65 protein-coding genes and 3 pseudogenes (2 of these 68 cut by a window edge) are annotated in these 55,842 nt (G+C 71.0%); 41 read left to right on the forward strand and 27 right to left on the reverse strand.

The features are described from left to right. From NI25_RS06680 to NI25_RS06745, 14 genes are all read right to left on the reverse strand, one after another. Positions 1 to 18: the 5' end (the start) of an ATP-grasp domain-containing protein gene (locus NI25_RS06680; RefSeq protein WP_061441562.1), read on the reverse strand. The gene continues 1,227 nt to the left of window position 1, outside the view; 18 of the gene's 1,245 nt are visible here — the first part of the coding sequence; it begins with the start codon at positions 16 to 18; its stop codon lies beyond the left edge, outside the window. Positions 19 to 68: 50 nt separating this feature from the next. After that, positions 69 to 371 carry a hypothetical protein gene (locus tag NI25_RS06685; RefSeq protein WP_054100383.1) on the reverse strand — a complete coding sequence of 101 codons (303 nt, stop codon included), beginning with the start codon at positions 369 to 371 and terminating at the stop codon, positions 69 to 71. A 29-nt stretch (positions 372 to 400) separates the two neighbouring features. Further along, the gene (locus NI25_RS06690) at positions 401 to 1,588 is read right to left on the reverse strand and encodes an MFS transporter (protein WP_289625165.1); all 1,188 of its coding nucleotides are present in this window, start codon (positions 1,586 to 1,588) and stop codon (positions 401 to 403) included. 44 nt (positions 1,589 to 1,632) lie between these two features. Continuing rightward, a complete protein-coding gene (locus tag NI25_RS06695) occupies positions 1,633 to 2,148 on the reverse strand; it encodes a hypothetical protein (protein WP_061441564.1) in 516 nt (171 codons plus the stop codon). Continuing rightward, positions 2,145 to 2,987, reverse strand: a complete 843-nt coding sequence (locus tag NI25_RS06700) for a winged helix-turn-helix transcriptional regulator (protein ID WP_061441565.1) — start codon at positions 2,985 to 2,987, stop codon at positions 2,145 to 2,147. The genes NI25_RS06695 and NI25_RS06700 overlap by 4 nt, the downstream gene beginning before the upstream one ends. A gap of 47 nt (positions 2,988 to 3,034) precedes the next feature. Next, the gene (locus tag NI25_RS06705) at positions 3,035 to 3,448 is read right to left on the reverse strand and encodes a hypothetical protein (RefSeq protein ID WP_061441566.1); all 414 of its coding nucleotides are present in this window, start codon (positions 3,446 to 3,448) and stop codon (positions 3,035 to 3,037) included. Positions 3,449 to 3,458: 10 nt separating this feature from the next. Next, positions 3,459 to 3,902 (reverse strand): hypothetical protein, encoded by a 444-nt coding sequence (locus tag NI25_RS06710; protein ID WP_061441567.1) that lies wholly within the window; start codon positions 3,900 to 3,902, stop codon positions 3,459 to 3,461. Further along, the gene (locus NI25_RS06715) at positions 3,899 to 4,381 is read right to left on the reverse strand and encodes a hypothetical protein (RefSeq protein WP_061441568.1); all 483 of its coding nucleotides are present in this window, start codon (positions 4,379 to 4,381) and stop codon (positions 3,899 to 3,901) included. Before NI25_RS06715 ends, NI25_RS06710 begins: the two co-directional genes overlap by 4 nt. A 96-nt stretch (positions 4,382 to 4,477) precedes the next feature. Next, positions 4,478 to 4,798 carry an SH3 domain-containing protein gene (locus NI25_RS06720; RefSeq protein WP_061446785.1) on the reverse strand — a complete coding sequence of 107 codons (321 nt, stop codon included), beginning with the start codon at positions 4,796 to 4,798 and terminating at the stop codon, positions 4,478 to 4,480. A 181-nt stretch (positions 4,799 to 4,979) separates the two neighbouring features. Continuing rightward, complete coding sequence (locus NI25_RS06725; protein ID WP_061441569.1) at positions 4,980 to 5,723, reverse strand: hypothetical protein; 744 nt, start codon at positions 5,721 to 5,723, stop codon at positions 4,980 to 4,982. Between the two features lie 25 nt (positions 5,724 to 5,748). Next, complete coding sequence (locus NI25_RS06730; RefSeq protein ID WP_061441570.1) at positions 5,749 to 6,447, reverse strand: hypothetical protein; 699 nt, start codon at positions 6,445 to 6,447, stop codon at positions 5,749 to 5,751. An 18-nt stretch (positions 6,448 to 6,465) separates the two neighbouring features. Beyond that, the gene (locus tag NI25_RS06735) at positions 6,466 to 6,951 is read right to left on the reverse strand and encodes a hypothetical protein (protein ID WP_054100375.1); all 486 of its coding nucleotides are present in this window, start codon (positions 6,949 to 6,951) and stop codon (positions 6,466 to 6,468) included. Further along, a complete protein-coding gene (locus NI25_RS06740) occupies positions 6,948 to 7,499 on the reverse strand; it encodes a DUF4913 domain-containing protein (protein ID WP_061446786.1) in 552 nt (183 codons plus the stop codon). Before NI25_RS06740 ends, NI25_RS06735 begins: the two co-directional genes overlap by 4 nt. Positions 7,500 to 7,750: 251 nt before the next feature. Further along, positions 7,751 to 8,506, reverse strand: coding sequence for a DNA-methyltransferase (locus NI25_RS06745; RefSeq protein WP_061441571.1), 756 nt, complete (start codon positions 8,504 to 8,506; stop codon positions 7,751 to 7,753). 512 nt (positions 8,507 to 9,018) lie between these two features. Between NI25_RS06745 and NI25_RS06750 the strand changes: the two genes are divergently transcribed. From NI25_RS06750 to NI25_RS06835, 17 genes and pseudogenes are all read left to right on the forward strand, one after another. After that, positions 9,019 to 10,140 carry a C40 family peptidase gene (locus NI25_RS06750; RefSeq protein ID WP_061441572.1) on the forward strand — a complete coding sequence of 374 codons (1,122 nt, stop codon included), beginning with the start codon at positions 9,019 to 9,021 and terminating at the stop codon, positions 10,138 to 10,140. A gap of 138 nt (positions 10,141 to 10,278) precedes the next feature. Next, a complete protein-coding gene (locus NI25_RS06755) occupies positions 10,279 to 10,593 on the forward strand; it encodes a DUF6112 family protein (RefSeq protein WP_054100372.1) in 315 nt (104 codons plus the stop codon). Next, positions 10,593 to 11,285, forward strand: a complete 693-nt coding sequence (locus tag NI25_RS06760) for a hypothetical protein (RefSeq protein ID WP_061441573.1) — start codon at positions 10,593 to 10,595, stop codon at positions 11,283 to 11,285. Before NI25_RS06755 ends, NI25_RS06760 begins: the two co-directional genes overlap by 1 nt. A gap of 36 nt (positions 11,286 to 11,321) precedes the next feature. Then, a complete protein-coding gene (locus tag NI25_RS06765) occupies positions 11,322 to 12,704 on the forward strand; it encodes an SCO6881 family protein (protein WP_061441574.1) in 1,383 nt (460 codons plus the stop codon). Between the two features lie 81 nt (positions 12,705 to 12,785). Further along, positions 12,786 to 14,258: an SCO6880 family protein gene (locus NI25_RS06770; protein ID WP_061441575.1), complete on the forward strand. Its 1,473-nt coding sequence runs from the start codon at positions 12,786 to 12,788 to the stop codon at positions 14,256 to 14,258. Positions 14,259 to 14,359: 101 nt separating this feature from the next. Continuing rightward, the gene (locus tag NI25_RS06775; protein WP_061441576.1) at positions 14,360 to 14,821 is read left to right on the forward strand and encodes a DUF6238 family protein; all 462 of its coding nucleotides are present in this window, start codon (positions 14,360 to 14,362) and stop codon (positions 14,819 to 14,821) included. Between the two features lie 29 nt (positions 14,822 to 14,850). Next, complete coding sequence (locus NI25_RS06780; RefSeq protein ID WP_061441577.1) at positions 14,851 to 16,365, forward strand: VirB4 family type IV secretion system protein; 1,515 nt, start codon at positions 14,851 to 14,853, stop codon at positions 16,363 to 16,365. Between the two features lie 14 nt (positions 16,366 to 16,379). Next, a complete protein-coding gene (locus NI25_RS06785; protein ID WP_199560840.1) occupies positions 16,380 to 16,952 on the forward strand; it encodes a hypothetical protein in 573 nt (190 codons plus the stop codon). Positions 16,953 to 16,976: 24 nt separating this feature from the next. Continuing rightward, positions 16,977 to 18,092: a hypothetical protein gene (locus NI25_RS40000; protein ID WP_233520690.1), complete on the forward strand. Its 1,116-nt coding sequence runs from the start codon at positions 16,977 to 16,979 to the stop codon at positions 18,090 to 18,092. A gap of 10 nt (positions 18,093 to 18,102) precedes the next feature. Next, the gene (locus tag NI25_RS06800; protein WP_107071643.1) at positions 18,103 to 19,179 is read left to right on the forward strand and encodes a hypothetical protein; all 1,077 of its coding nucleotides are present in this window, start codon (positions 18,103 to 18,105) and stop codon (positions 19,177 to 19,179) included. 143 nt (positions 19,180 to 19,322) lie between these two features. Then, positions 19,323 to 19,832, forward strand: a complete 510-nt coding sequence (locus tag NI25_RS06805) for a hypothetical protein (RefSeq protein WP_165684259.1) — start codon at positions 19,323 to 19,325, stop codon at positions 19,830 to 19,832. Between the two features lie 43 nt (positions 19,833 to 19,875). Continuing rightward, positions 19,876 to 20,418: pseudogene (locus tag NI25_RS06810) on the forward strand (glycosyltransferase); the annotation flags it as partial. Positions 20,419 to 20,700: 282 nt separating this feature from the next. Next, entirely contained in the window at positions 20,701 to 21,498 is a 798-nt protein-coding gene (locus tag NI25_RS06815) for a glycosyltransferase family 2 protein (RefSeq protein WP_061441578.1), read from the forward strand. Positions 21,499 to 22,014: 516 nt separating this feature from the next. Then, positions 22,015 to 22,296 carry a metal-sensitive transcriptional regulator gene (locus tag NI25_RS06820; RefSeq protein WP_054100365.1) on the forward strand — a complete coding sequence of 94 codons (282 nt, stop codon included), beginning with the start codon at positions 22,015 to 22,017 and terminating at the stop codon, positions 22,294 to 22,296. Positions 22,297 to 22,987: 691 nt separating this feature from the next. Then, the gene (locus tag NI25_RS06825) at positions 22,988 to 23,482 is read left to right on the forward strand and encodes a hypothetical protein (RefSeq protein ID WP_061441579.1); all 495 of its coding nucleotides are present in this window, start codon (positions 22,988 to 22,990) and stop codon (positions 23,480 to 23,482) included. 46 nt (positions 23,483 to 23,528) lie between these two features. Further along, on the forward strand, positions 23,529 to 24,278 hold the full coding sequence (locus NI25_RS06830) for a DsbA family protein (protein WP_061441580.1): 750 nt from the start codon (positions 23,529 to 23,531) through the stop codon (positions 24,276 to 24,278). After that, positions 24,275 to 25,141 (forward strand): cytochrome c biogenesis CcdA family protein, encoded by an 867-nt coding sequence (locus tag NI25_RS06835; protein ID WP_061441581.1) that lies wholly within the window; start codon positions 24,275 to 24,277, stop codon positions 25,139 to 25,141. The genes NI25_RS06830 and NI25_RS06835 overlap by 4 nt, the downstream gene beginning before the upstream one ends. Positions 25,142 to 25,221: 80 nt before the next feature. Here the strand turns inward: NI25_RS06835 and NI25_RS06840 are convergent, their stop codons facing one another. The 4 genes from NI25_RS06840 to NI25_RS06855 all read right to left on the reverse strand — a co-directional run bounded on the left by NI25_RS06840 (position 25,222) and on the right by NI25_RS06855 (position 28,440). Then, entirely contained in the window at positions 25,222 to 25,797 is a 576-nt protein-coding gene (locus NI25_RS06840) for a rhodanese-like domain-containing protein (protein WP_061441582.1), read from the reverse strand. Between the two features lie 137 nt (positions 25,798 to 25,934). Then, positions 25,935 to 26,678, reverse strand: coding sequence for a sulfite exporter TauE/SafE family protein (locus tag NI25_RS06845; protein WP_061441583.1), 744 nt, complete (start codon positions 26,676 to 26,678; stop codon positions 25,935 to 25,937). Beyond that, entirely contained in the window at positions 26,675 to 27,040 is a 366-nt protein-coding gene (locus NI25_RS06850) for a rhodanese-like domain-containing protein (protein ID WP_061441584.1), read from the reverse strand. Before NI25_RS06850 ends, NI25_RS06845 begins: the two co-directional genes overlap by 4 nt. Before the next feature lie 35 nt (positions 27,041 to 27,075). Continuing rightward, positions 27,076 to 28,440, reverse strand: coding sequence for an MBL fold metallo-hydrolase (locus NI25_RS06855; RefSeq protein WP_061441585.1), 1,365 nt, complete (start codon positions 28,438 to 28,440; stop codon positions 27,076 to 27,078). A 193-nt stretch (positions 28,441 to 28,633) separates the two neighbouring features. On the opposite strand from NI25_RS06855, the gene NI25_RS06860 reads away from it, so the two are divergent. After that, a complete protein-coding gene (locus NI25_RS06860) occupies positions 28,634 to 29,029 on the forward strand; it encodes a DUF302 domain-containing protein (RefSeq protein ID WP_061441586.1) in 396 nt (131 codons plus the stop codon). Positions 29,030 to 29,095: 66 nt separating this feature from the next. Here the strand turns inward: NI25_RS06860 and NI25_RS06865 are convergent, their stop codons facing one another. From NI25_RS06865 to NI25_RS06880, 5 genes and pseudogenes are all read right to left on the reverse strand, one after another. Then, positions 29,096 to 29,923, reverse strand: coding sequence for a cytochrome c oxidase assembly protein (locus NI25_RS06865; RefSeq protein WP_061441587.1), 828 nt, complete (start codon positions 29,921 to 29,923; stop codon positions 29,096 to 29,098). Further along, positions 29,920 to 30,492 (reverse strand): DUF2243 domain-containing protein, encoded by a 573-nt coding sequence (locus tag NI25_RS06870; RefSeq protein WP_061441588.1) that lies wholly within the window; start codon positions 30,490 to 30,492, stop codon positions 29,920 to 29,922. Before NI25_RS06870 ends, NI25_RS06865 begins: the two co-directional genes overlap by 4 nt. A gap of 200 nt (positions 30,493 to 30,692) precedes the next feature. Continuing rightward, the gene (locus NI25_RS40005; protein ID WP_233520691.1) at positions 30,693 to 31,142 is read right to left on the reverse strand and encodes a cytochrome c oxidase assembly protein; all 450 of its coding nucleotides are present in this window, start codon (positions 31,140 to 31,142) and stop codon (positions 30,693 to 30,695) included. A gap of 64 nt (positions 31,143 to 31,206) precedes the next feature. Next, positions 31,207 to 31,623: pseudogene (locus NI25_RS40605) on the reverse strand (cytochrome c oxidase assembly protein); the annotation flags it as partial. Next, the gene (locus NI25_RS06880; protein ID WP_061441589.1) at positions 31,533 to 32,024 is read right to left on the reverse strand and encodes a DUF2243 domain-containing protein; all 492 of its coding nucleotides are present in this window, start codon (positions 32,022 to 32,024) and stop codon (positions 31,533 to 31,535) included. The pseudogene NI25_RS40605 and the gene NI25_RS06880, both read right to left, overlap by 91 nt. Before the next feature lie 142 nt (positions 32,025 to 32,166). On the opposite strand from NI25_RS06880, the gene NI25_RS06885 reads away from it, so the two are divergent. Then, entirely contained in the window at positions 32,167 to 32,703 is a 537-nt protein-coding gene (locus tag NI25_RS06885) for a hypothetical protein (RefSeq protein ID WP_061441590.1), read from the forward strand. A 256-nt stretch (positions 32,704 to 32,959) separates the two neighbouring features. Here NI25_RS06885 and NI25_RS06890 read toward each other — a convergent pair whose 3' ends face one another. From NI25_RS06890 to NI25_RS06905, 4 genes are read right to left on the reverse strand one after another with little or no spacing between them, the layout of a single operon-like run. Further along, the gene (locus NI25_RS06890) at positions 32,960 to 33,448 is read right to left on the reverse strand and encodes a hypothetical protein (RefSeq protein WP_061441591.1); all 489 of its coding nucleotides are present in this window, start codon (positions 33,446 to 33,448) and stop codon (positions 32,960 to 32,962) included. Between the two features lie 11 nt (positions 33,449 to 33,459). Then, complete coding sequence (locus NI25_RS06895; RefSeq protein ID WP_143665515.1) at positions 33,460 to 35,682, reverse strand: hypothetical protein; 2,223 nt, start codon at positions 35,680 to 35,682, stop codon at positions 33,460 to 33,462. Next, the gene (locus NI25_RS06900) at positions 35,679 to 37,439 is read right to left on the reverse strand and encodes a hypothetical protein (RefSeq protein ID WP_061441593.1); all 1,761 of its coding nucleotides are present in this window, start codon (positions 37,437 to 37,439) and stop codon (positions 35,679 to 35,681) included. Before NI25_RS06900 ends, NI25_RS06895 begins: the two co-directional genes overlap by 4 nt. Continuing rightward, positions 37,440 to 38,888 carry an integrase gene (locus tag NI25_RS06905; protein ID WP_061441594.1) on the reverse strand — a complete coding sequence of 483 codons (1,449 nt, stop codon included), beginning with the start codon at positions 38,886 to 38,888 and terminating at the stop codon, positions 37,440 to 37,442. 108 nt (positions 38,889 to 38,996) lie between these two features. Here NI25_RS06905 and NI25_RS38330 point away from each other — a divergent pair. From NI25_RS38330 to NI25_RS07010, 22 genes and pseudogenes are all read left to right on the forward strand, one after another. Then, positions 38,997 to 39,203: pseudogene (locus tag NI25_RS38330) on the forward strand (glycosyltransferase); the annotation flags it as partial. Then, a complete protein-coding gene (locus tag NI25_RS06910; RefSeq protein ID WP_061441595.1) occupies positions 39,196 to 40,299 on the forward strand; it encodes a hypothetical protein in 1,104 nt (367 codons plus the stop codon). The pseudogene NI25_RS38330 and the gene NI25_RS06910, both read left to right, overlap by 8 nt. 36 nt (positions 40,300 to 40,335) lie before the next feature. Further along, a complete protein-coding gene (locus NI25_RS06915; RefSeq protein WP_061441596.1) occupies positions 40,336 to 40,794 on the forward strand; it encodes a hypothetical protein in 459 nt (152 codons plus the stop codon). Beyond that, complete coding sequence (locus tag NI25_RS06920; RefSeq protein ID WP_107071644.1) at positions 40,791 to 41,981, forward strand: hypothetical protein; 1,191 nt, start codon at positions 40,791 to 40,793, stop codon at positions 41,979 to 41,981. The genes NI25_RS06915 and NI25_RS06920 overlap by 4 nt, the downstream gene beginning before the upstream one ends. 37 nt (positions 41,982 to 42,018) lie before the next feature. Then, positions 42,019 to 42,240, forward strand: a complete 222-nt coding sequence (locus NI25_RS06925; RefSeq protein WP_061446791.1) for a hypothetical protein — start codon at positions 42,019 to 42,021, stop codon at positions 42,238 to 42,240. 191 nt (positions 42,241 to 42,431) lie between these two features. Next, positions 42,432 to 43,574, forward strand: a complete 1,143-nt coding sequence (locus tag NI25_RS06930; RefSeq protein WP_061441597.1) for an AAA family ATPase — start codon at positions 42,432 to 42,434, stop codon at positions 43,572 to 43,574. Continuing rightward, positions 43,571 to 45,361, forward strand: a complete 1,791-nt coding sequence (locus NI25_RS06935) for a hypothetical protein (RefSeq protein WP_061441598.1) — start codon at positions 43,571 to 43,573, stop codon at positions 45,359 to 45,361. The genes NI25_RS06930 and NI25_RS06935 overlap by 4 nt, the downstream gene beginning before the upstream one ends. A gap of 175 nt (positions 45,362 to 45,536) precedes the next feature. Beyond that, positions 45,537 to 46,028, forward strand: a complete 492-nt coding sequence (locus NI25_RS06940; RefSeq protein ID WP_233520692.1) for a hypothetical protein — start codon at positions 45,537 to 45,539, stop codon at positions 46,026 to 46,028. A 100-nt stretch (positions 46,029 to 46,128) separates the two neighbouring features. Beyond that, positions 46,129 to 46,566, forward strand: a complete 438-nt coding sequence (locus NI25_RS06945) for a hypothetical protein (protein ID WP_061441599.1) — start codon at positions 46,129 to 46,131, stop codon at positions 46,564 to 46,566. Beyond that, positions 46,563 to 47,351, forward strand: coding sequence for a hypothetical protein (locus NI25_RS06950; protein ID WP_061441600.1), 789 nt, complete (start codon positions 46,563 to 46,565; stop codon positions 47,349 to 47,351). The genes NI25_RS06945 and NI25_RS06950 overlap by 4 nt, the downstream gene beginning before the upstream one ends. After that, positions 47,348 to 48,196, forward strand: a complete 849-nt coding sequence (locus NI25_RS06955; RefSeq protein WP_061441601.1) for a hypothetical protein — start codon at positions 47,348 to 47,350, stop codon at positions 48,194 to 48,196. The genes NI25_RS06950 and NI25_RS06955 overlap by 4 nt, the downstream gene beginning before the upstream one ends. Before the next feature lie 13 nt (positions 48,197 to 48,209). Continuing rightward, positions 48,210 to 48,914, forward strand: coding sequence for a hypothetical protein (locus NI25_RS06960; protein WP_061441602.1), 705 nt, complete (start codon positions 48,210 to 48,212; stop codon positions 48,912 to 48,914). A 25-nt stretch (positions 48,915 to 48,939) separates the two neighbouring features. Further along, entirely contained in the window at positions 48,940 to 49,698 is a 759-nt protein-coding gene (locus NI25_RS06965; RefSeq protein WP_061441603.1) for a hypothetical protein, read from the forward strand. Then, positions 49,695 to 50,354 (forward strand): hypothetical protein, encoded by a 660-nt coding sequence (locus tag NI25_RS06970; RefSeq protein WP_061441604.1) that lies wholly within the window; start codon positions 49,695 to 49,697, stop codon positions 50,352 to 50,354. Before NI25_RS06965 ends, NI25_RS06970 begins: the two co-directional genes overlap by 4 nt. 17 nt (positions 50,355 to 50,371) lie before the next feature. Then, positions 50,372 to 50,779 carry a hypothetical protein gene (locus tag NI25_RS06975; RefSeq protein ID WP_061441605.1) on the forward strand — a complete coding sequence of 136 codons (408 nt, stop codon included), beginning with the start codon at positions 50,372 to 50,374 and terminating at the stop codon, positions 50,777 to 50,779. Positions 50,780 to 51,051: 272 nt separating this feature from the next. Further along, the gene (locus NI25_RS06980) at positions 51,052 to 51,435 is read left to right on the forward strand and encodes a hypothetical protein (protein ID WP_061441606.1); all 384 of its coding nucleotides are present in this window, start codon (positions 51,052 to 51,054) and stop codon (positions 51,433 to 51,435) included. After that, entirely contained in the window at positions 51,432 to 52,235 is an 804-nt protein-coding gene (locus tag NI25_RS06985) for a DUF317 domain-containing protein (protein ID WP_061441607.1), read from the forward strand. The genes NI25_RS06980 and NI25_RS06985 overlap by 4 nt, the downstream gene beginning before the upstream one ends. A 26-nt stretch (positions 52,236 to 52,261) precedes the next feature. Further along, positions 52,262 to 52,615 carry a hypothetical protein gene (locus NI25_RS39625; RefSeq protein ID WP_061441608.1) on the forward strand — a complete coding sequence of 118 codons (354 nt, stop codon included), beginning with the start codon at positions 52,262 to 52,264 and terminating at the stop codon, positions 52,613 to 52,615. Then, entirely contained in the window at positions 52,606 to 53,427 is an 822-nt protein-coding gene (locus tag NI25_RS06995) for a DUF317 domain-containing protein (RefSeq protein ID WP_061446793.1), read from the forward strand. Before NI25_RS39625 ends, NI25_RS06995 begins: the two co-directional genes overlap by 10 nt. 239 nt (positions 53,428 to 53,666) lie before the next feature. Then, positions 53,667 to 54,026 (forward strand): hypothetical protein, encoded by a 360-nt coding sequence (locus NI25_RS40015; protein ID WP_228126023.1) that lies wholly within the window; start codon positions 53,667 to 53,669, stop codon positions 54,024 to 54,026. 2 nt (positions 54,027 to 54,028) lie between these two features. After that, positions 54,029 to 54,805, forward strand: a complete 777-nt coding sequence (locus NI25_RS07005) for a DUF317 domain-containing protein (RefSeq protein ID WP_061441610.1) — start codon at positions 54,029 to 54,031, stop codon at positions 54,803 to 54,805. Between the two features lie 32 nt (positions 54,806 to 54,837). Continuing rightward, positions 54,838 to 55,842, forward strand: the 5' portion of a protein-coding gene (locus tag NI25_RS07010; RefSeq protein WP_061441611.1) for a type IV secretory system conjugative DNA transfer family protein. The gene runs 786 nt beyond the window's last position; 1,005 of the gene's 1,791 nt are visible here — the first part of the coding sequence; its start codon is at positions 54,838 to 54,840; the stop codon falls past the right edge of the window.

The following is a 55,842-nucleotide window of genomic DNA, read 5'->3' on the forward strand; positions in this document are numbered from 1 at the left end:
AACAGGGCGAGCGGGCAAGAGGGAATTCTCCGTATCAAGGGACGGCAGGGCAGGGAAAAGGGGGTGTCTCAGGCGGCGCGGCGCCGGCGCAGCTCGAACGCGTGGGACCAGTGGGGGTGGTCGTCGATGAGGCGACGGGCGTAGAGAGCGGTGAAGTTGTTGTTCAGCCCGGCGACGCCGTACGGGAGTTGACGTCGCAGGTCTTCGAAGAGGTCCTTGAGGCTGATCCGGGTGGCGCCGGCGGCCAGGCGGCGGGCGGCCATGCGTTCGAGGGATCGGTACACGTGCGGGTTGCGGGCGTCGAAGGCGTGGAACTGCTCGGTGATGGTGCGGCCGGTCGCTCGGTGCGACCCGAGGGCGGCGATGGTCATAGGGGTCCTCCACGGGCGGGACAGCCGGGTCAGGCGCGCAGGGCAGGGTCGGTGCGCAGGCGGGCGAAGGCGCAGAACAGGCCGAGGGTTTGCAGGGCGGCACAGGCGGTGATGACGTGGCCCAGCGCGTCGGGCGGGGTGAGCGCGGTGAGCACGCCGGCGAGGGGGAAGGGCAGCAGGAGGATGAGGATGGTGGCCGACAGGGTGCTGCCGAATGCCTCCGGGGGGATCAGGCGGGAGCGCAGGGTGCGCAGGACGACCGCCAAGCCGCCATCGGCTGCCATCAGGACTGCGACCATGACCAGGTAGGACAGGTAGTCGGGGGCCAGGGCGGCTGCGAGACAGGCGAGCGAAGCGATGACGGAGCAGGCGACTCCCACCGGCCACAGGCCCAGGCGGTCCAACGCGAACCGACAGACGGTGACGGCCACCAAAGTGGCCGCCGCTGCGGCGGACCACACCAGGCCGACGGCCGTGGTGGACTGCCCGAAGTGCTGGACGACGATCACCGGACCGGCTGCCTGGAGAAGGCCGATAGACAGGTTGGACAGGGTCAGCCCGGCCACCAACCAGCCGAGCGCGGGGAGCGCGCGGATGGTGCGCCACCCGGTGACGAGCCCGGCGCCGGGCCGTCCCTTCGGCGCGCGGGCCGGGGCCACGGGTGAGGGCGGTGTGCGCAGGGCGAGCAGCGCGGCAAGCAGCGAGAGCACGGTGACCACCGCGAGCATCGACGGCGGCCCGGCGAGCAGCAGCACGCCGGCGAGCGCCGGTCCGGCCAAGGTCGCCGTCTGGTCGATGCCGAGCAGGGCAGCCTGGACACGGTGAGCCCGAGGTCCCGCTCGGCGGCCGGCGGCGGCACCTGCAGTCTCGACGGCGATGTAGCTGAACTCAGTGAGCACACCGGTCGCCGCCGCCAGCACCATCACCGTCACGCTCGCCGCAGCACCGGACGGGTAGAGGTACAGCAGGACAGCGCCGGCGGCGAGAGCCAGCGCCCGTCCCAGGGAGGCGAGGTGGAAGACCACCGAGGCGCCGCGTCGGTCGACGATCGGCCCGGCCCACCCGAACGCTGCCAGGCGCGGGATCCACTCCAGGGCGAAGGCGGCCCCTGTCAGTACGGCGGATCCAGTCGTGGCCAGAACGAGCAACGGGATGCCGTAGGTGGACATCGCGAATGCCAACGCGTCCGCCGTGCGCGGCAGGTAAATGCTGCTCATCAGCCCTGCCGTGTGGCGTGCGTGCCGGGGTGTGACCGCTGCGCTCACGCGGCCCGCTCGGGCTCGGCCCTGGTCACCTGGGGGTTGCCGGCCAGCCACTGGATCAGGTGCGTGCGGACGCGCGCTAGGTCCGCCTCAGCCTCCGCGCTGATCGGGTGCGCGTCGGGCAGGGGTGCGGGGCGGTCGGCGTTCCCGGGGGTGAGTGAGGGTGCCAGCAGGCCGAGAACGTGCTGGATGCGGCTGCTGAACTCGCAGACGGCGGCGGGGGCCGAGTGACGCCGCGCCCACCGGGCTAGCGCGTCGTACAAGTCGGCCAGTTCCATCCCGGAGTCCGTGAGTTCCAGACCGGCGCCGGACGCGACCCGGACGAGGCCGTGGGCACGGGCCGTGTCGGATGCACTGCGCAGTTGGTGCGCGGAAAGGTCGGGCAGGGTGCCGGCGAGCCGTCGCGGCGGTATGGCGCCGTTGTCGTCGATCTCGGTGATCAGACGGATCAAGGAGCGTGAGGCCAGCAGGTCGATGACCTGGCGCGCTTCGGCAGGGGGGAAGGAAGTGCTCATCGGCGCGGGCCTCCCGCCGGGATGGCTGCCGTCGGGCGGCCGGTGGCAGCGTGCGAGAAGAGGTCGCGGTGGTGCCACACCGGGGACGACCCAACCGCCCGAGCAGGTGGAAGCGCCACGGGCGCCGGCCGTGACGGGCTGCTGACCCACGGCCTCGGCGCGCTCTTGGCCTGCGGCTGCCCCCAGACGGGGTGGCTGGCTGCCTGGTCGAGGGGTTGCCCGGCGGACCAGGCGGACAGCGTGCCGAGGACGGGGCCCAGGGCGTCGCCGGCGGCGGACAGCCGGTAGGGCCGGCCGTTTCCCTCGGTATCGGCCAGACCGTCGGCAACGAGCTGGCGCAACGGCGGATAGATGTTGGTCCAGTCGCTGCTGGGCATCACGATCCGGGCCAGAACCCGGCCACTGACCTCCTTACGCGACTTGAGCACCCACAGGATGGCGGCAGCATGGCGCCGGGTGAGCAGGGTGAGGCTGTCCTCGATCTGCTCGATCGCGGCCAGCGGGCGCTCCGCCTTCTCCAGGTGCTCTTCGGCCCAGGTGACGATCATCGGCAGGATCGGCAGCAGGGCAGTGGCTCGCTCGGTGTGGCCGTAGGTGACGTGCCGTGCGGTGTGTTCGGTGCGCTCGACGAGACCGGCGTCGCACAACGACTTCAACTTGGGGTGGAGCTGGCCGTTCTGCAGCCAGGACACCTTGGCCGCCAACTCGCTGTAGCGCAGCGGCGGGCCGGAGAGGGCCAGCAGGATCCTCACGTTCCAGCGCGGGGTGATCATGGCGAGGGCCTCGGTGACCCGGGCGATGTCGGCGTCGGCATCGGGGGGCAGAGCGGTGATGGCCAAGGGAGGAACTCCTGGGTGAAAGAAGGGGGAATCGCCTGGGGGTCGGGTCAGCGGCTGTGCGCCGCGCTCTGCGCCATAAGGGGCGCGGCCGGAGCAGGCGGCGCGGGAGTCGGAGAGGCAGACGTCGGGGCCGGGACGCGGGCCAGGCTCTGCAGGACGGCTGCGACCGATGTGGCCTGGGCCTCGCGGACGGCGACGGCTTCGGCGAGCCGGCGGGTGCCGTCGAGGAGGTGGGACACCTCGTGCGGGCCGATCTGCCGCTCGGGGTGGACGAGCCGGGCCAGCTGGTCGCGGTGGAAGTCGATGCTGCGCTCGGCCAGGGCGAGGGCGCCGTGCATGCCGAGCAGGGCGGACAGCATGCCGGGGGGCTGGTCCTGTGCATGGGCTTCGAGGTCGGCGAGCGGTGCGCCGTACAGGTCCTCGATCCGGTCGGCTATGTCGGTGGACGTGAGGTGGGGCAATCGGGGGCTTTCACGGTCGGCGGGCCCGGGCCGCCCCGGCACGCTGGGGTGCCGGGGCGGCAGACGGGGGCAGGGTGGCGGTGGCCTTGAGCTGTGCCGTGCGAGCGGGCCGGGTTTGCTTTGCAGGCGGGGGCATGGTGCGCAGCAGCTCGCCGAGGGCTGCGCGGTAGCCGTCGCGGGCCTCCAGTGCTGCTTCCAGCCACTGCGCGTCGAAGCGGAGCTTGTCCGCCGACAGTTCGCCCATGTCCCGCTCGGGGTCCATGTCGGCATGGACGCGGTCGCGGACGCGGGCGACCTGCTCCTCGGTGAGCGCCAGGAACGAGCGCAGCTCCAGGGCACGGGCTAGCTCGGGTGAGGCATCGTGGCCGGCAGCAGCCTCGTACAGCTCGGGTACCGGGTTCCCGAAGACCTTCTGCAGGTCGGTGTCCATGGTGCTGGCCTTGTCCCGGCTCATCGGGCGAACCTTGCCGGCCGCCACGCCGACGCCGGCGCGGGTGTCCCTGCGGGACGATGGGGAGCGCTGGTCTGCACTGCCGGGCCGCTTCGGGGCCGGATGCGGGCCAGGCGCTCTGCGGCGAGGTCCTTCTTTCCCGGGGCGTCCGGGTCGAGGAGCCACCGCACGACCATGGCCCGGCCGTCGCGGGTGGTGACGGCGGCGTTCACCCGATGGGCGAGGCCCATCGTCGGGTCGTCGACCTCGCTGGGCTGGGTCTCAAGGGCGGCGAGGAGGTCGTCCTCTGCGCGCTCCAGCACGGACTGGGCCTCGACGAGAAGGCCGTGCCACTTGACGACGTCGGTGGCGTCGGGGTTCGCGGTCGGAGCGGCGGCGACCGCGGCCTTCAACTGGTCCATGCCCATGCCGAAGCGGGCCTCGATCCGTTCGGTGAGCACGCCCACGACATCCGCAGACTCCTCGGATATGCCGTCGGTCAAAAGGGATCTCCTGTTCTGGAAAGGCCGGTGCCTGCGGAATGTGAGGGGCGGCTGTACTCGATGCCCCCGCCGCTGGGCGGGACGTGCTGGATCCAGTCAGTCCAGACACATGCGGACGTCGCGGTAGACGTAGGTGCCGGAGACCCAGCCCTTGACGCCGGTCGTCTTGTCCGTGATGTAGAGCCAGTTGCCGCTCTTCTTGGACACGCTGAACTTGTGGCTCTTGTAGAGCACGCCGAGCGCGGTGGACTTCGAGCTGGCCTTGGACCGGATGGTCACGGCGTTGGTGTGCACCGTGTACGGGAGCGGCGGCAGGTTGTGGCAGCTAACGGCAGGGGTGGCGGTTGCTGCGGTGGGTTCGGTCGCGGCGCTGGCGGGAGTGGCGGACAGCGCCGGCAGCGCGAGCGTGCCGAGCATCGCCGCGGATATGGCGATTCGGGTGGAGCGCATGCGGAAGAAACCTCCGTGAAGGCGCAGGGAATGCGGGGAAGTGGCCGCGGGAGTTGTCCCCGGCGGCTGTATAAGAGTCCGGAGAATCGGCGGTTTGGCTAACCGGCGATCGTCGGCTATGTTGCGCCGCCCGCGACTGGAACAGCGCTCAGCGAGAGCGGCCGGGCGGATGCGGGGCAGGGGCCTTCGCTACACCTGCCGGGCGGCTGGGGGTGACTGCCGGGCGGACCGGCGGGAGCGGCCCGGCCTTGCCGGTGAGGCGGTCGTCGCACCACTGCAGGGCCTCTCCGGCCGTGTCGAAGCCGCCCTCCCGCAGGGTGTGCGTCCACGTCTCGGTATCGACCTCCTCGACCACCACGCGGAACGGGCTGGGGACTTGCTCGTCCTGTGCACGCAGTACCACGACGATGACCATGTCGTCCGGGTCGTCGCTGGTGTAGGAGTAGCCCATGGCGTAGTGGTCGCCGTCGCCGACGAGGCGTCGCTCTAGTGCTCGCGTGGCCTCGTCCGCCGGTGGCGGGCCCAGTTCGGGGTGGAGGCCGATGGCTTCGGGCGGGCAGCCGCGGTGGATGAGCCAGGACTGCGCCATCGCGGGCAGCGGCAGCTGAGCGTGCTCGAAGCTGAACATGCGCTTCTCGTGGTCCCGTTGCAGATGCACGGCGAGCACCTGGGGCATGCCGGGGCGTCCCCAGGTGGCGGTTCGGTCGAACAGCACGTAGTAGCTGTTCGGGCCGTCGTGGTGTTCGGCGAGGGGGACGAGCATGTCCTCGTGGACAGCGACCTTGCGGTAGAAGTCGAGGTACCTCTCCTCGTCGGAGTCGAGGTCGTCCAGCTCGAAGTCGACGTGGGGGATGGTCTTCCGGGCCGGCGCCGGTTCGGTGGGGGACAACAAGAGCCTTTCGGTGGATCGGTGCAGTTCAGCGCCGCTTCGCTGGAGTGGACGGCGGGGCACCGGGGCGAGCCGGGCTCGTCGGCGCATGCGTTGCAGGAGTCCGGCGGGCGTCCAGCAGTGCGGCTCGTCCGGCGTCGGTGAGGGAGACGGGCTGGCCGGCGTGCACAGGGTGGCTGGTGTCCCGGACGGTGAGGCCGGCGCGTTCCAGCTGCTGCATCTGGGGATAGGGGATGCGGGTGCCGGAGGAGGCGGTCACGGACAGTCGGCCTGTCAGCAGGTGTTCGTGGAGCTTGGCACCGCCGGCGATGGCGAGCAGTGCCGCCCGGTCGTCGGTCGAGAGTCGTCCTTCGTCGGGCGTCGATGCTGCGGCGGCGGCCTCGATGGGCTCCAGGGCGGCGAGCACCTCTTGGGCGGCGGCGTCGCGCGCGTTGGCGGCTTCCTCCAGCTGGTCCACGGTGCGGTCGATGCGTACGAAGAGGGCACCGTCGACAGGGAACTCACCGCTCGTGAGACGGTTGAGCAGCTTGAGGTAGAAGGTGACGCCGATCTGGGCGCTGGCCAGCGTGCGGTGCCGGTCGACCAGCTGGGCGTGCGGGTCGTCGAGGGCGCCGCGGTCGCGGTAGGTCCACAGGGTGTCGATGTCGTGGCCGGTGACCGCTTCGAGGCGGTGGTCGAGCTGCGTGACCGCACGCCGGGTGGGTGTCGGCGCGGGTTGAGGGTGCATGGGCGGCGCTCCGTGCGTTCAGCGGGTGGGATGGTGCGCGGGGTTGGGTGCGGGGCGGGGCAGGCCCGGCAGTGCGGCAGGCGGCGGACCAGGCCGGGGCTTGGGAGGACGGGTGGTCAGCTGCGGGGAACGCGAGCGGGCCGCGTGCGTCCGAGCGCTCAGCGGCCGGCGGGTCATCCCCAGGCGGCGGCCGACCTCGTCGTAGACGTCGTTGCCCGCACGCGGCCGTACCGCGACGACGTGGATCTCCTTGGGGTGGGCGGATTCCGCGGGCGCCGGGCGGACGCCGTAGACGACGCGCCAGTCCTTGCGGCGGTCCACGAACAGCTTCCGGAATCCCTCCAGGTCGCCGTCGAGGCGCTGTCCGAAGCGCTGGGCGTTCACGACTTCCTGCAGGTAGGCGAGGGTGAGGTCGCGGATATCGCTGGGGGCCTGAAGGAGATCGGTCAGCGCGCGAGGGTCGAAGCTCAGTCCGAAGGCGGGCTGTCCCGCTCCCGCGGTCATGGCGTCGGCTCGCCCGGCTCGGCAGTGCCGGCGCCATCCGCCGTGGCCGCGGTCTCGGTGCGCACGGACGGCGGCGGGCCGGGCAGGAGACGGTGAGCGGGCCGGTCGGGGGAGGTCATGCAGGCCGACAGCGGTCCGCCCGGCGCGCGAATCGTGGCGACGGCGTGGGTGAGGAAGTCGCGGTGCCACACGAACAGGCCGGAGAGCCCGGCTTCGGGGTCCTTGTGCTGCTGGTAGGCGAGCCACAGGGCGTGGAGCCAGGCCACGACGTCGTCGTGCTCCTGCCACTGCAGGCACCAAGGTGCCGCGGTGGTGACCTCCGCTCCGTAGACCGGGAGGAAGAAGTCGTCGACCCAGTCCGAGAGGGCGTCGAGTTCGTCTTCCCGTTCCTCCCCGTCGAGTTCCAGGATCGGGCGAGGCTCCGGCGGAACGGCGGCCGGAGGCCCGCCGAGTCCCGGCATACCGAACGCGGCGAACGGTGACCCGCTCGGCGCCGGCGCGGATGCGAGGTGGTCGAGCTGCTGAGCCTGTTGCGCCGACTGCTCCATGAGCCGCCGCACGCTCGCCTCGATTCCCTCCAACTGCGGATCCGGAATACGAACCGGCTCCAGCTCCCCATCGTCAGACGGCCTTGCGGATTCGGACATTGAAAGTTCAGCCTCCTACGAGACACGGGTTGGGAGAAAGGCGAAGGCGTCCTTGCACGGACCGGGCAGTGAAATTGCACGTCCGCTCCGGCGGTGCTCCGCCGGCGGCTCAGCAGGGAGCCGGTTGCGTTGGCGGCAGGAGAGGACGCGGCTCAGGTGGCGAGGACCACGTCGTCCTTGGTGAGGGTGGCGCGGATCGTCTCGGTGAGCCGGTCGGCCGCGATCGCCGCGTAGTGCTCGGTCTTCTCCACGCCGATGAAGTCCCGGCCTTCCAGCAGGGCGGCGACGCCCGTGGAGCCGGAGCCGGCGCAGAAGTCGAGGACCGTGCCGCCTTCGGGGCTGATCTTGACCAGCTCGCGCATCACCTCGACCGGCTTCTGCGTGATGTGCTGGCGCTTGGACCCCGAGGGCTGCGAAGCCGAGTACATACCCGGTAGGTAGACCGGGTTCCGGGAGCCGTCGATCGGCCCCTTGGACGCCCAGACGATGAATTCGCAGTTCTGGGTGAACCGGCCCTTCTGGGGCCTGGCCTGCGGCTTGTGCCAGGCCAGCACACCCCGCCACAGCCACCCGGCCGCCTGGATCGCGTCCGTCGTCGTGGGGAGCTGGCGCCAGTCGGTGAACAGCAGCGCGGTCCCGCCGGTCTTCGTCAGCCGGTGCGATTCGGTCATGATCTGCGTCAGCCAGAAGCCATAGGAGCGCTGGTCCATGTTCTCGCCGGTGAAGTCGGCAAGGTCGTTCTTGGAATCGGCGGAGGTGTACTTCTGCTTCGCGGAGCGGGTGGTGCGCTCCTTCGCGGTCCGGCCGCCGCTGTTGTACGGCGGGTCGGTGATGACGGAGTCGACGCAGCCGTCCGGTAGGCCGGAGAGAACGGCCAGAGCGTCGCCCTGGTGCAGGGAAAAAGGCAAAGAGGAACCCCTATTCGGGTGCGGAAATCGCGGAGGGAAACACCGCCTCGCACAAGCGTCCTCGCGGGCCGGAACCGGGCATGCAGAAGCCCGTGGCCGCAGACCGAGGAGGGCGAGGGGGAGTCAAAAAACTGTAGAGGCGAATCCGCCGACGACCAAGAAACCCTTACCGATGTACCGGTTTTCGGCACCTCACGCCGAGCTTTTTGGTCAACCGCCGATCCGCACCTACTGTTTTTGAACCGCCCGGCGCACACCGCCGCTGGCTACATCCTCGCCACACCTCATGGAGATACCCCTGCCCCGGCACACCTAGCTCACAGCCGGCCGCGCGGAGCGAGCGGCAACTCCCCCGCACCGGCCCGCCTCCGATCGCCCACCCCGGCTGCCGCGCCCTTCCACCACGCCTCGCGAACGCGGCACGCCGGACACCACATCCCGAAGGACTCGTTCATGACGTCTGACCACCCATCCATGCCCGAACCCGCTGACCGGCGAGCGGTCCGCTCGGGTTGAAGGCACTCGCCGCCGGCATCGGCGTCGTCTTCCTCTCCCCGATCCTGCTCGCCGGCGCCGGCATGATGCTCGCCTCCTCCGCCGAAGCCGTACAGAGCAGCAGCTCCTTCAGCAACTGCCTGACCGACATCGACAGCGACAAGGTCGCCGAGCAGGTCACCAAGATTCTCGACGGCGCGTCCGGCAGGGACGTTGACATTGAGGGCCTGGACCTGCCCGCCGAGCAGGTCCCCAACGCGGCGACGATCGTGGCCGCCGGCCTCTCGCTCGACGTTCCCAAGAAGGGACAGATCATCGCGCTCGCCACGGCGATGCAGGAGAGCCGGCTGCGCAACCTGGGCTACGGGGACCGCGACTCCCTCGGTCTCTTCCAGCAGCGTCCGTCCCAGGGGTGGGGCCGCGCCCAGCAGATCCGCGACCCAACCTACGCGAGCGAGCAGTTCTACAAGCACCTGCTCAAGGTGGACGGCTGGCAGCAGATGACCGTCACCCAGGCCGCGCAAGCCGTGCAGAAATCCGGCCTGCCGGACGCGTACGCGCAGTGGGAGAACCTGGCCACCGCGTTGCAGGCCGCCATCGTCAAGACCTTCCCTGGCGCCGGGGATGCCACGGATGACAAGGACGAGAAGCCGTCGACCAGTACGACCGGCTGCGCGCCGGGCCAGGACGGTTCCGGCTTCGGCCGCATCCCCGAAGGGAGCGTCCCCAAGGGCTACTCGATCCCCAAGGACGCCGACCCGAAGGCCCGTAAGGCCATCGAGTGGGCGATGCACCAGCTCGGCACGCTCTACCAGTGGGGCGGATCCTGCACCAACGCACACGGCCCCGACCCCATGGGCCGCTGCGACTGCTCCAGCCTGATGCAGCAGGCGTACGCCCATGCTGGCATCACGCTCACCCGCACCACATACACGCAGGTCAACGAAGGCAAGGCTGTCTCGCCCGCTCACCTCAAGCCCGGCGACCTGATCTTCAGCCGCGGTACCGCCGCACGGCCTGAGCACGTCGGCATGTACATGGGCGAGGGCCTCGTGATTGAGGCGCCACGCACCACCAAGCCGGTGCGGATCACCCCGATCAAGGACTGGGACATTCTCGCCGTCCGCCGCGTCCTCTGACGCCGCCCCGCCCGGTGTCAGCCCGGGCGGGCCGGGCTGACGCGGCCACTTCCGTGCCCTTCGCTCGCCTCTCCCTCCGCTTTCACCTTCCCGTTGGGCCTCGCCGGGCCCGCGTATGCAAGGAGCCTCGCACCACCTATGTCCGTCCCTCTCGCAGACCGCGTCATCCAGCTCGCCTACGACCCAGGAATCACGCCCAAAGGCGGCGGGCTGCCTGGCCTCGCCGTGCTGAAGAACGTGGTCAACAGCATCAACATGTTCGGGATCATCGCCGTCGTCGGCGCCCTCGCCGTCTCGCTAGGCGTATGGGCCTGGGGCCACCACACCGGTGGACACCAGGCCGAGGCCAACGGGAAGAAGGGCGCCGTCGTCGCCGCCGGCGCCGCCCTCGGTCTGGGTGCCGCGAACGGCATCGTGGCCTTCTTCTCCGGCCTGGGATCGCAGGTCCACTGATGCGGAAACGCTTCCCCTCCTCTTCGCTGTCCTCGTACGGCTCGGGCTGGTCGACGAACCAGCGCATCGCGATCGGCGCCACCGTTGTCGCCGTTCTACTTGCCCTCGCCGGGGTCGTTGCCCTGCTGACCGGCGGTGGCAACAGCCAGCAGACTCCCGATGCCGCGCCACCGGCTCCCACGGGCGGCCCGTCCCACTCCGAGGCTGCTCCCAAGCCTTCCTCCGGGTCCGGGTCGGTGCCCAAGCCGCCGCAGATCGCCGAGCCGGTCGCCTACGCCAAGGCAGCGGCCCAGATGCTCTGGTCCTACGACACCCGCGACACCAGCCGCGACCAGCAACTCGCCGGCATGCGCGCCTGGATGACCACCGAGACCAAGTACGCCGACTGGACCTCGGTCGCAGGCCAGGTCCCCGACCCCGTGCTGTGGTCACGGATGGCCGACCAGGACCAGCACGCCACCGCCCACATCACCGAAGGCCACTACCCCGGCGCGTTCAAACAGGCCCTGGCCGAGGATCCGTCCGCGATCACCGAGGCGTACATCTACGTCGTCACCGTCAACGGCAAGCAGACCCTCAGCTGGAAGAAGGGCGGCGGCGGAGCCGAGGAACGCGCCGTGACCCTGGCCGTCCAGTGCCGCCCGAACCACGACTGCACCCTGGCCGCCATCGCACCGAGCGTCACGCAGTGACCCGCGTCTGAGACACGAAAGAAGGAGTAACTCCTCGTGGGTTTCTGTGATTTCCCCCTGGCGGACAAACTGTGCGCCGTCGGCGACGCGGTGGACTTCGCCTCGGACCCGGGCAAGGCCATCGGTGACTGGATGGCGAAGTCCGCCGGTGAACTGGCAGCCGCCGCAGCCGACCTGGCCGCCGAAGCCGTCAACACCACCACCAAGGTCGATCTGAACGCCGGGTGGTTCCGCGACAACTACGAAATGCTGTTGCCGCTGGGCCTGGTCCTGCTGGTCGCCACCTTCTGCGCGCAACTGGTCCGGGCCGCCATCAGACGCGACGGGCAAGCCCTTACCCAAGCATTCACGGGCACCGCGTCCGGAGTCCTGTTCGCCTTCTGCGCCATCGCCCTGACCACAGTCGCCATCGAGGTCGTGGACGCCGTCAGCGACGGCCTGTTCAAAGCCGCACACCTGAACATCGAATCGGCCGTGCGCCGCGTGGTGAAGGTCAGCCAAATCGGGGCGCTGTCCGGTCTCGGCTGGCTCGTCCCGGTCGTCACCGGACTCGGCGCCGCCATCGGCGCCTTCCTCTACTGGTGCGTGATGATGGTCCGCAAGGTCGGCATCCTCGTCATGGTCACCCTCGCGGTCTTCGCCTCCGCCGGCGGCGGCTGGGAAGTCGCCCGGCGCTGGCGCAAGGGCTGGATCGAAGCCACCGCCACCCTCGTCGTCTCCAAGCTCCTGATGACCGTCATCTTCGTCCTCGGTATCGCCGCCATGGGCAAGACCGAAGCCAATGACGGCATCGCCGCGCTCGCCGACGTCATGTCCGGCATCGTGATCATGGTCCTGGTGCTGCTGTGCCCGTACGCCGTCTTCAAATTCGTGCACTGGGCGGCCGACGGCACCGACGGCGAGTCCATCCACCGTGCCGGTGGCGCCGGGGCCCAGATCGCCAAGGCCCACGCCGAGAAGGCCGCCCGCAAGGCCGCCGCAGCCGCAGCCACCGCCGGAACCGGTGGCGCCGCAGCCGGAGCAGGTGGCGCTGCCGCCATGGGGAGTGCCGCACCGCAAGGCCCCGACGGCGGCGGATTCCCCGGCGACATCGCCACCGACCCGACCGGCGGCGAAGGCAAGGACGGTTCGCAGGGCGGTGGTACGGGAGGCTCGCCCGGCGGCGATGCCGTCAAGTCCGGCCTGGAGAAAGCCGTCCAGCCCGCGCCGACCAGCGTGTCCGACGACACCAGCGGCCAGGTGGGAGGCAGCCCTGGACCCGGCGGATCCGGCGCGCATGCCGCGTCCGGCCAGGGCGGCGGATGGCAGACCACTCCGCCGACAACGACACCGCCTCCGCAGGGCGCACCCCCGTCCTCCGGCTCACAGGACGCCGCGTCGAGCGGGTCGGCACCGCCGCCGCCTCCGACCGGCCTCTGATCCCTGCCCGACGCCCGGGGGCGGGACGTGCACACCACCTCCCGCCCCCGGCCTCCACCCGCGCCTCCAGGACCCGCCCCCATGACTGACCTCTTTGTTGCTCCGGTCACGGTGAAGTTCCCCCACCGGAGCCGCCGCGGCATCCTCCTCGGCCTCTCCCTGCCCCAACTCGTTCTCGTCTCCTGCACACTGGCCCTGCTGCTGCTGACGGTGATCTCCACCGGGCTACTCGGCGCCGTTGCCCTGGCACCGCTGTGGGCGGCATCCGGCGCACTCGTCGCCATCCGCCGCCACGGCCGCTCCCTCATCGACTGGGCACCGATCGTCACCCGGTACGCGCACCGCCGCCGCACCGGCCAGACCCTCTGGCTCGCCCGACCTGTCACCAGGCCCCGGCAGGACGGCCTCCTCCATCTGCCCGGCACCGCCGCTTCCCTCAAAGTCGTCACCCCCGGCGATTCCGCCAACGGAGCCGCCGCCGTCCACGACCCGCACCAGCAGACCCTGACCGCCATCGCCCGCGTCACCAGCCGTGCCTTCGCCCTCCTCGACCCAGCCACCCAGAACCACAACGTGAGCAGCTGGGGGCGCGCGCTGGCAGGTATCGCCCGCACCGGGCACGTCGCCACCGTGCAGGTCCTGGAGCGCACCGTGCCCGACAGCGGTGACACGCTCACCCGCCACTGGACCCAGAACGGGCAGCCCCAGACCCCCGTCGCCGGACAGATCTACTCCGAACTGGTCGCCTCGGCCGGCCCGGCCGCCGCTCCGCACGAGACCTACCTCGCCATCTCCCTCGACCTCAAGGCCGCCCGGCGCCTGATCAACCAGGCCGGCGGAGGGCTGCCCGGGGCATTCACCGTCATGGAGCAGACCACCGCCTCCATCGCCCAGGCCGCCCGCAACGCCGGCCTGATGGTCACCGGATGGCTGAGCGCGCGGGAGATCGCCGCCGTCATCCGCACTGCCTACGACCCCAAGGCGCTCGCCGCGCTCCAGCAGTGGTCCGAGACCGGCCGCGCTGAGGCCGACCCCGCAGCCGCCGGTCCCGTCGTGCAGTTCGAGGAGTACGACCGCCTCGCCACCGACAGCGCGCGGCACGCGACGTACTGGGTGGAGAACTGGCCGCGCACCGAGATGGGGGCAGGGTTCCTGCACGGGATCATGTTCACGGCCGGCGTGCGCCGCACCCTGTCCCTTGTCTACGTGCCGCAGGGGCTCGAGTCCGCACTGCGGGACGTCCAGCGCAAGAAGGCCGCGATCATCGCCGACGCCAACGAGCGCGCCCGCCGCGGGCAGGTCGACTCCGAAGAGGATTCCGTCGAGTACGCCGACGTCAAGACCCGCGAACGCCAGCTCATCGCCGGGCACGCGGACGTGGCCCTGACCGGCCTGGTCACCGTCACCGCCGAGACCGACGCCCTCCTGGACGCCGCCTGCGCACAGATCGAGACCCACGCCGTCACCTCCGGCGTCGATCTTCGCAAGCTCAACTACCAGCAGCCGGACGCCTTCGCCCTCTCCGCGCTTCCGCTCGCCCGCACCGCCCTGTGAACCAGCAGCGCCCGTGCACGCCCTGACCCACTGCACTCCGGATCACCCGCGACGGGACGCCCCTTCACCACCCTGCCGACCGGCAGGAAGGACCACTACCTTTGACCTCTCCCCCGCGCCCCGACGACGCGCACCCCTACCTCCGCGCCGCGAGCGCCGGCATCCGCCACCACACACGCGCCCTCACGCCCTCGGACGCAGACCCGCCCAGGCCCGTGGACCGTCTGCACCTCGATGTACTGCACGCCCACCTCACCGCTCTGCTCCAGCTTCTGGACCGGCTCGCCGACCACACCCGGCCCCCGCACCCGGCCGCCGGACGTCACCTGGCCACCGCCCACACCAGGCTCTGGCAGGCCACCACCGAAGTCCACGCCGCCTTCCACCTGCTGCCCGGCACACCCCAGGCCGACGCCGAGACAAGCGCCTGCCATCCAGAGCGGCTTCCCGAGGGCCTGCCCGTGCTGACGATCTGCCAGCGCCACCTCGCCGCCGGACACGTCGTCCGCCGCAAGACCACCCCCACCGACCTCCGCCCGCACGCCACGGCCTGCGTGCGATGAGCACCACCCGCAGAATCGAGGGGCCCCCGATGAGCCACCGGCCCGCCCGCCGCGCCCGCCGCGCGTCCGCCAGCCCGCTGTTCACCCCCCACGGCACCGACCGCGCCAGCCGCAAGGCCGCCCGCCGCCAGCTCGCCGAGGCCGCCGCAAAAGCCCGCGCGGAAGCCAGCGCCCACCAGAGCGAAAGCACCCGCCCCGAGCAGCAGATGCCCGCCCCGCTCTACCCACCGAGCGGACGTCCCGGGCCCGCCTCCGCTCGCGGGAACCGGCTAAAACTTCCCGCCCACCGCATGACCACCGCCGTCGCGGCCGGCGCCTATCCCTTCCTCGCCGAAGGCGGACTCGGCGCCGAGGGCATCTACATCGGACGCGACGTCCACGCCGAGGCGTCATTCGTCTTCGATCCGTTCGCTCTGTACGGCAAGGTCGAAGGGTTCACCAACCCGAACCTGCTGCTCGCCGGCGTGATCGGCCAGGGCAAGAGCGCGCTGGCCAAGTCCTTCGCGCTGCGGTCGGTCGCCTTCGGGTACCGCGTCTACGTCCCGTGCGACCCGAAGGGCGAGTGGACGCCGGTCGCGGAAGCCCTCGGCGGCCGGTCCGTCGCCCTCGGTCCCGGACTGCCCGGACGCCTGAACCCCCTGGACGCAGCCCCGCGCCCGGACAGCGTGGCCGAGGCCGACTGGGTGGGCGAGATCCGCAAGCGGCGCCTGCTCCTGCTCGGCTCCCTGGCCCGGACCGTCCTGGGCCGGGACCTGATGCCCATGGAGCACACCGCCCTGGACGTAGCCCTCGACGCCGTCGTCACCCGCGCCGCCGACACACACCGCACCCCGCTTCTCGGCGACATCGCCGCCACCCTCAACAACCCGACCGACCTCGATGAGTCCGCCGGGATGATGTCGGGCCAACTCGGCGACGCAGCCCGCGACCTGGCCCACGCCATGCGGCGCCTGGTCCACGGCGACCTGGCCGGCATGTTCGACGCCCCCTCCACCGTCGCCTTCGATCCGAATGCGCCGATGCTCACCATCGACCTGTCCCGCCTCGGCGGCTCCGGGGACGACACCGCCCTCGTCCTCGCGATGACCTGCGCGAGCGCCTGGATGGAATCCGCCCTGTCCGACCCCGGCGGCGGCCGGCGCTGGATCGTGTACGACGAGGCATGGCGCCTGATGCGGCACGTCGGCCTCCTCCAGCGCATGCAGGCCCAGTGGAAGCTCTCCCGCGGCCTCGGCATCGCCAACCTCATGGTGATCCATCGGCTGTCCGACCTGCTCACCGCTGGCGACGCCGGATCACAGGGCCGCGCCCTGGCCGAGGGTCTCCTGGCGGACTGCTCCACCCGGATCATCTACCGCCAGGAGACCGACCAGCTCCACGCCGCAGCCTCCCTGCTCGGCCTGACCTCCGTCGAGATGGACGCCATCGCCCACCTCAACCGAGGGCGCGGATTGTGGAAAGTCGCAGGTCGGAGCTTCATCGTGCAGCACCTCCTGCACAGCCACGAATTGGCGCTCTTCGATACCGACGCCCGTATGCACTGAGGAGCAAAAGGCCCGTGAAGCCCGATTTCCAACGCGACCTGATACCGCGCGACGACGCGCTCCACCTTATCGGCGCACTCAACGCCATGAAGGACAAACTGCACGACGCCGCCCAGCGGTGGGAGCTGCTCGGCGAGAACGGGCACGTTCCGGCCGCGCCGTCCTACACCGCGCTGCTCCAGCACGCCACCGATGCGCAGGACCTCTCACGCGAGGTCCTCCGCCTGGCCGACGCCTTCGCCCGGAGCCCTCACCACACCACCCGGACCGGCCGGACCGTCCTGAAGCAACTCGCCACGGCCGCGACCATCTCCAGCCACGCAGCCCCGCACTTCACCGAGACCGCAGAGGCCGCCCTGTCCCTGCCCCGGACCACCAACCCCACCGACCGGCACTACCTCACGAATCGCATGGTCATCGACCACGCCTCAGCGCGAGCCTTTCTGCGGCGTGCCTCGGAATCCCTCCGCGACGCAGCCAAGGAACTCGACGACCACCTCGGCGTCCAGCGCTTCCTTGCGCCTCTGACCCGCCGGGAGGGACCGCCGGAACCACCGCCGTCCCGGCCTGGCGGTCTCCACCGCTGACCGCACCAGAGCCGTGAGCTGCTCGTGCAACAGATCGCCACCCCGGTGCAGTCCGCCCGCAACGACCCGCAGCCCGCACCAGCCCCGAAGGACTCCTGCATCATCCCCCGCGACCCAGACTTCGAGCTCTACGACAACGTCGGCCGCGACGCCGACCAGATCCAAGCCGCCCGGTACAACCTCGCCACCCGCGGCGACTTGAAGCGGTGGGCACAACGCGACGCACAGCCCTTCCGCGCCGCGTACCCCCTACCCGACCAGCCCTGGCCAGCGCCCGACCTCACCCCGTACCTGGACGCCCTCGCCGCAGCCCGGACCCCGGCGGAGATCGACGCGGTCACCGACCACGTCCTGGACGCCGCCGAACCCGCACTGCGCGCCCTGAGTGACTACCTCGTCGCCGCAGCACGGTGGAAGCAGGAGAACCGCGACGCGGCCAAGGGATCGCCTTCGCACCTGCTGATGACAGCGGCCAGCCGGGCGCTGTCCGCCCTCGCTCTCGCCGACGAAGCCGGTCTGAACAGGCTGCGCGCCGCCTATGACCCGGCCCCCGCCCCCGCCGCAGGAGGAACCATGGCCGCTGACGAAACGACCACTCCAGAACCCGGCCAGGTACCGCTCGCACCGCTGCCCGACCACCGCAACGTGCACACGCCGTGGTGGCAGGAGCTGTGGCGTCGCCACGCACACGTCATCACGCCGCTTCGGGCACGCGGGCTGCAGTGCGACATCGAATTCGGCCTCAGCACCTACAACGTGCGCGTCTCGCTCCCCGACGACAGCTACCTGGTCATCAGTCCGCCGCACGACCCGCCCTCCGAGCGACCGCCCGGAGACCCGGAGGGCTGGATCGCCACTCGCGAGCACCCCGACGACCCGACGCTGTTCGAGGTCATCTACGACTCGGCGCCCTCCAACGACCCCAGTGCTCCCCAACGGCCCGAAGCCCGCCACGGCGGCAGCACCCAACCCCTGATCGAGGCGATCGACCACCGCCTCGCCCAGCTCAGGCTGCTACCGCACCCCGCCTTGCCCCACGAAAACTCACACGTTCCCCCAGCCCAGCCGTCACCCCTCCCGCCACGGGTCCTCCCGCCGGCATCGCCGAAAGCCGCCCCACCGACCAGACGCACGCCCTGACTTCTTCCCCTTGCGAACCCTTGGAGCCTCCATCCGCACCGCCCGCCGTACTCTGCCGCTGATCATCGGCGCCGCCTGCCTCACCCTGGCCCTCACTGGCTGCTCCGACGAAGACGGCCCAGCCCAGGCCCGGCAGACGCCCAGCGCCAGCACCGCCCCGAAGCCCGCGCCCGCTCTCAGCGCTGCTCAGGCCCGCGACGTCATCACCCGCTATTCCAAGATCAACAACGAGGCCAACGCGGACCGCGACCGGCGCCTCCTCGACACCGTCGAGGACGGACCCCTGTACGCGATGTCCGTCTCGGACTACACCGAGACCGAAGGACTCCCCGCCAAGGACCGCGAGCCGTACGAGCGCTGGTCCTACGACCTCGCCAGCGCCAAGCTGTACATCCCCCGCATGGCCGACGGACAGGACCGCTGGTTCGCTGCCGCCCTCTCCAGCGAGAAGGGCAAGGCCCCCTCTCGCCTGGCCGTGTTCGCCGAACAGCCCCAGCACAAGCGTTGGGAGATGGTGTCCGTCGTCGACCTCGACAGCCAGAAGCTGCCCGACGTCGCCCTGGACCGCGAGGGATACGCGACGGCCGTGGCCGCCAACGACAACAAGCAGCTGGCCGCCGACGCCGACCTGCTGCGTACTGCCGTGCTGGACAACTTCACCACCGGAGGCACGAACACCGGAAGCAAGGTATTCGCGCCGACCAAGGCCAGCAAGCGGCAGGTCAAGGTCAACAGCGATGCCGCAACACGCTTCGGCGACCAGGGCACCAGCGTCTTCGACGGAGCCGACAACCGCTTCACGGACGCCTACGCCCTCAAGACGGAAGACGGCGGCGCGCTGGTCCTCTTCTCCCACACGCACACCCAGACCGACGCCGTCGCGCACTCCGGCCTGCAGATCAACCCCGGCAAGGAAGACCGGGCCTGGCTCCACGACGTGCCCCGCATGTCCATCCGGTACACGTTCGTGTGCAACGACGCCGCCACCGTCCCCGCGAAGGCCGAGCCCTCCCGCCTGATCGGCTACACCTGCGCCCGCACCGACGCCTCCGGCCCCCCGGTCCCCTCCTGGTCACACCGCGCGTAGCCGCACCCGCCCGCCACTTCGACGGCACCGAGGACATCCCCCGCCCCCTGCTCGCTCCGGAGAACTCCCTGTCCACACACTCCTTCATCGCCCGCCCCACCGCCGGCACGGGGTACAGCGGCATCCACGTCCAGCTCGACGGCGTGCCCAGCAACCACCTCCCGCTCCTCCTGGCCGCCTACCAGTACAAGTTCGGACGCGACGTCGAGGCCATGGCCCAGCACCTCATCGACGACATCGCCGTCGGCTGGGACGAACTCGGCACCGATCTCCTCGACGACGCCCCGCCCACGCTCGTGGCCACGCTGACCGGCGGCGAACACTGGCCCAGCCGGACCCTCGATCACCTGATCACTCCGGACGGCTCGCCCCCGGTGCGTATGACGGTCACCGACACCACCGCCAGCGACCTGGGCATGCCGTGGGGCTACATCCTGCATCCGCAGGGCATCGAAGTGATCAGCATGGCTCACACAGGCACGGGCCCCCTCGTGGCCTGGGACACCGACCCCAACACCCCCTTCAGCGACCACCCGGCGCACTGGCCCGCCATCACCACACGCCGGACGCCCACCACCTCGCGCACCGCGCGCCCACCGCGGCCCGCTGCCGGTGCAGCGCCGACCGGGCCCCGCACGGCTGCCCGCCGCTGACCCGCACCGCCCCTCATTGCCGGAGACTTCCCTGCCCGCTCCCCTGATTACGGTCGTCATCGCCACCCGCCTGCGCGACGACCGCCTCGACTACCTGACCGCCATGCACGCCAGCCTCACCCGGCAGTCCGTGCCGTGGGAGGCCGTGATCGCGCTCGACGGCACCACACCAGAGCGCCTGCCGACCGCGCTCGCGCAGGACTCCCGCATCCGCACACTGACGCTGCCCCGGCCGGTCGGCGCCGCCTGCGCCAGGAATCTGGCCCTCACTCACGTGCGCACCCCCTACGTCAACTGGGCCGATGATGACGACCAGTTCACCGATGACGCCATGTCCGTACGGCTGGACATCCTGGAATCCACCGGAGTCGGCTGGTGCGCGGGCTGGAGCGAGGACCAGCACCCCGATGGCTCGACCCGTCTGTGGCGCTGCCCGACCCCGCCCGGCCGGCACGAGGCCGGCGACGTGTGGACCTATTGGAAGACGCCGACGGACACGATCCCCATCGGGCCGACCACGATCCTCGCCCGCACCGACCTCGTGCGCGCAGCGCCGATGGGCGGCCTCGTCCAGGGCGAGGACTACGTCTATTATCCCGGCACTTTCCGTGTCCCTCGCAGGTCGTGTCGCTTAACTACCCGATGAGAAAGCGGGCGTTGTCGCATACACGCGCCGGGTCATGAGTCTCATTCTATTGGGCGTCGACCCGCCTCGCGTGACGAACACCACAGTCCTCTGGGCCGCCCATTCGTGGCGCCCCTCACCAATTGCAGTCCAGCTCGCACAGTGCATGTCGCACGTGCTCGGGCTGTCTGATCTTTCTGGTCGATTGCCGCCCGCCACCAGAACTCTGTTGCCGCCATTCGTATGGAGAAGACCTTGCGCCACCACGACCAGCCGTCCGTTGCCGTGATCACCCCGACCGGCCTGGACCCAAGTCGCCTGCCGTTCTTGAAGGAGCTCTACGAGAGCCTCCGCGCCCAAGAGGGCGTATCCCTGGAATGGATCATCGCCCCGAACGGGCCGAAGGCTGACCCGGACCTCATACCCCGGGGCATCACCCAGGACCGTCGGGTCACCGTGGTTGCCCGCCCTGGGCCCGGCCCTGCCCCCGCCCGCAACACCGCGTTGAACTACGTCAGCGCCCCGCGCGTCGCATTCGTCGATGATGACGACCGAATCCCGCCCTTCTCGCTGGCCATCCGTAACGAGCACGCCATCGTCACCGGCCTGCGCTGGGTCGCCGGCCGGTCGGCCGACTGGGATCCCGTCACGGGGAGTCTGACGACCTGGATGTGCCCGACACCCGTCGGACGCCACGCGCCGGGAGACGTCTGGACGCATTGGCCGGACCCAGAGGCCAGCAAGCCGCCCCTGGGCCACTGCATGTTGCTGACCGACACCCGCCTCGCCCAGGCGGTCGGCCATGGCGGTCTTCACAAGGGAGAGGATTACGCGTTCCTGATGGGTGTCTGCGCGCGAGCGGGCGGTGAACTGCTGAGCGACGTCGTGTATCACCGAAGGGTCCACGAAGGGCAGTGGACAGCCGAAGACACCTACCGTGACCAGGTCGAGTTCGATGCGCGCCGACACGCTTGGTTGAAGGGGCGGGCGGAGCGCGAGCTACAGGCCGAGGCCCCGCTTTCCGGTTCCGTGGGTCGATAGGTCAGGGTCCGGCGCGACAGTCCGGCCCGGGTGACTCGGCTGCCAGGGCCTTGATGTCGCAGCGTCCGCCAGATGGCAGTTCGCCGCGTAGCGCCTACCTGGCCGGAGTGAAAAGCGTCGCTTGGGGCGCCCCCCTTCCCACCGTCGTTACCACTACCGGAAGTACTCCGAACAGATGCCGGCCCATCCATCCATACCCGGTCATGGAAGCCCGCGCCTGCGAGTCCCGACCGCCGCTAACGGCCACCGCTGGCCGCCACCCGCGGCCAGCGGTGGCCGTTAGCGGCTGAGGGCGTCGCGGGTGGCGTTGAGGTCGGTGGTGCGGGGCTGGTTGAGCCGGCGGCCGGAGGCGTATTCGCCAGGGGTACACGTCGACGATGGTCAACTCGTGCGGGCGGGCGTTGGCGTGATCGGCGGTGGGGGGCGGTTGTGGTGCCGCGGGGGACTTTTTGTTGCTCGGGTGGGGTTACTCCTTCGGTAGGATACCCAAGGGGGTATCTCGAAGGAGTGTGGGTTGTGGAACTGGCGATGGCGGCTGAGGAACTGAAGACGGTGGTCAACCGGCTGCGCCGGGCGCAGGGCCAGATCGCCGGTGTGATCAAGATGATCGAGGAGGGGCGGGACTGCGAGGAGGTGGTCACGCAGCTCGCGGCGGCATCCCGGGCTCTGGACAAGGCGGGTTTCGCGATCATCGCCACGGGACTGCAGCACTGCCTGACCGATGTGGACATGGCTGCCTCCGGTGACCGGGAGCAGATGCGGGCCCGGCTGGAGAAGCTGTTCCTTTCTCTGGCCTGACCCGTGGTATGCGCCACCCCATCGCCGGCTCGGCTTGTCGGGTGGGGGCAACGATCAGCATGAAGGCGGCTACGGCCAGCAGCACGATAGCGGGGAGTCCGCCGGGTTGACCGGCGGGCTGGTGGCGACGGCGGCCTGCATCCCAGGCGTCGGCACGGTGGCCAGGGGATGGCGGGGGAAGTCTCTGCTTGCCCGGGCAAGGGATATGGACCCGAGCGGGTGTCCTATGGTGGCCGTGTCTCCAAGCGGACGCAGGAGTGACGATGAAGCGAGCAGCAGCACAAAGGCCGGCACATGCCGGTTTTCGTGGTGTGCTGGCTCTGCTTGTGGCCGTGGTGGCGCTGCTGTGTGTCTTCGGGCACGCGGAGCGTGGCGGGCCGACGCCTCCGTCCGTCGCGCAGCAGGTGCATGCACCTACCGTTTTTGAGGGGTCCGGCGGGACGGCGGCGCCGTGCGGCAAGAAGGTGATCGCCGATCACAGCGCGCAGCGGGCAGAGAGAGTGTCGTCGACGGCTTCCTGCCCCGGTCCCGCAGCGCTTCACACCGCCCCTGCGCCGTCCCTGTCACAGCACTCCGGGATGCTGTCGGGCGGCCCGGCTCCGCCGCCGCCAACGACGCTTCACTCCGTTCTGCGGATTTAGACCGGCCTGTTGGTCGTGTCCCTGAATCCTTGGAAACGGAGCTTTTCAGCATGTCTTCTTCCCCGCGCTCATGGAGTCGGGCGGGTGCCGCTCTGCGCGCTTGGCGGACCGGACAGTGGACTGTGGCGGGCGTCGGTGCCCTGGCCACAGCGGTCTTGGTCGGTGCACCGACCGACGTGGTGCCCAATCCGCTGTTCGGCCGGTCGGTACCCGTGCAGTGGTGGAACTACCCGGCCCTGGTCGTCACGGCCGTCCTGGCCGGCATCGTCCTGAGCACCTATGTGCGCCGGCCCTCTGTCCCTTCGGGGCCCAAGACCCGCGACGGCGGCCGTCTGGGAGCGGTCGGTGGCGTGCTGTCCTTCTTCGCCGTCGGCTGCCCGGTCTGCAACAAGCTCGTTCTTGTACTTCTTGGAGCTTCCGGAGCCTTGAGTTACTGGGCTCCTCTGCAGCCGCTGCTGGCCCTCCTGTCGGCGGGGCTGCTGGCGGAAGCCGCACTGCGCCGCCTGTCCTTGCAGACCGCGTGCCCGGTCACGGCCTCTGCCTGATCTGCGGCCCGGTTCTGCCCCTTCTCCCTCACATCTGAGGTGTTCCATGACTGCATCCACCCCGTCTTCGTCCCGCCGCACCCGCAGGCGCACCATCACGGCCGCGGCGGTCCTCGCCGCCGCCGCGGTGACCGGAGCTTTCGCCCTCACGCTGGACGGCTCCGAAAACCGCAACGAGGCCGCAGGCCAGTCCGCGGTTGTCACCGAGTCCGCCGCCCCGGCGCCCGCCGACGAGAGCCTGCTCGCCCTTGCCCGCCGCGATCCCTCCGACGCCCTGGCCGTCGGGCGGGCGGACGCTCCGGTGGTGCTGATCGAGTACTCCGACTTCCAGTGCCCGTTCTGTGGCCAGTTCGCCCGCAAGACGGAGCCCGAGCTGCTGCGCTCGTACGTGGACAAGGGCGTCCTGCGTATCGAGTGGCGCAACTTCCCCGTCTTCGGCGAGGAGTCCGAGCAGGCCGCGCTGGCGGGCTGGGCGGCCGGGCAGCAGAACAAGTTCTGGGAGTTCCACGACGTCGCCTACAGCAAGCCGCGTGAACGTAACGCCGGTGCGTTCAGCGCCGAGAAGCTCGTCGCCATGGCCCGTGAGGCCAAAATCACCGACATCGAGCGGTTCCGGGCGGACATGGCATCCGACAAGGCCCGAAGCGCTGTGCAGAGGGACCAGGAGGAGGGCTACAACCTCGGTGTGACCAGCACTCCGGCGTTTTTGATCAACGGCCGGCCGATCCTGGGGGCTCAGCCCACGGCCACCTTCAAGGAAGCCGTCGAGGCCGCGGCGAAGGTGGCCGGGCGATGAGCGAGGCCGGACTGGCGGTTGCCTTCCTCGGCGGTCTGCTGGCTCTGCTCAGTCCGTGCAGTGCACTGCTGCTGCCGGCCTTCTTCGCCTACTCCTTCACCAGCCGAACTCGGCTGATGGCGCGCACCGGCCTGTTCTACCTGGGCCTGTGCACGACACTCGTGCCGCTCGGCGTGGCCGGCTCGTTCGCCAGCCGCCTTTTCTACGGTCATCGGGACACCCTGGTGACAGCGGGCGGATGGACGGTCATCGCCCTGGGCGTGGCCCAGATCGCAGGGGTGGGCTTCGGTTCGCGGCGGATGGCGCAGGCCGCGGGCGGGCGCCGTTCGGGCTCGGCACTGTCGGTGTTCGCGCTGGGCGCGGTGTACGGGCTGGCGGGTTTCTGTGCGGGGCCGATCCTCGGTGGCATCCTGACCGTGGCGGCCCTGGACGGTGACCCCCTGCACGGCGGGGTGCTCCTGGCCATTTACGCCCTGGGGATGGCGGTTCCGATGTTCGTGCTGGCGTTGTTGTGGGACCGCTTCGATCTGGGCCGCAAGCGCTGGCTGCGGGGCCGGGTCTTCCGGGTGGGTCCGGTGGCCCTGCACAGCACCTCGGCCGTCGGCGGCGTGCTGTTCATCGCGCTCGGCGTGGCTTTCCTGGCCTTCGACGGCACGTCCGCACTGCCGTCGGTGCTGAGCACCGATGCCGAGTTCGCCCTGGAAGAGCGGTTGTCCGGCCTTGGCGCAGTGGTGTCGGACCGGCTGGTGCTGTTGGTCCTGGCCGCTGTGGCGGCGCTGACTGCATTGCTGGTGCTGCTCCGGCCGGTGAGAAGGCCAGATCCGCAGCCGTCGCCGGAAGAGGAGCCGTCTGTGCACGGGTAACGGGCCTTTGGCCTTATGCCCTGGCATGCGAAAGGGGGGGAGGGATCCGGAGCCGGATCCCTCCCCCCTCTTCGCGTGGTTCAGCGGTTGCGCAGTTGGGCCAGTGTGTTGTCGAGGTCGGCGGCGCGGGGACGGTTGTGGGGGAGCTTGGCGAGCATGGCGGCCATGCCGCAGGTGTTGGTCAGGGCGGAGAAGACCAGGCCGCCCGCGATGCCGGCGGAGAGGAGCTGGAAGGCGGGGTGGACGACGAGTCCGAGCAGCAGGCCGAGCAGCACGATCGCTCCTGCGGTGAGCCTCACCTGCCGTTCCATGCCCCAGGTGGCGCGGGAGGCGCCCTGGGGGCGGTGGAGCTCGTGGCCGTCGGCCGTCCAGGCGCCGGTGCCTCCCGACAGGGTGGCGGCGGTGATGCCGTTTTCGGCGAGGATTTTGCAGGCGTTCTGGGAGCGGGCGCCCGAGGCGCAGACGACCAGGACGTCGCCGCGGTCGGTTGCGTGCCGGATGTCGGGCAGCGCGCGCTGGATCTGGTCGAGGGGGATGTTGAGCGCGCCGGGGAGATGGCCGCCGGCGTATTCGCCCGGGGTGCGCACGTCGATGACGGTCAGTTCGTGCAGGCGGGTGCGCGCCTCGTCGGTGGCGAGGGCCGTGGGAGTGGTCATGGCAGATGTCCTTACGGTTCGAAAGTTGTGGGGGGACCTGAGCTGACGGGGAGCCGGGCTGACGGCGGTCCTGAGGTGCGCGGCCGGCTGGAGAAGCTTTCCCGGGCCCTGGTCTGAGCCGGTGGCGGCCCTCGTGGTCAGACGATCACGTCGACGAGCATGAAGGCCGCTACCGCGAGCAGGACACCGGCGAAGATCTTCTGAAGGGTGGTGCCGGAGATCTTCGTCGCGAGGCGTTTGCCATCCCAGGCGCCGAGGATCGCGGCTCCGGTGAAGGGGCCGATGATCTCCCAGTGGAGCCCACCGGTGGTGCCGGTGCGCGCGGCGAGCGCGGCCAGTGAGTTCACCGTGATGACGAGCAGGCTGGTGCCCACCGCCCGCCGCATGGCCAGTCCCAGGACGCCCGTCAGGGCGGGCACGGCGAGGAATCCCCCGCCGACCCCGAGAAAGCCCGTCACGGCGCCGAGTCCGGCACCGGCACCGGCCGCCTTGCCGGGACGGATCCGGTCCGGCGGCTCGGAGGCGGACGGCCGCAGCATACGCAGGGCCGCCAGCGCGGCGATACCTGCGAACGCCGCCGTCAGTACCGCTTCGGGCAGGCGCCCGGCGACGGCCCCGGCGAGGAAGGCGGGGACGATGCCCGCCGCGGCGAACAGGGCCCCTGTCTTCCATGCCACGTTCCCGTCGCGGGTGTGGGCGTACAGGGCGGTGGCGGAGGTGGCGGTGACGATGATCAGGCTTGCGGTGGTGGCGGCGGCCGGGGTGAAGCCGAGCAGGTAGATCAGCGCCGGTACGGCAAGGACGCTGCCACCGCCGCCCAGGGCTCCCAGCGCGAGACCGACGACGGCCCCGGCGATGACGGCGAGAACGAGTACGCTCACGTGATCTGGCCGTGGTTCCCGCGTTCGTCCAGGACCGGGTGTCCGGCGGCGGCCCACGCGTTCATGCCGCCCTCGACGTCGACCGCCTGCGCTCCGCGTTCGGTGAGGAGCTTCGCGGCCTGCTGGGAGCGGTGACCGCTGCGGCAGATCACCACCAGCGGCCGGCCCTCAGCTTCGGCGGGCAGGGTGGCGCCGGTGACCAGTTTCGTCAGCGGTAGGTGGACGGCGCCCGGGGCGTGGCCCGAGTTCCACTCGGGCTTCTCACGGACGTCCAGCAGGACCGCGTCGGGCTGATCACCACCGGTACGGCTGCGTGCCTCGTCGACCGTGACACGGGGCCCGTTTCGGCGAAAGAGGAACATCACACGCTTCCTTCCTTGCGGGGAATGGTCGGGAATCAGCCGGAGGCCAGGGACAGCCCGGCATCCGTCGCGGCGTCGAAGCCGTCGTCGACGGCGACCACGTCGCGGCCGGCGGCATCGAGCAGGGAGGCGGCGATCGCCGCGCGCATCCCCCCGGCGCAGTGCACCCACACCGTCCCCTGCGGCACCTCGCCGATACGGCCGTGCAGCTCGTGGATCGGAATGTGCACCGAACCCTCGATGTAGCCGCCTACGCGCTCGGAGTCCCGGCGCACGTCCAGAACCACCACGTCTTCGCCGCGCTCGCGGACCTCGGCGAGGTCGGCGAAGCGGGCCCGGGGAAAGGAGACGAGCTGCTCGCCGGCGCGGACCCAGGCAGCCGGATCACCGGTGGCGGCGGCAGCCGGGCGGTCGATACCCACCCGCGCCAGCTCCCGCTGCGCGTCGGCGATCTGCGCGGGGGTGTCGGCCAGCAGGGTGACGGGCTTGCCCCACGGGATCAGCCAGGCCAGATAGGTGGCGAGCTTGCCCTCGCCCTCGAAGTTGAACGACCCGGCCACATGCCCCTCGGCGAAGGCCATGCGGCTGCGCAGGTCCACCACCCACTCACCCGCGGCCAGCCGCGAGGCGATCTCGCCCGCGTCCGCACGACCCGGCGCAGTGAGGTCGACCGGCGCGGGGCCCGCGGCGTTGGCCGGAGCCATGTGCGCGTAGTAGGCGGGCACGTCCTCAAGCCCGGCGAGCATCTGGGCGACGAAGGTGTCCACGTCCAGGGTCAGCGCGTCGTTGGTCTCACGCTCCTTGCCGATCGTGGTCGCGTCCCCCTCGGCCTGGGAGGAGGAGCAGAAACTGCCGAACCCGTGGGTGGGCAGCACCGGCACCTCGTCCTCCAGCTCCTTGACCAGGCGGTGGGCGGAGGCGTACTGGGCCCGGGCCAGCTGCTCGGTCAGCCGCGGCTCCACCAGGTCGGGGCGGCCCACGGTGCCGATCAGCAGCGAGCCGCCGGTGAACGCCGCCACCCCGCGACCGCCCTCGGCAAGGGCGTAGGAGGTGTGGTGCGGGGTGTGCCCTGGGGTGGCGATCGCGCGCAGCACCAGGCCCTCGTCCACTGTCACCGTGTCGCCGTCGGCGACGGGGGTGCGGGCGAAGGACACGTGCGCCCCGGCCGGCACCAGGTATGCGGCGCCGGTGACGCGGGCCAGCTCCAGGCCGCCGGTGACGTAGTCGTTGTGCACATGGGTCTCCGCCACGTACGCGATGCGCACCCCGCGCCTGGCGGCGGCGGCGATCACCTGGTCGATGTCGCGCGGCGGGTCGATGACCACCGCGGCACTGGAGCCGCCGGCCAGGTAGCTGCGGTTGCCCAGGCCCTCGAACTCCAGGGTGTCAACGAAGAACACGACTACGACTCCTCTCGAACGGTGTACCCCGGGGGGTATCTGATACTCACCCTAACAGCTATACCTAGGGGGGTATTCCTGTGGTTCTGGGCGCCCCCGGAATGTGCGGGTGCGGCATTGCTCCCACTGCGGCGGGTACCCAGTGGGGTATCAAGGAATCTGGCTTTCCGCCTCACCGAAGGAGCAGCGCACCGTGTCCTACGACCGCACCGTCCGCCTGGCCGTCACCGACTTCGACGCCGCCACCACCGCCGTCCGTGAGGCTCTGGCCGATCAGGGGTTCGGCATCCTCACCGAGATCGACGTCAAGGCCACGCTGCAGGCCAAGCTCGGCCACGACATGGAGGACTACCTGATCCTGGGCGCCTGCAACCCGCCGCTGGCTCACCGGGCGCTGGAGGCGGACCGCTCCATCGGTCTGCTGCTTCCCTGCAACGTCGTCGTCCGCCGTGACGGCGACCACACGCTCGTCCAGGCGCTCGACCCGGGCACCATGGTCACCCTCACCGGCCTCGACGCCCTGAAGCCCGTCGCCGACGAAGCCACCGCCCGGCTCGACGCCGCGCTCAGCGCCCTGGCCGCCGCCTGACCTTTCCCGGCCGCGGCAGCCTCCCGGGCTGCCGCGGCCTGGGCTCTGGCGCTATCGGTACGCCGGTCACGGCGCTGACGGCACCCGGCGCCCGGCTGGTGGCGCGGCGATGCGGCGGGCGGGGCGCCAGGTGGCCACCAGTGCGACCGCGAGCAGCAGCTCGGCGATGTCGCCGCCGTAGTACATCGCCTCCGCGCCCGCCTGGACCTGCGCCACGGGGGCGTGGATGTCGATGAAGTAGCCGGCGTACATGGCCTGGGAGATCAGCGCGTGCGCCGCGATCGCCACGCCCAGCACCACCAGCCGTACCGGGACGCGCGGCCGTGCGGGCGCCGGGTCGGGTCCGGCGATCACCCACACGAACAGGCATCCCGAGAGCAGGAAGTGCAGGTGGATCAGCCAGTGCAGCCCTTCGCTGCCGGTCGAGGCGTTGTACAGGCCGGTGAAGTACAGCACCGGCAGCGTGCCCACGCTCAACACCAGCGCGGTGACCGGGTTCGCGATCAGGTGGGCGGGCCGGCTGCGCAGCACCGCGGTGAGCCGGCGGGCCCGGCGCACCGGCAGGGTCCGCAGCAGCAGCGTGAGCGGCGCTCCCAGCATCAGAGCGAGCGGCGCGTACATGCCGATCAGCAGGTGCTGCAGCATGTGCCCGAGAAAGCTGTCGTGCGCCGCCGTTGCCAGGGGCGGCAGTAGCGCGAGGGCGAGCAGCGCGGTGCCGGTCAGGAAGAAGCCGGTGCGCCACCGGCTCCAGCCGGCGTGCGGATTGGACCGCCGGGCCCGCGCCGCAAGCAGCACGTAGCCGACCGCGACGCTCAGGAGTACCAGGGCGGTCAGAATCGTCGCCCAGGGCAGCCCGGCCGTCTGCTGTTCGTGGTCGTGGACGTGCCCGGTCATGACGTCCCGGCGGGCCGCACTTTCGGCTCCGGGCCGGTCTCAGGGTCGAAGGTCCGGGCCCGGTTCTGAATCATCCAACCGGCTACCACGAGCAGGACGCCCAGCAGCAGGAAGCCCAGGTCCCACCAGATCTGCTGGTCGCCGGCGTAGACGTGGTGGATGCCCAGGATGTGGTGGTCCAAGATGCCCTCGACCAGGTTGAAAAGGCCCCAGCCAACCAGGATCCACCCCCACAGCTTGCCCGAGGTCCACACGCGCCGCCGCCCGTGCGTGACCCGCGCGTAGAGCACCGCCAGGCCGATCAGAACGGCCAGCCAGCACACGGCGTGGAAGATGCCGTCCCACAGAGTGTTCATCTGCAGGCCGGGGACCGTGTTCGCCGGGTAGTACTTCACCCCGATGCGGTCGGTGTTCGTGCTGGTCAGCATGTGATGCCAGCGCAGCAGCTGGTGCAGCAGGATCCCGTCGACGAAGCCGCCCAGCCCGACCCCCAGGACGATCCCCGGCAGCTGGAGGCTGCGCGCCTGCGTCTGCGGACCGCTGCGGGCCGCTCCCGCGGTAGTAGCCATCGCCTACTCCGTTCTTCTCGCCCCCCTTCGCGCGTGCCCACGCGGGCTCGGCACGGGCATGGGCCGGTGCTTCATCTCGGCCAGCGCGGTTCCTCACGCCCGTACTGTCAGCATTACGCGCATCACGCTCGGCTGCCCGGCGGGGAACTCCACCCGGCCCATCGCACCGGCGTGCGGTGCCGACCGCCCCGGGATCCCCGTCAGCGTCCGGCCGGTACCCCGGCCGCCCACGACCGCCGCGCCTGGGCCCGGCCGCGCACGGCCCAGGCTCGGCCGGTGGCCCGGTACCAGGAGGCGGCCAGCACGACGGCGAGCCCGGCTTCGACCAGGTCACCGCCGTAGTACATGAGCTGGGCGCCGGTGTGCAGGTCGGCGGACGCGAAGGTGGTGCCGGGCGGCGCGGCGGCGTACAGGGACTTGGCGAGGACGGCGTGCGCGGCGCCGGCGGCCAGCAGGGTCATCCCGCGCACGGCAAGGCTCCAGCGGCGGCGTACCGCATCGAGCTGGCAGACGGCGAAGGTGAACAGCAGCCCGGCGGTCAGAACGTGTAGGTGGACCACCGCGTGCAGCCACGCGTGGTGCTGCATGGCGGCGAACAGGCCACTGCGGTACAGCAGCCACAGACCCCCGACATCCAGCAGGGCCGCCAAGGGGGGGGGGGAAGACGAGCCAGCCCACGGCACGGGAGTGGGCCAGCGCCACCAGCCCCCGGCGCGCGGCTGAGGGAGCGAGGGCGCGCAGGGCCAGGGTCAGGGGGCGGGCGAGGACGAACAGCAGCGGCGCCGCCATCCCGACGACCAGGTGCTGGGCCATGTGGGCGGTGAGCGCACCGCCCGGCAGCGAGCCCACCGCCACCCACGCCAGACCCGCACTTCCGGCGGTGAACGACGCGTCACGCCACCAAGGCCAGGCATCCCCGCGGCGCCGCAAGCGGGATGCGGCCGCCCCATAGACGACGGCCGCCAAGAGCGCGGCCACTGCGGTGACCAGCCCGGCCACGCCGGGACCCGCGTCCGGGCCGGAGTGGACGTGGCCGAGGATCACGACGCCGCCGCAGCCCGGCTGCGGCGGGCCGCACGGACGGCCAGACCGGCGCCGATCAGCAGCAGCACCAGGCCGGCGACATTCCACGCCCAGTCATAGGGGGTGACGTCCACGCCGTAACGGATCTGGTGCAGGCGCAACAGCTTGTGGTCCACGATCCCGTCGAACAGCTGAAAGACCCCCAGCCCCAGGAAGAAGCCGGCCCAACCGTGGGCCGGGGCCAGGGCGCGACGGCGGCGCAGATCGGCGAAGAGGAAGAACCCGGCGACCAGGGCCAGCAGCTCGGCGGTGTGCAGCAGCCCGTCCGACAGCAGCCCCACGCTGAGGGTGGAACGGTCGTAGAAGTGGTGCCAGCCCAGGATCTGATGGAAGACGATCTCGTCGACCGCGGCCATCACCGCGACCCCGATCACCCCGCACACCACCATCGACCTGCGCGGCTCGGGCCGCGCCTCATGGGCCGCGGACGGGTAGGACGGTGTGCTCATGAGTCTGCCTTCCTGACACGGACACGTCTGCTGCCCGTACGCCTACCCCCTCCCACCGGATACGAGCCCGCCGAACACCGCATCCGGGTGAGCAGCCGGGCGGCACGGGTCAGGACGCCGGCTGGCGGGTACCCGCAACGGCATGATGAAGCGCGCACTGTGGCAAGGACTGATCGCCGGCACCGCCGGAGGCGTCGTGATGACGCTCGGCGAGAAACTCGAACAGGCCATCACCAAACGGCCCGACTCCCACGTACCCGCCCGGGTCCTCCAACGCCTGACCGGCCTGCCCGAACACCCCGGCAAACAGCCTCTGCCGGTGAACTGGGCCATGCACTTCGGCCAGGCCGCACTCCTGGGCGTGCTGCGCTCGGTCATGGCCCAGGCCGGACTGCGCGGGCCGGTCGCCTCGGCGAAATTCACCGTCGTGCGCCTCACCAACGACCAGATCCTCGAAAACGCCACCGGCGTCGGCGCCCCACCGCCCACCTGGCCACGCAAGGAACTCGTCATCGACGTCCTGCACAAGGCCGTCTACGCATTCGCCACCGGAGCCATCGCCGACGCCCTCGCCCAACGAAGTAATGGCCCCGGCCCCGGACAACGCCACGCCGCCCTCCGCCCCGGCCGCCACGCCGACGTCGGCCCCCTGCCCCGCAAGGACGCCTACGGCCAGTAACCACAGCCCGGCCTGGCACTGATCCTCCAGCGTCCCGGTAACCGCCGTAATCGCTGTCCGGGCCGGTCACCAGCCGTATCCCGAGGCCGCGGACGCGCGCAACATAGCTGCGGATCGCCGGTTAGCCAAACCGGCGATCGTCGAGACCATAGATAGGTCGTCGCTGCAGTCATTCGCATCGGAGGAAGACCCCCATTTCCCCTCGCCCCGGCGTGAGCGCCATTGCTCACCATGGCCGGACCTTCATGACCTGTGGTCAGTTGCCGGACCCGAGCGGGGCTGAGGCTGGCGCGGGCAGCCGCCGCACGGTTCCGTCGGCGAGTTGTCGGCGGAGACGTTCCAGTTCGGCGTGCTGGGCCGCGATCTGCGACAGGGCCCGCTTACGGAACTCCTTCAGGCCGGCGATCTCAGCATCCCGGGTGGACACTCGGTCCCGCAGGATGCCGTTGTTCTCCTTGAGTCGGGCGATCTGTCCGTCGCGGGGATCGAGCATCGCTCCGGCGTGCTGCATCGCCTTGAGGCGCCGCTCGAACTCTTCGGCCAGGTGCTGGTAGGGGCCGCGCCGGTCGCTGCCGTCGCGGTTTCGCTTGGCGTAGAAGCCGGTCCGGGGAACACCGGCCTCGGCGGCCAGGGTCTTGATGTCGCAGCGTCCGCCGGGTGGCAGTTCGCCGCGTAGCAGCCGGTCCATGGCGGCCCGGATGGCTTCCTCGTTGCGGGTGCGGGTCTCGGTGCTGATGCGGGGCATGGCGATTTTCCTCAGACGGTGTGTGCGGCGTCGATGGCGTCCACGACGCGTTGGGAGCGGTCGATGTCCATCTGGATGCGGGCGCGGGCGTCCTTGTGGCTGCGTGGAAGGATCGTCAGCAGTTTCCGGCTGCTGTCCGCGCTGCTGAGCCACACCGCCCGGTGCTCGCGGTGGTGGGTGGCCTGCGGGCAGCGGGCTGCGTCGCACATGCTGATCAGGGGCTTGCTGTCGGGCTTGATGGCGGTGCCGGCCAGGCGCAGGCACAGGGCCTTGGCCGGGTCGCGGAACCAGCAGTAGTTCGCCACCCCCAGGTGGAGCCGCTCGGCGTGCGGTCGTAGCAGGTTGATCAGCTGCTGATCGGCGTCGAGGACGTGGGCGGGGCCCGGTGGTGTCTGGGCGAGCTGGGCGTCGATGTGCTCGAAGGCGGCAATGAGTGTTGGGGCGCCGGGCCCGGCGGGCATCCGGCCTTCCTTGTAGTCGTGCCAGGCCGCCTTGGCAAGCCGCATCTGGCGGTCGCGTTCGAGTTCGGCGACCTCGGCCATGAACAGGCCCTGGGCGCCGCCGGGGCGGTGGGCATATCCCTCGGTGGTGGCGGCGTGGACCTGCTTGAGCTGCACCTTTGCCGCCAGCAGACCGCCGGGCCGGTAGGCGACCGCGATGGCCAGGGTCCGGCGCACCCCGCGGTTGGTGACCGGCCCGGGTGGGATGTGCGGCAGCCCGAGGCGCCGGCCCTCGGGGCCGTTGACGAAGGTCTTGAACTTCTCGAACAGGTCCGCGAAGGAGAAGCTGGTGGTGCCGAACGGGGCTTTGCCGATCCGCTCCCCTCCGAGGCGGAGGTTCAGCTCGGCGGCCTTGTACGCCTCCTCGAGGACGACCCACTCGTCCGGCTCGCCGCCCCAGCGCCGCTTCTTGATGACCTTCGAGGCGATCTTGTAGCGGATCCGGCCGCTGGAGATGTGCGTCGGCGGCGGACACGAGGCGGAGCCGATCTCGGCCAGTTCGCTGGCGCGCATCCCGCTGAGTGCCGCAACGACGACCATGCACGCCGCCTGGATGATCCGGGCGAGGGTGCGCAGTTCCATCTCCTGCAGCGGCAGTGTCCACGGCACCGCCACCGACGGATCGTCGCAGCGCGGGATCAACTCGGCGCGGGGTCCGTGCTCGTAGATCGTGCCGACCTTCTCGGCGACCCGCGCCACCGCGGGCTTGATCAGCTCCATCACCGGATGAGGAAACGAATGGACCCCTACCGTGTACTGCAGCAGCCGCTCGGTGTTGACCTCCAGCACCGGATCATCAGGGTCCCAGCCGGACTTTAGCCGGCGGGTGACCGCGTACGTCGGCATCCGCGGCAGCGGGACCTCTTCGCGCTCGTGCCGCTCCAGGCCCTCCAGCAGCATGCGGGCCGCCTCGCCGGTCAACGTCACGATGGTGGGCATCTTTGCGACGGCGGCGCGATGAGCCCGCAGTTCGTCGACCGCCTCGGCCACCTTCGGCCCCAGGGTGAACACGGTGTACAAGGCGGCGGACAGCACCGGCTGCATCAGGGCGTCCGGGACCGGTGGGCTGACGTTCCCGACCTGCCTTGTGGCTTCGGCGACCTGCGACGCCGGCCGGCCCTGCCACGGGAGGAACCCCTCGGCGTACCGGTCTGCGGTGAACAGCTCCCCGTACAGCGCCAGGTTCTGGATGGGGCGCACCAGGTTCGAGAGCGTGCCCGGGGCCACGTCCCCGCTCGCCGGTCTGCCCTTGCCGCCCTTGCGGCGGCGGTGTGCGGCCTTGAAGGCATCGCAGTGATCCTGGGTGACGTCGCCCAGCGCGCTCACGCCGGCGTCGGTGAGGAAGTTCAGCCAGGCCGCTGTGCGGTCCGCCACCTGCGAGGTGCTGGCCGGGCTCATCGCCGTGCGGATGGCGAACGGCAACGCCGCCACCCGCTCGTCCAGCGGACACATCCGGGCGAGGATGAACTCCTTGGCCACCAGCCGCCAGCGCGGATCATCAACCCGGTTGAACCGCCAGACCTTGTAGTACGGCTTCATCGACTTCGGGGCGTCGGCCATGCCGGTCATGTCCCACACGTCCTGCTCGAACCAGGGGCGGTGGCTTCCCGGGAGCATGGCCAGTCCGATCTTCTCGGCGATGTCCACGCCGGCGAACGGCGAGCGTGCGGCCAGCTCCGGCGGGATCGGCACCACGCCCGCCTGGGAACGGGCGGGGACAGCAGGGCTGCTCAACGGTCCTCCTCGGGCTCGGTGCTCTCCTCCGGGCGGAGCGGGATCTCCGCGTCGGTGTCCGCGACCTGTCCGGCCGCTGTCTCCAGGAGTGCGTCCGGGAAGCGGGGCAGGACCTCGCGCTCCAGACGGTCGGCGTACGGACCGAAGACGGCCATGAACTCCGCGGTGGTCATCAGGCGGAACTGGCGCGAGAAGAACGCCCGCAGCCGCAGCAGATTCGGCACGTGCCGGGGCATGAACAACGCCAGCGGGCACAGCAGGCAGACCCACGGCCGGGCCGGGCACGGCTTGCCCTTCGGGCCGTGCAATCCGGCGAGCTGGTCCTTGCAGGAGGCGGTGAACACGTCACGCTCGCCGCCGAGCAGCTCGGCCAGCGCCCCGGCGGCCACCCCCAGCCGACGGGCCTGCTCGGGCAGGTCGGCGACCAACCGCGCCGTCTCCTCGTCGGTGAGGACCGTCGGCGGCTCGGCCTTGCGCAGGATGTCGGCCTGGCCGTCCTCCACGATTTGCTCCACCGCCTCGCGTTGAGCGGGAGTCAGGGCGGACAGGTAGTGATCGCCTTCGACGGCCGGGGTGTGGTTGGGGTCGATCGTCGTGGCCCCGGTCCAGCCGCCGCGGGAGAGCTGGTTCAGGTACGTCGTACGGACCCGGCGGCTGTCGATGGGCAGGGCGTTGCCGTCATCGCCCTGCACTCCGGTGAGGTGGACCAGTTGCCACTGGGCCCACTGCCGGCGGGAGTTCATCTCGATCCGGTCGATCAGGAAGACCCGCGGATGCTCGCTGGTCTTGCGGCGCCGTCGCGTACGCAGCCACAGCTCCTCCCGCAGGTCGTCGGGGGCCTTCACACGAAGCAACGACGTCAGGTCCAGCCAGCGCTCCAGCAGCCGCACCGCCCGGTCGGTGAGCGTGCTCGACTCCTTGCCGCGCCGCTTCTTGACGTAGTCCAGCAGGACTGTGCTCTCCCCGGCCCACGACACGTCGCCCAGGCCGAGATCGGCGATGCCGTCGGGGACGATGCCGCAGTAGGCGGCGAACAGCAGCCGGTGCGCGGCCAGGGTGATGGACGTCGGATACAGGGCGTCCTTGAGCTGCCGCACGTGCACCGCCGCCCACTTGTTCGCCGGTGAACAGCCCGCCAGCATGCCGAACTCCTCGGCACTCAAGGGGCCTTCCCGCACCAGGAGCCAGGCGACGTTCTCCCGGGACAGGCCACCGCTGGCCGGGTGACAGCCGGCGGCAGCCAGGTTCCTCGCCTCCCGGTGTGCCGACCACGCCTGGGCCACCACCGAGCGCAACGCCTCCAACAGCCGCTGCCACTCGCCCTCGGTGTAGGGCTGAATCGGGGTGGACTTCGGAACCTTCTTGACGAGCCGGCCGGTGATGCTGTGGACCACGGGCTGCGGGATCACTCCCGTCGCGTCCGCCACCGACAACAACAGCCAGCGCGACCCCATGACGTGGCTCGGGCTGGAGGCCAGCCAGTGCCGCACCAGCATCGGAGAGGTCACCGCGCCGAGTCCGCCGGACAGCCCGAGCGCGGTCAGGCCGGTGACGAGCTTGCGCAGGTCGCGTACGTACCGCTTGGCGGTGCGCGGGGCTGCCACCTGCCCGAGCGGATGGACCAAGCCGGGCAGGCCGCGGGCGAGCTCGGCGGCCAGGGCGTCGTCCTCGGTGCCATCCAGTGGGCAGGTCAGGCGCTGCCCGTCGGGGAACACGAATTCCACGCGCAGCGGATCGGGGCGGACAGTGGCAGGCATTCAGCAGACCTCCTCGTCGGTGAACTCGTCGGCGGCTTCGGCCTCGGCGGCCGGATCGGCGAGATCGGCGGCGCGGCCTGCCCGCAGGTACGCCTCCCGGTAGATGCGCCGCACGTCCAGGCGCCGAACGTAGAGTTCCGTGGTCAGAACGCTGGTATGACCGAGAAGATCACGAAGGACCAGCAACGGCTCGGTCCGGGTGAGATACAGGGCCAGCGCCGCATCCTCGTCGGTGTCCTTCACCAGCTGGGCGGCCTGCGCGTAGTACCCCTGGGTCAGGCGCTTGAGCGTCGCCATCGCCATGGTGTGACGCAAGGTGTGGGCGGACACGATCGGGAACCGCGGCTCGAAGTCCCGGCGGATGCGCCGCGAGGTCCGCCGGAAGACGGTGTCCCAGTCGGTAAACGGCGCCCCCGTCGACTGCAGGGCCACCAGCGGCGACTGCCCGGCCCCGTCGACGAGCCGTAACCGTTCCTCCGGCAGGAGCAGCCGCCACGGCCGGCGCTCGCCATCGACGTGGCCGCCCTCCCAGTCCGCCCGACGCACTTCCAGCGCCGGTGCCGCCGGCCGGTACAGGCCACGGCCCGCCGCTGTCTCACGATCCAGATCGAGGTACTGATGCATGCGCGCGAGCGCGTCGTACAGCACCCACGACTCCCGGGCCTTCTTGCCCTTGGTGACTGCCTTGCTCAGCGGGAACGGCACCGGAACCGGTGACCGGCGCGGTGGAAGCGCCGGCACCTCGTACTTCAGCAGAAAGGCGAACTCCTGCGCCCGCACACCCGACGACAGCACGAACTCGGCCATCGCCGCGTTCCGCCCCAGCATCCGGCCCCGAAACCCGTCCGGCATCCCGTTCGGCCCCAGCCCCGCCAGGGCCCGAACGAAGAGCTGCGCGAACTCGTCCTCCAGGTACTTCATGGTCACGTGCCGCTGAGCACAACGCAGCGTCGCGTTGTTGCGCCGCACCTCCTTCGGACCGCCGACGGCGGTGAACCGCCGGGCCCACGAGTAGGTGAAGGGCACGGCCGCGGAGTGCTTGTTCTCCACGCACCAGCCGTAGAAACGGGACAGCGCGTTGACCCGCTGGTTCCAGGTTTCGACGTCCCAGCGCTCCTTCAGCGGGCCGGCCAGCCGGTACTCGGCAAACCCTCCGAGCGCGGAACGCAGTTCATCGCGGTCACCGAAGGGATCCACGCCATGTCGCTGGAGAAACTCAAGCCACGGTGCGAGACCCCGCGCGTAGGCCCACCAGGAACGCCACGCCGGCACTCCGTTGATCGGCAACTCACGCAACCACGCGTTCGCTACCACCGTCGGCCGAGGTCCGGAATCGTCCTCGAACAGAAGGTCATCATCGAGCAGAACCGGCATGCGCTCCGGAAGCAGCGGCTCGTAGTCGAGCCCCCACTGCTCCCACCCCGCACGAGAGAAGGAGATCAACAACATGCCCCGGGACGGTACATGCCGACTCAGGTGAGTGCAGGAGATTCAGAGACAGGCCCCCTGGGACTCGGAAGCCCCCTGTCATCGAATGAGACGCGTCAGAAGTGCAGCGATAGCTGCGCGGCCCTCGGCGTCACCACGCTCGCACCCGGAATCCTGCTGCCGGTCCCTGTGTACCGCTACCGCAAGCACCCCGGGCAGATGACGGCCCAAAACGGATACGACCAGCTGGAGACGGCGGCCCGGGAACACGCCTGGGCCTACGGCCGCAGCCTGCGCGCCGTCCTGCGCGGCGGCGAGGACCTGGACCGTGGCTGAGGCCCAAATCATCCTGTCGCACAGCCGGGAGTCCGGAATCGTCGCCATCGCCGCCGGCGAGCAGTACCCGCGGGCGCACACAGCCCTCACCGAGAGCGGCTTCCAGCGGGACGACGACGGCGTCTGGCACCTGCCCGCGGACGGCACCCAGACCACCGTGGTCGATCTGGTCACCTGCGCGAAGCAGCACCGCGCCAGCGTGCACACGAGCAGCCGGCGGTACATCGGCGACGCCGCCCGTGATCTCGCACGCCTGCTGCCCGGCCAGTGGCACGCCTCGGTCGAGGTCTATGCGCACCCGGCCTGGCAGGAAGACCTGGTCCCGTGGATCTGGGACGGCGGCGAACTCGGTCGCGCCGTCCGAAGCGAGCGGGTCCCTTACGCCGCGGTCCTCACCGACGCGGCGCAGGGAACCACGTTGTTGTTCATCGAGCGGCCCGGCCGGCAACTCGACTACCTGGTAGGCGCCTTCTCACCGGAAGGGCTCGAAGGAGGCTACGGCGATCCCCACGCCCCGCGCAGCATCGTCCTGCCACCGTTCCCCGGACGGGCTGCCCAGGCCCTCACCGACCGGTACCTCCCCGCCTACGAGCAGGCCGTCCATGCCCGCCAGACGGCGGCCATCGCCGCCGTGCTCGCAGACATCCGCTCCGAGCACGACACCTGGCAGACCCTGAACGCCTCCGGCCGCTACAGCGACGCCACCCCGCTGAGCGCCGCCGCCCTCGGCGCCTCGACGGAGCTGTTCCTCGACCACGCCTGGCGCCGTTTCCTGACCGTCGTCGACCACGCCCCGACGCTGCTCGACCGGTGCCGGCCCGCGAACAGCCCGTGGCCCGACGACGCTACAGCCCTCGCCCGTCTGGCCGACGCCGTGAGCGATGCCGAAGCCCTGCTCGACGAGATCCACGGTGATGCCGTACCGGAGCAGGAGCGCCGAGCACGCGCGTGGCCGGCGATCGAGACGTGGCTCACCGACGGCGACGCGTTCTTGCGCCAGGCCCGCCTGAGCGCACCCCACCGCCGCCCGGCCCTCCCCGTCACAGCCCCGGCCCGCCCCCTCGCTGCGGCCCGGCCGGCGTACCGCAGCCACTGACCGTTCCCCCCGACAAGTCTGGAGACTTTCGCCCCCTTGCAACCCGGCACCCACTTCTCCTTCGGCGACCACAAGGAACACGGCTTCGTCGCCTCCTTCACTTCCTCGATTCCCCAGCACCTCGCCCACTGGTTCCTGGAGCGCGAGCAGTTCGAGCCCGTTCCCGGTGAACCCGGGCTGTACCGCCTCAGCGAGCCCGAGCGCGACGGAGTCCGCCGCACCCGCCAGGCCGTCCACGACCTGCGCCGCCACGGTTACACCGTGCAGGCCGACATCCGCCTCAATCCGGCCCTCTCCGCCGGTCCGCCGCGCCCTGTCCGGCCCCACGGGCTCCAGGAGCGCCGCAGCAGGCTCGCCCAGGCCGCCGCCGGCCGAACGACGCAGCGCTCCACCCCGCCCACCACCTCCCCTCCGTCGGCCCGGCCGATCCCGCCGAAGCCCACCTACGCTCCCACCGTCCACCTGACGGCCGCAGCCGACGGGCGGTCTCGATGACACCCACGAACAGCCCGGCCCCCGACAGTCCTTTGCCGACGGCGTCCGAACTGGCCAGCAAGGCAGGCGACTTCCGGCGGCGGATGGCCGTCATCGACTGCGAGACCGATGCCGCCCTCGACATGACACGCGACCGCCACGGCCGCACCGTCCACGCAGACGCCGCCGCAGCCGCACGAGCCCACCGTGACAAGGCGGCGGTGGAGGCGTACGCCACCCACCTCGCCCCGCACGCCGAGGCTCTCCTCGATGCCGCCCGACTCGCGCTCGACGATTTGCCGCCCGCCCGGCACCTGACCGGGTGGCGGGCCGTCCTGGACGGCCTGGCATCGTCCGCCGCCGAGATCCGCCGGGCCCTCGACCGGCCGGCCGCGCCCGGCTCTCCAGCCGAACGTGCTCAGCACGCGGCTCTGTGGCCGCACCTCACTGCCTGGGCGGACCACAGCCCGATCGCCAGCAACCTCGCCGACCAGCGCGACGGCCGGCACCACCAGGCTCCGCTGACCGACGAGGAACGGCAGCTGTGGACCGACAGGGCCCGGGCCGCACAGATACGTGGTGCGCTGGAGCTGACCGAGTCGTGGTATGCCGCCGACGGACAGCCGATCACCCTCGCTTACCTGGTCGAGGACGACGACTCCACCGTGGTCGCGCTGCGCGGCGACCCGGGCGTGCCGGGCTGGCAGGTGATCGGGCACTTCGCCCACGAGTACGAGGCGGGCAAGGCCCTGCCCGCTCCGGTCCCGCCCGGCGTGCTGCGCTCGGACATCTCCCAGTTCAACCGCCCGACACCGGCACCGGAGCTGTCCCTGCAGGACCTCATCCGCGACGTCGTCGAAGGCCACAGTGCCGGTGACGCCTCGAATGCTCTCCTGGGAGCTGTCCAGCGCGGCTACGCCGCCGGCCCGATGGTCCGCCTGCAAGAACTTCTGGAGACGACCAGCCAGTTCGCCAGCGCCCTGGAAACCGCGCAGGGCCGCCAGATCGCCGCCCGCCTCTCAGCGCTGGGCCGGCAGATCGAGTTCCTCACCCGCGAAGTCGAAGAGGCAGCCGAGGACCTCGGTGCGACCGTCGCCGTCCTGCCCCCGCACCGCACCCCCGTGCCGCGCACCCGCCCGCGCCCGGCCGTGGACACCACACCGCCCGCGCCGCCGCCCCGCGCCAGCACGACCGCCCGCCACCGATAGGACATCCGCTTTGCCCGAAGCACCAGCAGAGCCGTTCATTCCGATCCGACACACCATCACCGGCGAGATCACCACCACCGGCTACAACGCCGCCGCCCGGCGGATCCTGCTCCAGGACGGCTTCGAAGAAACGCCCGGCTGCGCCTGCCGAGCGACGGAACCCGGTACGGAGCAGGCGCACGGGGCTGCCCGGCAACCAGCCAGCTGCTCGTCGCCGGCCGTCCCGTGCACCTGGACCGAGCACTCGGCCGGCCGGTGAGCGCCCACGGTACGCCCCGGTTGGCCCGGTCGCCGATGTCGGCACAGCCCGTGATCTCCTCCGAGAGCGGCCGGCCTCTTTAGCGCATCGCCCACCCCGCCCCCACCCACACCTGTTGAAGGGTTCTCGTTTTGACCACACCCGGGCCTACCAGACCAGCGCGCACCAAGGGCGGCGAACTACGGGCCAAGGTGGCCCGACTGCTGGCCGACCGGCCGGCGGACAAGCTCACCATAGGGGACATGGCCAGGCAGCTGGGCCACTCCCACGGCGCCGTCCGCAACGCCGCCCTCACCCTGGTGCGACGCGGCGAGGCCGACCAAAGCGGAACCGGACAACCGCAGTTCCGCGCGAACGCGAAAACCGCCGAAGCCGCGCAGAGGGCTGTGATCAGCCCACCGGGCACCCACTCTCCCCGCGCCCAGGCAGCCACAGCCCGTACGACCTACACCGCAGCAGCCGCGCCCAGGCAGACCGGCCCGATCCGCCGCGCGGGGGGCCAGCTCTACCACCCCCGCGAGCTGGCCGATCTGCCCGACGTCGAGGCGTTGAACCGCTTGCGCGACGCCGACGTGCCGGTACTGCTCTACGGCCCTCCGGGCACCGGCAAGACGAGTCTGGTCGAGGCGGCGTTCCCGGACATGCTCACCGTCGCCGGTGACGGCGACACCACGGTCGGCGACTTGATCGGCGAGTACACACAGGACGACGCGGGAGCCTACGTCTTCCAGTACGGTCCGCTGGTCACCGCAATGACCGAGGGCCGCGCCCTGCTGATCGACGATGCCACCTTGATCTCACCGAAGGTCCTGGCGGCGCTGTATCCCGCGATGGACGGGCGCATGCAGATCCAGGTCAAGGCCCACAAGGGCGAGACCATCAAGGCTGAGCCGGGCTTCTACGTGGTGGCGGGCCACAATCCCGGCGTCCACGGGGCGGTGTTGACGGAGGCGCTCGCGAGCCGGTTCAGCGTGCAGATCCAGATCGGCACGGACTACGACCTCGCCCTGGCCTTGAGGATCGATGCCCGGGTGGTCCGGGTCGCCCGACACCTCGCCCAGCAGGTCGAACTCGGCGAGCTGGGCTGGGCCCCCCAACTGCGAGAACTGCTCAGCTACCAGAAGACCGAGGCCGTCCTCGGCACCAAAGCCGCGCTCGCGAACCTCGTCGGCATCGCTCCTGTGGAGGATCGCGACGCCGTCGCCGACGCCGTCACGAAGGCTGTCGGCATCAAGAAGATCGCACCTCTCACCCTCGGCAAGCAGCTCCCCGCCTCAGCCGCCCGGCAGCCTCCGGGCAGCACCGGCTCCGCACACCGGGGCCGCCCGCGATGAGCGCCCACCACCACATCCAGTCCACGCCGGAAGACGACGCCGACCTCGCGCGCTGGGACGACGACGGCGCCCCGCCCGCCCAACCCCGCTCCTCCCCGGCCGCGTGGCTGCGCGTGGGAGCCGAACTCGGCGACCGGCTGGTCGCCCTCTCCGGCCGCCAGGACCTCCTCGTCACCTGCCGCCCCGGCACGCGCAGCGGCGCACCGGCCGCCTACTTCCCCACGCTGGGCGAGGTCGAGTTCGACGCCCGCCTGTTCGCACCCCTCCAGCCCCACGAGATCCATCCGCGGATCGTGGGCGACGAGGAGCGGTATCCCGCCGCCTGGGGAGTGTTCGTCCACGAGGCCGCGCACGCCGCCCACTCCGTGTGGACACAGCCTGCCGGAGCCGACCCCCGTGTCGTCGAGGCCGCGCTCCTGCTGGAGGAGAGCCGCGTCGAAGGCGCGCACCTGATCACGCGGCCCACGGACCGCACGTACCTGCGCACCAGTGCCCGAACCCTGGTCATGCCCGACATCGCCCACCCCACCCTCCAGGGCATCGGACAGGCCGCCGCCGCGGCGGCCCTGATCCTTGGCCGCCGTGACGTCGGCATCCTGGACGCCGGCGAGACCCGGGCCGTCGCCGATCTGTGCGAAAAGGTTCTGGGCCAAGACCTGCTGGCCACCCTCACCCGCATCTGGACCGCAGCTCACCAGTGCGCCGACCACGACGCCACGACCATGCTCGCGCACGGTCAACAGTGGTGCGACGCTCTGGACGCCGCGGCCCCCGCCCTGCCCGTGCCGGAGGGCCTCTCCGATCTGCTGTCCGGCGCCGTGAAGGTCGTCATGGACCACGCGGCAGCCACCGACGCGGCCGACCTCGCGGCACAGGACGCAGCGGCCAACGCCATGGCGTCGCGCTCCAAGGCGCAGGCTCAGGACCGCGCCCAGCGGGCCCGCCAGCGACGCAAAGCCGCCGCCACCGCCAAGTCGGTCTTCAACGCCCGTAGCACCACCGTCCACCCCGACGGCACACCGGCACCCTCCGGCAACCCGGTCACCGGCACCCGCAGGCCCACCGCCGCCGAGCAGAGTGCCGCCGCGCGCCTGAGCCGCGCCCTGCGTGCCGCCGCCTACCGCGAGCGGACCGAGGAGCGGACCACCAGCCCCACCCCGCCCGGCCGCCTCAACATGCGCGCGGCCCTCGCCCGCGACGCTCAGCGCGCGGCCGGGTCGGTCCCCACAGCGGAACCGTTCACCCACACCCGCCGCCGGAACTCCCCCACCCCACCACTGCGTGTGGGGATCGCCGTCGACGTCTCCGGCTCCATGCGTGCCGCCTGCAAGCCCGTCGCCTCCGCTGCCTGGATCGTGGCACGCGCAGCAGCCCTGACCGACCCCGACTCCCGTACCGCCACCATCGCCTACGACAGGCACCTGACCGCACTGACCCGCCCCACCCACCGAGCACCAGAGCGCGTGACGACGTTCGATGCCACCGGCGGCCACCACAACCTCGCCAACGCCATCGACGCACTCGACCACGGCCTCGAACTCAGCCGGCCCGGCGCCGGCCGCCTCCTCGTGATCGTCACCGACGCCCACTACGGCAGCGACGAAACCGCTCAAGCCGTCACCCGCGTCAAGCAGCTCACGACCGCCGGCTGCGCCGTACTCCAGCTCACCCTCACCGCGGAATCCCGCCACTTGCCGGGGACCACCTTGCTGCACCTGCCCCAGCCCTCCAGCGCTCCCGCCGCCATCGCCAAGGCGGCCACAGACGCCATCCGCAGGACCCGCTGAGACGACGCGGCAGAAGGCGGAAGCGTCCCCGAGACCACCGCCAAGCACTCCAGACCACCCCCGTCCGCCGCATGACTCGTGCAACCCCAACCGTCAACGAAAGGCACTCGATTTGAAGCCCCAGACCAGCAGCCCGACCTCGAACGTAACGCCCATCAAACGGAGTACCCCGGGGGTGAGTACGCACTGGACCGTGGAGCACGCCTGCTCCCACCGGGTAGATCACGACCTGTCCAACCGCCCCGCCGACAAGCGGGCCGGCTTCGCCCGTTGGCTCGCGTCGAAGGACTGCACCGACTGCTGGAAGGCGACGCGCGACGCCGACTCCGCGTCCAAGGAAAAGTGGCTCGCGGAGAAGCGCGCCGAGGAGCAGGAGGCAGCCGCCACCTGGGCCAAGCAGTTCGACATGCCGCAACTGGAGGGCCCGGCCAAGGCCCTGGACTGGGGTGAGCGCTCCCGCCATCAGCTGATGATGGCCGCGCACACCGCCCTGGTCATCGAGGGCAGTTGGGACGAGGCGGACTGGGCGGAGCTGGAGGAAAAGGCCCGCTCCATAACCCGTGCCGGATGGTGGATCGACCAGCGCGACTCCGAAGGCACTGACCTGCTCGAACTCCTCGACGCAGCCACCGAGACGGACCGCGGGACGGAGAACCCGTTCCGCTGACGGCGGAGCAACATAGCCGGGAAACGCCGGTTAGCCAAACCGGCGTTCCTCCGGACTATTGATGCTCCCACCCCGACAGCCATCGCGTGGAAGGAACCGCGTGCTCCCTCCGTCCTGGGACCATCAGCCCACCCCCGTCACCGCCCTCACCCCCGACCCGCTCACTCCCACCCGAGATATCACTCACGCCCACTTTCAGGCCGGGGACACCGTCGTCGTCCTCAAGGGGGTGGCCGGCGGAGAACTGTGGGGAGACTCCATGCGCATCGTCGCCCCCTCCTGGCACACCCCCACCGACGAGGACGGATGGCGACTGCGTGACCCCACCGGGGGTGCCCAGTCCTACGTCACCGCTCACCCCCGCTACCTCGTGCACCTCTCGCGCCGCTGCCCGGACTGCCTGATCTACCTGCGGGCCATGGAAGACGCCCTCCTTACGGGGTTCGCCGGCCGCGACGAGCTGATCGACTGCGGCTGGTACACCACCACCGCCCTGGGCCAGCTCGTGCACACCGCAGACACCAGGGGCGGCCGGTGACTCCCCCCACGAACCGCCCCGACCGTGCCGCTGCGCTCCACAAGGCCAGGGCCCGAGCCACCGCAACTGCGGACGATCCTTCCTGGCCGCTGCACCTGGCCGAAGACCTCCACGGCATCCGGGCCGACTGGAAGACCTCATCCGAGGTGTGCGCGGACGCCGCCTGGGCGGCACGGTCAACCGGCCGCAGCGTCCTGGGCCTGCTGTCCCCCGAGGATGTCCTCGCAACGAACCGCGATCCGATCACCACCCGCACCTTGGCGCATCTGTACCTGAGCGCCCTGCGGTTCGACTTCCGCTGCCCCACCCTCCAGCGCCTCGTCGAACAGCTCGCGCAGACCGCGCGTCAGCCGCTGGACTGCTACACCCGCGCCCTGTATGCCTTCGCGCTGCTGGGCCAGTCCCGCCCCGAGGGCCTGATGGTCATGGACGAGGTCCTCGCCATGGCCGAGGAGCACCCCAAGACCCTGCACGTCCTGCTGCACGGGCTGTGGCTCGGCCAGGACCTGGACGAGGGTGCGGAGCGTCTCCTGGCCCTCAGCTTGCGGCCCGCCCTCGCCACCGGCACCGATCCGATCGTCCTCTTCCGCACGGCGGGTGCCCTGCGCCGGCTGGGCCGGTACGACGAGGGGCTGAGCGCCATCGACAGGGCGATCGACTGTCTTCCGCCAGGAGACATTTCGGTTCACGCCGACCTGGTGCGCGAGCGCTCGCTGCTCTGTGCAGCCCGCGACCTTTATCAGCACCGGTCACCCACCCGCGCGTCGAGTGGGGTGCCGTCGTGATCCCCCGCCTGCATGCAAGGGCCCACTCGCCGCGCGAGCCGCTGGCCGAGGCGCTCGGGCGGCCCCTTTCCCCGAACGAGGGTCTGACGGAGTACACCGTGGTCGCCCACTGGCCGGGCCTGGACTACTACACCCCGGACGACGAGCAGAGGACCTGGACGTCCGTTGAGTGGGCCGAGCACCTCGAAGATCCGTACCTGGAGCATCCGTTCGCTGCCAGCCCGGACGATGACCGGCACGCGATCCTCCATCTCGACGTCCGGCTCCATCCGGACGACCGGGAGCTGACCGGCCCCGAGTGGTCCGAAACCGCCCACCGGTTCGCACGGGCCGCTGGTATCGAGGTACCTGGCGCCGCAGAGCACGGCTGGCGGTGGATCGCTGTCCAGGGCCAGCCCGGACGTCTGGATCTGATCGCCAACCTGATCCACCTCGACGGTACCTGGCGCATCCCTCCCGCCGACATCCTGCGACGGCTTGCGGATGAAGCGCGCCGCATAGAGCAGGACCTGAACCTGATCCCCGTCCGCACCGGCACCACGCAGTGGTCCGCTGCCCGTACGGTCCCGACCGCATCGGCGCAGCTCGCCGGCGTCCTCACGCAGCTCGCCGACGAACAGGCCGGCCCGCTGGCCACGGTCCGCGGACTGGTCGAGCACACCGCTTACCGGATCGCCCGCCAACCGGGGGTTGCCGGCACGGACACGGCACACCGTCTGGAGCTGATCGCCCGCCGCCTCCATGCGATTCAGCAGGACCTGGACGCCACTGCGGCCCATCTGGCCCAGCCCCGGACCGCCGCCGCACCGGCCGCGGCCCGGCGCACCACCCACCGATCTCCGTAGGAGAAACGTCTCTTTGCCCCGCACCACCGGCCGCTTCCTGGACATCCGCCGTGACCCGCACTCCGGCGAACTCCTCGCCCGCGGGGGCGACGCTGAGGCACACAGCATCCTCCAGCGCGCGGGATTCGTCGCTGTCGTCCGCCTCCACGAGAACTACCACCGCGCCCCCGCCGGCCTGACCGAGGACGAGGAGTCCCGTCTCGCCACCGATGCCGTAGGGCGCCTGCGGGCCGTCGGGTACCACGTCGACTGCGACGAGCCCTTCGACACCGAAGCCCGCCCCGCGGCCTATCCCACGCTCGGCGCCTCGGTCTCCCACCTCGCCGAACGCCTCCGCGAGGCCACCGACACCACCGAGGCAGCCGACATCCTCACCGAACTCACCGCGCCCCACGACGGCATCCTCGCCGGGTTCGAGGAAACCCTCGGCGCACTGGCGGAGTTCTTCGACGGCCTCGGCGACGCGAGCGATCCGTACACCGCCGGGCGCCTGCGCTACCTCGCCGACGCATACGTCCGCGTCATCCGCTCCGACCTCGCGCACACCCGCGGACGGCTGGCCGACCGGCACGCCCCTCACCCCGGCCGCCGCGCCTGCTCAGAGCAGGTTCCCGACCACGAGACCGAACGCTCCGCGGTGTGCGCCTGCCCGCCCCCGCCGCGTGCCCTGCCGGCCCCGGCACCGCCACCCGTCGGTGCCACCCGCCTGCGCCGCTGAGCCCCTTCAACTGCCCAAGGACACCATGCACGACCACGTCAACTCCGAGCGCCTTGCCTCTTACGCCGACGTCCTCGCCGGCGAACTCCCCGACACCTGGACCAGCACCCACCTGACGGGCGACGACAAGGACGACCTCGCCGAACTCACCGACCGCATCTGGGACCTGAACCTGGTCGCCGCCTCCCTGGCCGGACACCCCCTGCAGCAGGCAGCCGTCCTCAGCCGCCCCGACGGCGCCCAGCTCGTCCTGATCGACCGGCACGACGAACGCGACGGCTTCCTCCTCGCCGCCGTCGCCCCGCACGCCCTGCCGGACGAGGCGTACCGCGGCGTCCCCGAGCCCAACGGCATCGCCCTGACCGACGACCCGTTCCTCGGCGCCGAGCAGGTCGCAAATGATCTGCTCGTCCGCTACGACCGTGCGCTCGCCCAGGTGAGGCACAACGCCCTGGACGGCATCCAGCCCTCCCAGCCGGACCGGGTCGTCCTGACCTGGCAGCCGGACGGCAGCGTCGCCACCGCCCCCGCCGACGACCGGGCCGGCACCATCCTCGCCGCCCACGGCTTCATCCAGGACCCGCGCAGCGGCATCTACCGCCTGAGTGGCGACGACACCCAGGCCCAGGCCCGCGCCCTGCGCGAGATCGGCCCGCAGCTCGACGCGCTCGGCATCGGCACCGCCCTCCAGCACCCCGCCGGACGCCACGCGCCCACCTCTGCCCCGGCCTCCATGCCGCCGGCCCCCACCGGCACCCGCACACCCACCGCCAGGACGCGATGAACCAGACGGAGCCCGACTTCTGGGTCCTGGAGTACGTCACCATCACCAAGGACCCCCGTACCGGACTGGTCGTGGCCATCGGCGGCACCGAGCAGGCAGCAGACATCCTTCAGCGGACCGGCGGCTTCCTCACCTCTCCCGGACCCCGCGGGGACTACCACCGTCTTCCGCACGGCCTGCCCATCGAGCAGCAGCGCCTGAAGGCGACCACCGCCTCGCACGCCCTGCTCGCCGCCGGCCACAGCGTCCACCTCGACCCCGCCCTGAACATGCTGGCCACCCCCGACGGCGACCGTGACGCAGCCCTGCGCTACCTCACCCAACTCGCCGAGCGGGCCTCGGCCGCCGAGACCAGCAGCGAGGTGGCCGAGGTCCTGACCGAGGTCGCGGCCCCCGTGCACGGGCTGCTGCCCCTGACCAGAGAAGTGATCGTCCGCGCCTGGATCTCCGCCAGCGATCTCCACGGCGCCGCGCTCGGCGACGAACCCGAGCCCATCGCACGGCTCGGTAGCACGGCCAACTCCCTGAGCGAAGCCGCCCGCGTCATCCTGCGCGCCCGCAACCACGCCGCCCGCCCGGCGCAGCCGCCAGCGACCGCACCGGCCCCGACACCGGCAGCGGGCCGTGCACAGCCCCCGGTTTCCCGCCGCCGCTGACCCCGGAGTAGAAACGTATGGCCAATCTGGCCGACGAGTACGGCACAGACGTCGAGATCTACATCAAGGCCCTGACGACCACCATCCACGCCGACACCCCCACCGGCGCCCCCGCCGGCCTCCACGACCTGCTGGAACAGCTCGGCCTCGAACGCCACGAATACCCCACAGGCGAGCCGCTCTACATCTGGCACACCGTGCCCGACCACCTCGGTGCCGAGGAGCAGAAACACCTGGCGAACCGCGCCATCCCCGCCCTGCTCCTGGCCGGATACACGGTCAACTGCGACCCCGAAGTCTTCGACGAGGCCCTCTACCAGCAGGCCGTGCACCGCCTCCAGGCGCGCGCGGCCCGACCCGCCCCGCAGCAACCGGCGCCCGCCAGTCCCCCCTCGCACTCCGCACCGGCCCGCCGCACCCCGTAAGCCCGGGCGGCCCCGGCACCACGCCGGGGCCGCCCACCCCCCGCCCGATTCCACGGAGAAACCCGTAGCAGAACGCACACCCGCACCGATCAGCCATCGGCTCAAACCCCGGCTCGCAACCGCCCTGTTCCGCCGCTATCTACGCGCCTGTATCACGGCCGGCCCCGACCGCGCCTCCCCACTGGCCGGCGCCCGCCCGGAAGCCGTCCCCAACGAGGCGCAACGCGTCGGGCAGCGCCACCACCACTGACCGTCCACGCACCCGGAGGAGCATGTCCCACCCCGCCCCCTACCCGGTGAGACTGGCCGACGAGATCACCCGCCAGCTCGGCCAGCTCTCCGACCACCTCTCCCAGCTTCCCCCGCCCCAGGCAGCGCAGGTCATCGCCCGCGTCCTCGACCCGGACAACGGAGTCCTCGGCGGCGTCACTCACCTCGTCATCACCGGCAGCCACTTCGCCAAGAGCGAGGCAGAACGAGGCGCCCTGCCAGCGGAGGTATGGCTCGCCTTGGGCCGTGCCGCCAACGAACTGCACGACATCAGCCTGGACCTGGACGAGCACCAGGACCTCCTCCAGCACCTCGGCACCCGACCGGACACCAGCGCGGCGAAGCCTCCGGCTCCCGCCCCGCTCGTCGTACGGCGGCGCCGGTGAAGAAGAAGCAGTGGCAGGGCTGGGGGCCGGGCGAGCAGGCCGAGCAGCACTACCTCGTCCAGCCCCGTGCCCTGGCCGGCGGCGGTGACGTCCGGCACGTCTCGGAGTTCCTGCGCGCCTCGGGCTGGCGGGAGAAGTCGAAGAAGGGCGGCCCGCTGCTCATGGAGAGCCCGGACCGCACCGTCCGCGTCGCCTACGACCCCTACATCCTGCCGGGCGGATGGACCATCCACGGCCGGGCAGGCGGCGCGACCGGTGAATGGTCTGCGCACCTGGGCCGGCAGACTCCGGTGGAGATCGTCGCCGGTCTGACCGACGCCCTCACCCGCCCCCGCTCCGCACACGCCCCCAACGTCTGGGCACCTCTGCAGGAGCAGAACTGGCACACGCGGTTCGAGGGCCAAGACTATTCGGCGAGCAGCCCCGACGGCACCGCGTGGATGCAGTTCCGCCAGGGCGTCGATGGCTCGGCGATGTGGTGGACCGGAGCGCAGGACAAGCAGGGCAACGGCTGGACTGCCCACTTCACGCCGAACACGCCGATGCACCTGGTCCAAGCCTTCTCCACCGAACTTGCCGGCCCGGACCCGGTGATGCGCCCACGCGGACGTGTCCCGCACAGCGCCCAGATCCGGACCTGGTCGGTCTCCGTCAAGCCCTCCCAGCTCAGCGCCTGGCAGCAGGCCCGGATTACAGCTGCCCGCGCCGCCACCTGGGCCCGCAACAGCGCCCGAAGCGCCCGGCCCCGCACCACCGCCCGTCCCTACGCCCCGGCCGGCGGTGCCCGGACCCGCCGCTGATCTCCATCCCCATCTGAAGGAGCCCGATGCCTGCCCCCACCCCGGAAACCCTGCGCGCCCTGACTGAAACGCTGTCGGACGTCACCGAGTACCTGCGCGAGAATCCCGACCCCGATGAAGCCCTCGCCCTCGTCGAGCCGCTCCTCGACGAGTACACGGGCCTGCCCGTCCAGCTCGCCGACACGCTGCGTGCCCTCGCCCGCACCATCCAGGAACACCAGGCCATCCCACGTACCGCGCACGTCAACGTCCTGATCGCCGAGCTGCGTTCAGCCGCCTGGGAACAGACCGACCAGCACACCCTCCACTACGTCCTGGACGAGCTGCGTGCGCTGCACTACGACGCCGAGAGCGAGCAGGGGTGCAGCCGGTGCCGTTGAGCGAGCGCCAGCTCGACGCCTTCGCCGACAAGCACGCTGGGCAGATCCCCTTCGACACCAGCCCCCGCCACCTCGCCGGCCCGGGCGACGCCCGTCACGTCACCCACGGCCTGGCCGCGGCCGGATGGGCCACGGTCTCCGACCCGCTCAGCGCCGAGATCGTGATGGCCAGCCCCGATCACCGCTACCGCCTGCAGTTCGACCCGCAGTCCGCCACCTCCGCCTGGTGGCGGCTGCGGGCCGCCCCCGGCGACAACGACCATGGCTGGTACGCCGAGTTCGGTGAACTCGTGCCGGCCGAGGTCCTCGCCGGCCTCACCGACGCCCTCATCACACCGCCCTCATCGCAACCGGACCCCTGGCAGCCCGTGACCAGCGCAGGCTGGCAGTACGAGGATGCCGGGAGAGCGTTCTCTCCGGACTCGCTGTGCCGGATCGAGCACCGCCCCATGAGTGAGTTCCATGAACGGCCGTCCTGGCACATCGAGGTCAGGACAAGCAGCGACGAATCATTCCCGGGCCCGCGGATCTGGCATGCCTTCCTCGACGAGCACGTTCCCGATCGCCTCGTAGGTGCCTTCCTGGGCGCGCTGGCCGACCAGAGCCCGCTGCAGCGCGGCATGTTCGACCGCACCGCCCACTACAGCGCCGTCCAAGAGCCGAGCCCGCTGCGCCCGCAGCAGGTAGTCGACGCGCACACCGCCCGGGTGAAGACGCTCCGCGCACAGGCCCGCGCCGTGCGCCGTCAGCAGACTGCCAACGCGACACCCCCGGCGCCCACGACCGCCGTCCAGTCGGCCGCCCGCCGCTGACCTCAAAGGATGCTCTCATCTCCCGCACCACGAACCACGGCCGCCGCACCTCGCTGCGGCGCCTCAATCGCTATCTGCGCCACAGTGAACGGATCCTGGCGTCCTGGGACGCCTTCACCGCGTTCAACACGGACCTGGACGGCTGGCCCTTCGACCAGGACGCCTACGGCCGCCGGGCCGCCGTCCGTGACGCAGACACCGCCGCAGCGTTCGACGGCATCCGTCCTGGCGCCCGCCAATTGCTGGCCACCGCCCGGCTCCAGCTCCAGCACCTGCCCGCACACCTCACGCGGGACAGCTGGCCCGGGCAGCTGACCATCCTGGAGGAGGCACTGAGCCACCTCGACGCCCTGGACGCCCGGTGGCAAGAGACCAGGGCCCAGCTCCCCGAGGGCACCGGACCGGGCAGCGCAGCGTATGTCGACGCGCTGGACGAGCATCACGCGGAGTGCTGGAGCTACCTGGACGACTGGGCCTGCCACGGCCGCGTCATCCTCGACATCCAGGCCGCCGCACGCCGCGCACCGTCCCGGCCGAAGCGCCCGCAGCTTCCCGCCCTGACGTCCCGGCGCAGCGGACACGGCGCGAGGGGACGGTGACCATGCCCGACCGCCCCGCCAACGTCGACATCGACTACATCGCCCCGCGCCACCTGGCCGGCGGCGGTGACCCCGCCTGGATCACCGTCCCCCTCCACCGTGCCTGCGGCTGGAGCTACGGTCACGACCCCCTGATGCCCCGCGTCCTGCTTTCCAGCCCCGACCAGAAGGCCCTCCTGCGGCTGGAGCCCGACCCCGACGGACGGTGGTGGACTCTGCAGCACGCCCCCGCGCCGGACCGGCCCGCCTGGTTCGCCAGCTTCGATGCCCGCACCCCCGTCGAGATGATCGCTGCGTTCACCGACGTGCTGACCGATCCCACTGCCGATCAAGGAGACAACTGGGATCCGCAGGAGCCGCTTCTGACAGCGGGCTGGTCTCCGGCCTACCGCCACCACCGGCTGGCCTCACCCGACGGCACCGTCCGCGTCGAGGCCGACGAGGCAACCGGGGCCTGGTGGGTCGACACCACCCTCCGCGACTTCCGGGCTCTGCTGTGGCAAGCCCACTTCAGCGAGCACACCCCACCGCACCTGATCACCGCGTTCACCGCCGCGCTCACCGACCCCCGACCGGTGCCGCGCACCGCAGGCCCCTCCAGCCTCCCGACTCGCAGCCCGGACCTCATCACTCTCTCGCACCGGGAAGTACCCGCCACGCAGGTCGCCGGCGCCCTGGAGGAACGCGTCCGCTCCCTCGCCGCACGCCGCACTGGCCCGCCGGCGACGAGTACGCATCCTCCGCAACGGCCGCAGGCCGAGCGCCACCGCCTGCGCTGATCCCTCCGTCCCCGCCTGGAAGCACCTAGCCCTTGCCCCCCTCCTCCTCCAGCAGCAACACCGACGGATACGACCTCGTCCTGCGCCTCCTGCTCGGCGTGCTCGCCGTCGTCGTCCCCCTGTCCCACCTGGCCTGGCTGTGCGGCAATCTCACCGCCTCCCTCGCCGGAGGCAGCTGGGCCCCCTACCAGCCGACCAACGCCTTGCTCCACCCCGAGCAGGTCTGGCCCGAGGCCAGGGAGAACGCCCTGCTCATCGGGGCACGCATCGTTCCCGTTCTGCTCCTCCTGGCTCTCGGGGTAACGGCGGTCGCCCTGTGGCTCCGGCACAGGAACCGCGGCGGCAGCCGGAAGAAGATCACCGGCATGGCCAAGGCCCGGGACATCGAGCCCTTGATGGCCAAGGCGATCACCGACAAAGCCCGCTCGCTGCGCCCCAGCCTGAAAGACGCCAAGCACATCAAAGCCCGCGACACCGGCATCCTCCTGGGCGACCTGCAAAACACCCGGCACGAGGTACGCATGGGCTACGAAGACGTGGCCGTCGCCATCATGGCGCCCCGCTCGGGCAAGACCACCTCGCTCGCCATCCCCTCCATGCTCGCCGCGCCCGGCCCCGTCCTGCTGACCTCGAACAAGGCCGCAGGCGACGCATTCACCGCCACATACGAGGCCCGCTCCCGCGTCGGGCAGGTGTGGACCATGGACCCCCAGCAGATCGCGCACGCCGCACGCGAGATGTGGTGGAACCCCCTCGCCAGCGCGAAAACCCTGGACGGAGCGAACCGGCTCGCCGGACACTTCCTCGCCGCCTCGGTGGACGCCTCCCAGCAGGGCGACTTCTGGTCCAAGGCCGGCAGCAACATCCTGTCCCAACTGCTGCTGGCCGCAGCGCTCGACGAGCGGCCCATCACCGACATCATGCAGTGGCTCGCCTTCCCCGCCGACCGCACCCCGCTCGACATCCTCCGCGACCACGACTTCGCCGCCGTCGCAGCCCAGCTCAAGGGCACCGTCGAAGGACCCCCGGAGACGCGC

The sequence above is a fragment of the Streptomyces sp. CCM_MD2014 genome (assembly GCF_000772045.1).
Taxonomy (GTDB): Bacteria; Actinomycetota; Actinomycetes; order Streptomycetales; family Streptomycetaceae; genus Streptomyces; species Streptomyces salinarius.

Bases quoted from the DNA above. Each gene is read 5' to 3' on its own strand.
- NI25_RS06690 (WP_289625165.1), bottom strand. From the start codon at position 1,588: ATGAGCAGCATTTACCTGCCGCGCACGGCGGACGCGTTGGCATTCGCG.
- NI25_RS06815 (WP_061441578.1), top strand. From the start codon at position 20,701: ATGGAGAAGACCTTGCGCCACCACGACCAGCCGTCCGTTGCCGTGATC.
- NI25_RS06740 (WP_061446786.1), bottom strand. From the start codon at position 7,499: ATGGAGCAGTCGGCGCAACAGGCTCAGCAGCTCGACCACCTCGCATCC.
- NI25_RS06920 (WP_107071644.1), top strand. From the start codon at position 40,791: ATGACACCCACGAACAGCCCGGCCCCCGACAGTCCTTTGCCGACGGCG.
- NI25_RS06755 (WP_054100372.1), top strand. From the start codon at position 10,279: ATGTCCGTCCCTCTCGCAGACCGCGTCATCCAGCTCGCCTACGACCCA.
- NI25_RS06760 (WP_061441573.1), top strand. From the start codon at position 10,593: ATGCGGAAACGCTTCCCCTCCTCTTCGCTGTCCTCGTACGGCTCGGGC.
- NI25_RS06840 (WP_061441582.1), bottom strand. From the start codon at position 25,797: ATGACCACTCCCACGGCCCTCGCCACCGACGAGGCGCGCACCCGCCTG.
- NI25_RS07005 (WP_061441610.1), top strand. From the start codon at position 54,029: ATGCCCGACCGCCCCGCCAACGTCGACATCGACTACATCGCCCCGCGC.
- NI25_RS06880 (WP_061441589.1), bottom strand. From the start codon at position 32,024: ATGAGCACACCGTCCTACCCGTCCGCGGCCCATGAGGCGCGGCCCGAG.
- NI25_RS06975 (WP_061441605.1), top strand. From the start codon at position 50,372: ATGGCCAATCTGGCCGACGAGTACGGCACAGACGTCGAGATCTACATC.
- NI25_RS06970 (WP_061441604.1), top strand. From the start codon at position 49,695: ATGAACCAGACGGAGCCCGACTTCTGGGTCCTGGAGTACGTCACCATC.
- NI25_RS06835 (WP_061441581.1), top strand. From the start codon at position 24,275: ATGAGCGAGGCCGGACTGGCGGTTGCCTTCCTCGGCGGTCTGCTGGCT.
- NI25_RS06695 (WP_061441564.1), bottom strand. From the start codon at position 2,148: ATGAGCACTTCCTTCCCCCCTGCCGAAGCGCGCCAGGTCATCGACCTG.
- NI25_RS39625 (WP_061441608.1), top strand. From the start codon at position 52,262: ATGCCTGCCCCCACCCCGGAAACCCTGCGCGCCCTGACTGAAACGCTG.
- NI25_RS06685 (WP_054100383.1), bottom strand. From the start codon at position 371: ATGACCATCGCCGCCCTCGGGTCGCACCGAGCGACCGGCCGCACCATC.
- NI25_RS06905 (WP_061441594.1), bottom strand. From the start codon at position 38,888: ATGTTGTTGATCTCCTTCTCTCGTGCGGGGTGGGAGCAGTGGGGGCTC.
- NI25_RS06870 (WP_061441588.1), bottom strand. From the start codon at position 30,492: ATGGCTACTACCGCGGGAGCGGCCCGCAGCGGTCCGCAGACGCAGGCG.
- NI25_RS06850 (WP_061441584.1), bottom strand. From the start codon at position 27,040: ATGTTCCTCTTTCGCCGAAACGGGCCCCGTGTCACGGTCGACGAGGCA.
- NI25_RS06890 (WP_061441591.1), bottom strand. From the start codon at position 33,448: ATGCCCCGCATCAGCACCGAGACCCGCACCCGCAACGAGGAAGCCATC.
- NI25_RS06825 (WP_061441579.1), top strand. From the start codon at position 22,988: ATGTCTTCTTCCCCGCGCTCATGGAGTCGGGCGGGTGCCGCTCTGCGC.
- NI25_RS06865 (WP_061441587.1), bottom strand. From the start codon at position 29,923: ATGACCGGGCACGTCCACGACCACGAACAGCAGACGGCCGGGCTGCCC.
- NI25_RS06730 (WP_061441570.1), bottom strand. From the start codon at position 6,447: ATGCACCCTCAACCCGCGCCGACACCCACCCGGCGTGCGGTCACGCAG.
- NI25_RS06935 (WP_061441598.1), top strand. From the start codon at position 43,571: ATGAGCGCCCACCACCACATCCAGTCCACGCCGGAAGACGACGCCGAC.
- NI25_RS06780 (WP_061441577.1), top strand. From the start codon at position 14,851: ATGAGCCACCGGCCCGCCCGCCGCGCCCGCCGCGCGTCCGCCAGCCCG.
- NI25_RS06900 (WP_061441593.1), bottom strand. From the start codon at position 37,439: ATGCCTGCCACTGTCCGCCCCGATCCGCTGCGCGTGGAATTCGTGTTC.
- NI25_RS06885 (WP_061441590.1), top strand. From the start codon at position 32,167: ATGATGAAGCGCGCACTGTGGCAAGGACTGATCGCCGGCACCGCCGGA.
- NI25_RS06965 (WP_061441603.1), top strand. From the start codon at position 48,940: ATGCACGACCACGTCAACTCCGAGCGCCTTGCCTCTTACGCCGACGTC.
- NI25_RS06735 (WP_054100375.1), bottom strand. From the start codon at position 6,951: ATGACCGCGGGAGCGGGACAGCCCGCCTTCGGACTGAGCTTCGACCCT.
- NI25_RS06770 (WP_061441575.1), top strand. From the start codon at position 12,786: ATGACTGACCTCTTTGTTGCTCCGGTCACGGTGAAGTTCCCCCACCGG.
- NI25_RS06830 (WP_061441580.1), top strand. From the start codon at position 23,529: ATGACTGCATCCACCCCGTCTTCGTCCCGCCGCACCCGCAGGCGCACC.
- NI25_RS06720 (WP_061446785.1), bottom strand. From the start codon at position 4,798: ATGCTCGGCACGCTCGCGCTGCCGGCGCTGTCCGCCACTCCCGCCAGC.
- NI25_RS06710 (WP_061441567.1), bottom strand. From the start codon at position 3,902: ATGAGCCGGGACAAGGCCAGCACCATGGACACCGACCTGCAGAAGGTC.
- NI25_RS06980 (WP_061441606.1), top strand. From the start codon at position 51,052: ATGTCCCACCCCGCCCCCTACCCGGTGAGACTGGCCGACGAGATCACC.